45 protein-coding genes (1 of these 45 running past the window's edge) are annotated in these 57671 nt (G+C 37.9%); 23 read left to right on the forward strand and 22 right to left on the reverse strand.

The window, feature by feature from the left end:
- Positions 1-438: 438 nt before the first annotated feature.
- A complete protein-coding gene (mgtE, locus tag PVV65_RS01870; RefSeq protein WP_273788993.1) occupies positions 439-1815 on the reverse strand; it encodes a magnesium transporter in 1377 nt (458 codons plus the stop codon).
- A 655-nt stretch (positions 1816-2470) separates the two neighbouring features.
- Between mgtE and PVV65_RS01875 the strand changes: the two genes are divergently transcribed.
- Positions 2471-4495, forward strand: a complete 2025-nt coding sequence (locus PVV65_RS01875) for a M3 family metallopeptidase (protein ID WP_273788994.1) — start codon at positions 2471-2473, stop codon at positions 4493-4495.
- Between the two features lie 164 nt (positions 4496-4659).
- Here the strand turns inward: PVV65_RS01875 and PVV65_RS01880 are convergent, their stop codons facing one another.
- Complete coding sequence (locus PVV65_RS01880) at positions 4660-5736, reverse strand: SGNH family hydrolase (protein WP_273788995.1); 1077 nt, start codon at positions 5734-5736, stop codon at positions 4660-4662.
- A 15-nt stretch (positions 5737-5751) separates the two neighbouring features.
- Complete coding sequence (locus PVV65_RS01885) at positions 5752-7008, reverse strand: lytic murein transglycosylase (protein ID WP_273788996.1); 1257 nt, start codon at positions 7006-7008, stop codon at positions 5752-5754.
- A 261-nt stretch (positions 7009-7269) separates the two neighbouring features.
- On the opposite strand from PVV65_RS01885, the gene PVV65_RS01890 reads away from it, so the two are divergent.
- Both PVV65_RS01890 and PVV65_RS01895 read left to right on the forward strand, forming a co-directional pair.
- Positions 7270-8160: a UTP--glucose-1-phosphate uridylyltransferase gene (locus tag PVV65_RS01890; protein ID WP_273754560.1), complete on the forward strand. Its 891-nt coding sequence runs from the start codon at positions 7270-7272 to the stop codon at positions 8158-8160.
- A 39-nt stretch (positions 8161-8199) separates the two neighbouring features.
- The gene (locus PVV65_RS01895; protein WP_273788997.1) at positions 8200-9192 is read left to right on the forward strand and encodes an SIS domain-containing protein; all 993 of its coding nucleotides are present in this window, start codon (positions 8200-8202) and stop codon (positions 9190-9192) included.
- 275 nt (positions 9193-9467) lie between these two features.
- Here PVV65_RS01895 and PVV65_RS01900 read toward each other — a convergent pair whose 3' ends face one another.
- Complete coding sequence (locus tag PVV65_RS01900) at positions 9468-9836, reverse strand: hypothetical protein (RefSeq protein WP_273754563.1); 369 nt, start codon at positions 9834-9836, stop codon at positions 9468-9470.
- A gap of 266 nt (positions 9837-10102) precedes the next feature.
- Here PVV65_RS01900 and PVV65_RS01905 point away from each other — a divergent pair, with 266 nt between their 5' ends.
- From PVV65_RS01905 to guaB, 3 genes are all read left to right on the forward strand, one after another.
- Positions 10103-11488: a sigma-54 dependent transcriptional regulator gene (locus PVV65_RS01905; RefSeq protein WP_273788998.1), complete on the forward strand. Its 1386-nt coding sequence runs from the start codon at positions 10103-10105 to the stop codon at positions 11486-11488.
- Between the two features lie 321 nt (positions 11489-11809).
- Positions 11810-13381, forward strand: a complete 1572-nt coding sequence (locus PVV65_RS01910) for a phospholipase D family protein (protein WP_273788999.1) — start codon at positions 11810-11812, stop codon at positions 13379-13381.
- Between the two features lie 161 nt (positions 13382-13542).
- Positions 13543-15042 (forward strand): IMP dehydrogenase, encoded by a 1500-nt coding sequence (gene guaB, locus PVV65_RS01915; protein WP_273789000.1) that lies wholly within the window; start codon positions 13543-13545, stop codon positions 15040-15042.
- A gap of 175 nt (positions 15043-15217) precedes the next feature.
- Here the strand turns inward: guaB and PVV65_RS01920 are convergent, their stop codons facing one another.
- A complete protein-coding gene (locus PVV65_RS01920) occupies positions 15218-15364 on the reverse strand; it encodes a hypothetical protein (protein WP_273789001.1) in 147 nt (48 codons plus the stop codon).
- 383 nt (positions 15365-15747) lie between these two features.
- Between PVV65_RS01920 and PVV65_RS01925 the strand changes: the two genes are divergently transcribed.
- The 7 genes from PVV65_RS01925 (at position 15748) to PVV65_RS01955 (ending at position 24872) form a co-directional block, all read left to right on the forward strand.
- On the forward strand, positions 15748-17034 hold the full coding sequence (locus tag PVV65_RS01925; RefSeq protein WP_273789002.1) for an RsmB/NOP family class I SAM-dependent RNA methyltransferase: 1287 nt from the start codon (positions 15748-15750) through the stop codon (positions 17032-17034).
- 132 nt (positions 17035-17166) lie between these two features.
- Positions 17167-18723: a glutamine-hydrolyzing GMP synthase gene (gene guaA, locus PVV65_RS01930; RefSeq protein WP_273789003.1), complete on the forward strand. Its 1557-nt coding sequence runs from the start codon at positions 17167-17169 to the stop codon at positions 18721-18723.
- 196 nt (positions 18724-18919) lie between these two features.
- Positions 18920-19642, forward strand: a complete 723-nt coding sequence (locus PVV65_RS01935) for a glycerophosphodiester phosphodiesterase family protein (protein WP_273789004.1) — start codon at positions 18920-18922, stop codon at positions 19640-19642.
- A 990-nt stretch (positions 19643-20632) separates the two neighbouring features.
- Complete coding sequence (ugpB, locus tag PVV65_RS01940; protein ID WP_273789005.1) at positions 20633-21967, forward strand: sn-glycerol-3-phosphate ABC transporter substrate-binding protein UgpB; 1335 nt, start codon at positions 20633-20635, stop codon at positions 21965-21967.
- 95 nt (positions 21968-22062) lie between these two features.
- Positions 22063-22947, forward strand: a complete 885-nt coding sequence (gene ugpA, locus PVV65_RS01945; RefSeq protein WP_273754576.1) for a sn-glycerol-3-phosphate ABC transporter permease UgpA — start codon at positions 22063-22065, stop codon at positions 22945-22947.
- A 24-nt stretch (positions 22948-22971) separates the two neighbouring features.
- Positions 22972-23823, forward strand: a complete 852-nt coding sequence (gene ugpE, locus PVV65_RS01950; RefSeq protein WP_273789006.1) for a sn-glycerol-3-phosphate ABC transporter permease UgpE — start codon at positions 22972-22974, stop codon at positions 23821-23823.
- A 2-nt stretch (positions 23824-23825) separates the two neighbouring features.
- On the forward strand, positions 23826-24872 hold the full coding sequence (locus tag PVV65_RS01955) for a sn-glycerol-3-phosphate import ATP-binding protein UgpC (RefSeq protein WP_273754578.1): 1047 nt from the start codon (positions 23826-23828) through the stop codon (positions 24870-24872).
- A gap of 870 nt (positions 24873-25742) precedes the next feature.
- Here PVV65_RS01955 and PVV65_RS01960 read toward each other — a convergent pair.
- The 3 genes from PVV65_RS01960 to PVV65_RS01970 are packed head-to-tail and all read right to left on the reverse strand — an operon-like array spanning position 25743 to position 28298.
- Positions 25743-26663, reverse strand: coding sequence for a metal ABC transporter solute-binding protein, Zn/Mn family (locus PVV65_RS01960; RefSeq protein ID WP_273754580.1), 921 nt, complete (start codon positions 26661-26663; stop codon positions 25743-25745).
- Between the two features lie 9 nt (positions 26664-26672).
- Positions 26673-27542 carry a metal ABC transporter permease gene (locus PVV65_RS01965; RefSeq protein ID WP_273789007.1) on the reverse strand — a complete coding sequence of 290 codons (870 nt, stop codon included), beginning with the start codon at positions 27540-27542 and terminating at the stop codon, positions 26673-26675.
- A 3-nt stretch (positions 27543-27545) separates the two neighbouring features.
- Positions 27546-28298 carry an ABC transporter ATP-binding protein gene (locus tag PVV65_RS01970; protein ID WP_273789008.1) on the reverse strand — a complete coding sequence of 251 codons (753 nt, stop codon included), beginning with the start codon at positions 28296-28298 and terminating at the stop codon, positions 27546-27548.
- A 688-nt stretch (positions 28299-28986) separates the two neighbouring features.
- Between PVV65_RS01970 and nrdH the strand changes: the two genes are divergently transcribed.
- The 4 genes from nrdH to nrdF are packed head-to-tail and all read left to right on the forward strand — an operon-like array spanning position 28987 to position 32727.
- Positions 28987-29211, forward strand: coding sequence for a glutaredoxin-like protein NrdH (gene nrdH, locus PVV65_RS01975; protein WP_273789009.1), 225 nt, complete (start codon positions 28987-28989; stop codon positions 29209-29211).
- Positions 29211-29609 (forward strand): class Ib ribonucleoside-diphosphate reductase assembly flavoprotein NrdI, encoded by a 399-nt coding sequence (nrdI, locus tag PVV65_RS01980; RefSeq protein WP_273756047.1) that lies wholly within the window; start codon positions 29211-29213, stop codon positions 29607-29609. The genes nrdH and nrdI overlap by 1 nt, the downstream gene beginning before the upstream one ends.
- A complete protein-coding gene (gene nrdE, locus PVV65_RS01985) occupies positions 29591-31741 on the forward strand; it encodes a class 1b ribonucleoside-diphosphate reductase subunit alpha (RefSeq protein WP_273789010.1) in 2151 nt (716 codons plus the stop codon). The genes nrdI and nrdE overlap by 19 nt, the downstream gene beginning before the upstream one ends.
- 11 nt (positions 31742-31752) lie before the next feature.
- Positions 31753-32727 carry a class 1b ribonucleoside-diphosphate reductase subunit beta gene (nrdF, locus tag PVV65_RS01990; protein ID WP_273720013.1) on the forward strand — a complete coding sequence of 325 codons (975 nt, stop codon included), beginning with the start codon at positions 31753-31755 and terminating at the stop codon, positions 32725-32727.
- On the opposite strand, the gene prmC is transcribed toward nrdF, so the two are convergent.
- The 4 genes from prmC to secA all read right to left on the reverse strand — a co-directional run bounded on the left by prmC (position 32724) and on the right by secA (position 38005).
- Positions 32724-33590 carry a peptide chain release factor N(5)-glutamine methyltransferase gene (gene prmC, locus PVV65_RS01995; protein ID WP_273789011.1) on the reverse strand — a complete coding sequence of 289 codons (867 nt, stop codon included), beginning with the start codon at positions 33588-33590 and terminating at the stop codon, positions 32724-32726. The genes nrdF and prmC overlap by 4 nt on opposite strands.
- Positions 33587-34666, reverse strand: a complete 1080-nt coding sequence (gene prfA, locus PVV65_RS02000; RefSeq protein WP_273754588.1) for a peptide chain release factor 1 — start codon at positions 34664-34666, stop codon at positions 33587-33589. The genes prmC and prfA overlap by 4 nt, the downstream gene beginning before the upstream one ends.
- 185 nt (positions 34667-34851) lie before the next feature.
- A complete protein-coding gene (locus PVV65_RS02005; protein ID WP_273789012.1) occupies positions 34852-35349 on the reverse strand; it encodes a Fur family transcriptional regulator in 498 nt (165 codons plus the stop codon).
- Entirely contained in the window at positions 35288-38005 is a 2718-nt protein-coding gene (gene secA, locus PVV65_RS02010; RefSeq protein ID WP_273789013.1) for a preprotein translocase subunit SecA, read from the reverse strand. Before secA ends, PVV65_RS02005 begins: the two co-directional genes overlap by 62 nt.
- A gap of 431 nt (positions 38006-38436) precedes the next feature.
- On the opposite strand from secA, the gene PVV65_RS02015 reads away from it, so the two are divergent.
- The 3 genes from PVV65_RS02015 to PVV65_RS02025 all read left to right on the forward strand — a co-directional run bounded on the left by PVV65_RS02015 (position 38437) and on the right by PVV65_RS02025 (position 41295).
- Entirely contained in the window at positions 38437-39390 is a 954-nt protein-coding gene (locus PVV65_RS02015) for a peptidylprolyl isomerase (RefSeq protein WP_273789014.1), read from the forward strand.
- Between the two features lie 127 nt (positions 39391-39517).
- On the forward strand, positions 39518-40750 hold the full coding sequence (argJ, locus tag PVV65_RS02020) for a bifunctional glutamate N-acetyltransferase/amino-acid acetyltransferase ArgJ (protein WP_273789015.1): 1233 nt from the start codon (positions 39518-39520) through the stop codon (positions 40748-40750).
- 131 nt (positions 40751-40881) lie between these two features.
- Positions 40882-41295, forward strand: a complete 414-nt coding sequence (locus PVV65_RS02025; protein WP_273789016.1) for a (deoxy)nucleoside triphosphate pyrophosphohydrolase — start codon at positions 40882-40884, stop codon at positions 41293-41295.
- Positions 41296-41990: 695 nt separating this feature from the next.
- Here PVV65_RS02025 and PVV65_RS02030 read toward each other — a convergent pair.
- From PVV65_RS02030 to PVV65_RS02045, 4 genes are all read right to left on the reverse strand, one after another.
- On the reverse strand, positions 41991-42857 hold the full coding sequence (locus PVV65_RS02030; protein ID WP_273789017.1) for an NlpC/P60 family protein: 867 nt from the start codon (positions 42855-42857) through the stop codon (positions 41991-41993).
- A 161-nt stretch (positions 42858-43018) separates the two neighbouring features.
- The gene (locus PVV65_RS02035; protein WP_273789018.1) at positions 43019-44386 is read right to left on the reverse strand and encodes a M17 family metallopeptidase; all 1368 of its coding nucleotides are present in this window, start codon (positions 44384-44386) and stop codon (positions 43019-43021) included.
- 14 nt (positions 44387-44400) lie between these two features.
- Complete coding sequence (coaA, locus tag PVV65_RS02040; protein ID WP_241436499.1) at positions 44401-45345, reverse strand: type I pantothenate kinase; 945 nt, start codon at positions 45343-45345, stop codon at positions 44401-44403.
- Positions 45346-45517: 172 nt separating this feature from the next.
- Positions 45518-46507 carry an asparaginase gene (locus tag PVV65_RS02045; protein WP_273789019.1) on the reverse strand — a complete coding sequence of 330 codons (990 nt, stop codon included), beginning with the start codon at positions 46505-46507 and terminating at the stop codon, positions 45518-45520.
- A gap of 218 nt (positions 46508-46725) precedes the next feature.
- Between PVV65_RS02045 and hslV the strand changes: the two genes are divergently transcribed.
- Positions 46726-47307: an ATP-dependent protease subunit HslV gene (gene hslV, locus PVV65_RS02050; protein ID WP_012230625.1), complete on the forward strand. Its 582-nt coding sequence runs from the start codon at positions 46726-46728 to the stop codon at positions 47305-47307.
- Positions 47308-48618 carry an ATP-dependent protease ATPase subunit HslU gene (hslU, locus tag PVV65_RS02055; RefSeq protein WP_273754606.1) on the forward strand — a complete coding sequence of 437 codons (1311 nt, stop codon included), beginning with the start codon at positions 47308-47310 and terminating at the stop codon, positions 48616-48618.
- A gap of 18 nt (positions 48619-48636) precedes the next feature.
- On the opposite strand, the gene PVV65_RS02060 is transcribed toward hslU, so the two are convergent.
- The 3 genes from PVV65_RS02060 to rpsO form a co-directional block, all read right to left on the reverse strand.
- A complete protein-coding gene (locus tag PVV65_RS02060) occupies positions 48637-49632 on the reverse strand; it encodes a class I SAM-dependent methyltransferase (RefSeq protein WP_273789124.1) in 996 nt (331 codons plus the stop codon).
- Positions 49633-49705: 73 nt separating this feature from the next.
- Positions 49706-51901, reverse strand: coding sequence for a polyribonucleotide nucleotidyltransferase (gene pnp, locus PVV65_RS02065; RefSeq protein WP_273789020.1), 2196 nt, complete (start codon positions 51899-51901; stop codon positions 49706-49708).
- Positions 51902-52147: 246 nt separating this feature from the next.
- Entirely contained in the window at positions 52148-52417 is a 270-nt protein-coding gene (gene rpsO / locus PVV65_RS02070; protein WP_273754610.1) for a 30S ribosomal protein S15, read from the reverse strand.
- A gap of 313 nt (positions 52418-52730) precedes the next feature.
- Between rpsO and PVV65_RS02075 the strand changes: the two genes are divergently transcribed.
- Entirely contained in the window at positions 52731-54359 is a 1629-nt protein-coding gene (locus tag PVV65_RS02075) for an MFS transporter (protein ID WP_273789021.1), read from the forward strand.
- Between the two features lie 375 nt (positions 54360-54734).
- On the opposite strand, the gene truB is transcribed toward PVV65_RS02075, so the two are convergent.
- The 3 genes from truB to infB all read right to left on the reverse strand — a co-directional run.
- A complete protein-coding gene (gene truB / locus PVV65_RS02080) occupies positions 54735-55697 on the reverse strand; it encodes a tRNA pseudouridine(55) synthase TruB (protein ID WP_273789125.1) in 963 nt (320 codons plus the stop codon).
- 4 nt (positions 55698-55701) lie between these two features.
- Entirely contained in the window at positions 55702-56106 is a 405-nt protein-coding gene (rbfA, locus tag PVV65_RS02085) for a 30S ribosome-binding factor RbfA (protein ID WP_273789022.1), read from the reverse strand.
- A gap of 126 nt (positions 56107-56232) precedes the next feature.
- Positions 56233-57671 carry the 3' portion of a translation initiation factor IF-2 gene (infB, locus tag PVV65_RS02090; protein WP_273789023.1) on the reverse strand. 1090 nt of this gene lie beyond the right edge of the window, so the window shows 1439 of its 2529 coding nt (coding positions 1091-2529); its start codon lies off the right edge, out of view; its stop codon occupies positions 56233-56235.

Here is a 57671-nt window from a genome sequence, read left to right on the forward strand (position 1 = left end):
CCGCTTGTGACGTGCAAAGGTGTGGTTTTGATTGATTCAAGATAAGCAGATTTGAAATGAGAGAATCTTGCGTTATTCGGGACTCTCATTCAATATGAATAACGCTAGATTATCATTATAAATCAATGCCTTGCCTAAGAAGTATTCACTCCTTTCTTGACTCATTTTCATCCACACATCCATCAGGCTTGTAATAGGCAAGAAGATGACTTTAATTGATACAATATGAGAATAAGAAGATTTATAATTAAGGTAACTTTACGGTATTTGGAGCTATTATTCGAATACAAAAACGAAGAATTATCATTATAAACAATATATTATCCGTGAAATAAATGATTGCACTAGAAAACAAATAATAGGACTTCTTCTCTTATGGAAAGATCTGAAACGACATGAGAAGATCTTTCCATAAGGGTGTGTTTTTACATCACATGCTTAAAGAAGAGTTCCTGACAAAATGAGGGATGCTACAGAAAAATAGATGACAATGCCCATGACATCAACTAAAGTTGCCACAAAAGGCGCAGAAGCGCTTGCTGGATCAAATTTTAAACCTTTAAGGATAAAGGGCAACATAGATCCAGAGAGGGAACCAAAGGTAACGATACCGACTAAAGTTGCACCTACCGTTGTCGAAACAGCGATCCAATGTTGTCCATAGTCATAGATACCGAGTTGTTGCCAAAGAGCGATGCGTGTAATACCAATAATTCCAAGTAAAAGACCAAGGGATAGTCCTGTTGGAATTTCACGAATAATAACTTTCCACCAGTCTTTCAACGTGAGTTCACGTAAAGCCAGTGCACGGATAATAAGGGAGGTCGCTTGTGAACCGGAATTTCCTCCTGAGCTCATAATGAGAGGAATAAACAATGTAAGAATAATTGCTTTTTCAAGCTCTGTTTCGAAATGTTGCATAGCGCTTGCAGTTAGCATTTCGCCGATAAAGAGTAAAGCGAGCCAGCCGCCACGTTTTTTCATCATTTCAGGAAACTTGATTTGCATATAAGGCTTATTAAGCGCTTCCATACCTCCAAATTTATAGGCATCTTCATTCATTTCATCGACCATAGTATCAAGCACGTCGTCAACAGTTACAATGCCAATGACATGATTATTTTCATCAACGACGGGCACAGAGAGAAGGTCATGGCGCTGGAAAAGGCGCGCAATATCTTCATGATGTGTGAAGGGCGATATTGTAATGGGCGAGTCATGGGTAGGGACATTAAGAATTTGTTCATCAGGTGAGGCAAGAATAAGGTTACGCAGTGAAACAGCTTTGAGAAGAGTTCCTTTTTTGGGGTCAATCACATAGCTGGTATAAACTGTTTCACGCGTTCGCTCGACCTCACGAATGTGATCCAAAGTTTTTTGTATGGTCCAGTTTGAAGGAACCGCTATAAACTCTGTTGTCATCAGTGCTCCTGCTGTATGATCAGGATAACTGGTAAGTTTTTTAAGTTCAGCACGCGTTAAGGGTTTAAGCAAGGCGTAAAGCCGTGTGCGGGTTTCTTTATCCATTTCTTGAAAGACATCTGCAGCAGCATCTGCAGACATGCCATCAAGAATTTCAACAGCACGATTTATGGGTAGAAGTTCTAAAATAGCAACAGGCTGTTCAAGCTCTGGTTTATCAAAAAGTTCGATAACATACTCAAGAGGCAGAAGACTAAGAATAGTTACACGTTCCATGATATCAAGGTCATTGATAATATCAATAGAGTCAGCAAAATGCAGATTTTTTAATTTTTGAGCGAGAGCTTCAGGAGAAAAATTTTTGAAGTCGATGGTCGTTTTGATTTCAGTCATGATAAAATACCTCCTGAAAAATTGGAGAGTTATAAATCTAGATAAGATGACGAGATAAAAAAAATAATAAAAGTTTACGGAAGATTCGAAAAAAACCTCCCCAACCGTACTTCCAATTGTTAATATTTTAAGTAAAGTCAAGGATAAATTGTAAGTTATAAACAAATTTCTTAAATTACTGAAAGCAAGAATACAGCTTAATTTCAGGATAATATGAAGGCATAAATGCAAAAATCAGATCTCATTTTTACCATCATTTCTTTAGTACAGCTTTGCGATTTTTTAAAGAATCTACAGAAATGTTTTGTAAACAATAGAGATGAAGCCTTTCTTCAAGTGTTTTTATCAACAGGCAATTTCATTTATGATGCGCGAGCAAATAATCTTTATTGCTTCGATATCATATGGTTTAAAATGAAAAAAACCTATGATATTCGAGTTTCTTATTCAAGATAAAAAAACAATAAATTATCATATAAATCAAAGAGTTCATTTGGTAAGTGTAAAAATTCTTATTTTTATTGATTTCATGAAGCTAAAGATATTCCTGATTCAATAGAGCTTTGAAAGGTATGAAATAGTCTTAGTATATTATTAATTTGTGTCGTAAAGATAATTGTTGCAGCTTAAATTTATAATGGAGACATAAAGTATTATGATAAAATCAGCAGCGCTGGATTGGAAAGGATTTTCAGGACTTCCTGATTTTTCTTCTATAAGAGATGAAGATTTCAAACCTGCTTTTGAACAGGCATTTCAAGAAGCCGAAGAAGAATTAGAGGCGATTGCGATGGTGCAAGATTCACCAACGCTTGAGAATTTTTTGCAACCTTTTGAGCTTTGTGGCAAAGCGCTTGATCGTGTCTGTTCAATATTTTTCCTGCGCGCCAGTGCTCATACGAATGCATTGATTCAACAGCTCGAACAAGAGTTTGTTGTAAAACTTTCCCGTTATTCTTCAAAAATGATGATGGACGCGCGGATATTTGCAAAAATAGATACACTTTATCAACAGTCGCAGCAGGGTATATTTGAGAGTGAAACAACACGCGTTCTTGAATTATGGTGGAAAAAGTTTGTTTGCCATGGTGCAAAACTAGATGATAAAGCTCAGAAACGGCTTGTAAAAATTAATGAAAGACTTGCTTTTTTAAATACTACTTTTGGGCAGAATGTCTTAAACGATGAAGCTGAATGGATTCTATTTTTAAAACAAACAGACTTATCTGGTTTACCGGAAGATCTCATTGCTTCAATGGAGGAAATTGCCTGCGAAAGAGGCCATGAAGAAGCTTATGCATTAACACTAGCACGCTCGATTGTTGAACCTTTTTTAAAATTCTCTGATCGTCGTGATTTGCGTGAGGTTGCATTCCAAGCTTGGGCTAAACGTGGCGAAAATAATAACAAGAATGATAATCGAACCATTATTTTAGAGATTGTTGCGCTTCGAGATGAGCAAGCTAAATTATTGGGATATAAATCTTTCGCAGATTTGAAACTCGATAATACCATGGCTAAAAGTGTTGATTCTGTTATGGATTTGCTTATGCCTGTATGGGAGCGCGCAAGAGCGAAGGCTTCTGCTGAGCAAATTGAATTACAAAATTTTTCCAACAATCTGGGCAGCAATGAATCTTTAGCGGCTTGGGATTGGCGTTATTATGCCGAAAAGCTCCGCACTGAAAAACTTTCTTTCGATAGCGCTGAAATTAAATATTATTTTCAACTTGATCGTATGATTAAAGCGGCTTTTGGGGTAGCAGAAAAACTCTTTGGCATTACCTTTGAAGAAAAAAACGCTGTTGCACTTTGGCATCCTGATGCACGTTTGTGGGAAGTAAAGAAATCTGATGGAAGTTTACTTGGGCATTTCATCGGTGATTATTTTGCACGTTCTTCAAAACGTTCTGGTGCATGGATGAGCCAATTGCAATCACAGCATAAATTGGATGGTGGTCAAAAACCAATCATCTACAATATTTGTAATTTTGCTAAACCCTCTAAAGGGGAGGTGGCACTTTTATCACTTGATGATGCACGGACACTTTTCCATGAGTTTGGGCATGCATTGCATGGTTTGCTTTCGGATGTCACATTGCCCTCTGTAGCGGGAACATCTGTTTCACGTGATTTTGTTGAACTTCCCTCTCAACTTTATGAACATTGGTTAACCGTACCAGAGATATTAAAATCTTACGCTATACATACAAAAACAGGACATCCAATGTCCCAAGAGTTAATCGATAAAGTTTTAGCGGCGCAGACATTTAATGCGGGATTTTCTGCGGTTGAGTTTATCTCATCAGCTCTCGTGGATATGGCTTTTCACCAAGGAGAAACAGTCACGGATCCAATAATTTTTGAACATAAAGAATTAAAAAAGTTGCAAATGCCTGATACAATTATTATGCGTCATCGTCCTTCACATTTTATGCATGTGTTTGCAGGGGATGGTTATGCTTCTGGATACTATTCTTATATGTGGTCGGAAGTACTTGATGCTGATGCTTTTCAAGCGTTTGAAGAAACCGGTGATGTCTTTAATTCAGAGCTTGCTGATCTTTTAAAGCGTTTTATTTATTCTGCTGGGGGAAGCCGAGATCCAGAGGAACTGTATAAAGCTTTTCGGGGACGGATGCCTTTACCAGAGGCAATGATGAATAAACGTGGATTATAAGCTATAACGGCATGGTTAACACCATGCCGTTTCCATATTATTCAAAAGATGCAGTTGCGATTTATGAAAATCTTCTCTTTAATTTATGGGTCTGTAACAATATTTTTTATCTTATTCGCTTTTCGTTTTATGGGGAAAATGAGATTTTGTATTTTAAACAGACATTATGGGGAAGAAAAATTATCAGCGCGATCTTTTTGATGTCCATTTGGCGGAAACCATGATTTTTTTATAAAACTTGATTTTCTTCTGCCTAAAAGGTGGGTATTTTGTTGTACGATATCATCGAGGCTCATCGGAGGTTGACGCATCATCTCACTTAGCTCTTGTTTCTCTGATTCTTGTATAAGCTTTTGAATAGTTTGATCGGTTGAGGATGATCCATCATGAGAAAAGATATGAAAATTTAAAATATTTTTCAATGGTTTTTCTAAATAAGAGACAAGTTTTTCCTTTCCTTCCGCGGTGAAATGCATGCCATTATTGGTGCGTAATTTGGCTGTTTTTCCATGGATATCATAGCCTGAAAAAGAAAAATTCCCTTCTGCATCACTAAAGCCACTCCAGATATCGAGAAAATATCCTCCTGCTGCTTCTGTTTCTTGTTTGTAGAGCGCATTAAAAATTTTCATTTTTTGTGTCAAAGTGTCATTTCCAAAAGAAGGCTGAGCTATCCATATCCATGATTTTCCAGAGGCATGAAGATTTTCAGTAATTTCGGTAATTCTTTGTTTGTAGATGCGCATCCATTCTAACTGATCTGTGTTAATGATGCTATAAGAGTCTTTGATGGGTTGATTATCATTTGCACCGATCATCATGATAATAACATCGGCGTTATTTTGTTCAATAAGTTTAGAAATATTGCTTTGCCAAGAATAATAATCTGTTCGCACGAGACCGGAAGCCGGCATTGTATTATTCATGATAACGATATTGCTATTATCGGCAAAAAACTTCTTAAGGGCATCGGCAACAGCAGAAGCTGCAAAATCTCCTATGACAAGAATGCGCTTTGCATTCTCATTTTTCAGTTTTTGTATGTTTTTTTGTGTTACGATTTTTCTTCTCGGTTTGTCTATTCTTTGTTCTATAATTTGCGGAGATTGTTGTGTCTGTTTGTTTTGTTGTGACAACCATTTGAAGAAGTTGGTTGCTTGACTTGGGGAGGGCTGTATGATCCCCACAATAGAAAGTAAAAACAGCAAGAACATCAAGTATATCAGACGAAAAAGAGACAAAATCTTAACGCTCCATTATTGTTTACGAAGGAGAAAAAGCACTTGAGATGATGGATATCCATTTGTTTTTAAACCGTGACGGAGCTGAAAAGCTTTAATTGCATTGCGGGAGGCTGTTCCGATTTTTCCATCAATATTTCCTTTATAATAGCCCAGTGCACTTAAGCGAGATTGCAATTCTTTGCATTCTTGGAAGGTAAGGGGTTGAAAAGGTCTTTGCCAATCATTGACTAATCCAGGATGTCCAGCAATACGATCAGCAAGAAGGGCAACAGCAAAAGCATAACGATCTGCATTATTATAACGTTTTAGAACAAAGAAATTTTTTGTGACTAAGAATATAGGTCCTTTGGCTCCATCTGGATACTTTAATATTGCTTGTTCGACTAATGGAGGAAGAGGATACCCATTGGCGTATTTTACACCTAATTTTTTCCATTGTTCAAAGGAATACCAGCCACTGGGAAGATTTTTTCCTTGGGGAACTTTCACCTCTACTCCCCAAATAAGGTGTGGTTGCCAGCCATTTTTGTGGAGAAGATTAGCAGCAGTAGCCAAAGCATCTGGAACAGAGGTCCAGATATCACGCCGTCCGTCTTTGTCCATATCAACAGCATAGGTGAGATAACTGCTCGGAATAAATTGGGTATGTCCCAAAGCACCAGCCCAAGATCCAGTGAGTTGAGAGCGTTTAATTTCACCATTTTGTAGAATTTTCATAGCAGCAATCAGTTGTGTATGGGCATATTTTGCACGTTTTTTATCGGCGTAGGCTAAGGTTGCAAGCGAGCGAATGGTATCACGCATGACACTTTTATTGGCTAAAATTTTCCCGTAATTGCTCTCCATTGACCAAATAGCAAGCAGAATATTGCGGTCAACACCAAAACGTTCTTCAATTTGAAGAAGCCATTTATTCCATTTTTTTGCTTGGCGCCGTCCTTCGACAATTGCGATATCATGGACACGATTATCGAAATAATTCCATGAGGGTGCAACAAATTCCGGTTGATAGGCGGCACTTTTTAAAACTTTTGGATCAATAATATTAACACCTTTAAAAGCCATATGAAACGTAGAGGGGGTAATATTGTGAGCAATAGCTGTCTTTTTAAATTCTTTAATCCAGTGCTTAAATCCGCTATCAGCATATGCAAAGGATGCAAAAAACATTAAAAAAGCAAGTAAAATAACGAGAAAGCCGGTGATAAGCATTCTCCGATTTATTGACACCTCTAAAAAAGAAAAAGTCTTCAATTCTGTTTTTTGCATTTTGAAATCCCCATTAATATTCAATTTATTAGATGTGCAATAACTTTATTTTGTATTTAGTTTAATTGATAACATGATCAAGAAAAGGAAAAAACTGCAACAAATAATTTGTTTAATCCTTTCAATAAATTCTCATATTCTCTTTTATATTTTTGATTGCCCATTATAAGGATAATCAAAACAATAAGATATCTTTTTTACCATTTCGTAAAAATATATGATAAATAAGAAGGTTATATGAATTCATTGAGGAGGGTGAATTTGCATAAAATTCGGAAAGCTGTATTCCCCGTAGCAGGTCTTGGTACGCGTTTTCTTCCTGCAACAAAAACGGTTCCTAAAGAAATGCTAACAGTTGTTGATAAGCCTGTTATTCAATATGTTGTGGATGAGGCGCGGGAGGCTGGCATTGAGCATTTTATTTTTGTGACTGGACGCAACAAAGCAGTCATTGAGGATTATTTTGATGCGCAAGTTGAATTATATACAACGCTTGCTGAATGTGGAAAAAAAGAAGATTTGGCGCATTTATACCGTTTACAGCCGTTGCCAGGGACAACTTCTTTTACGCGGCAACAGAAACCTCTGGGGTTAGGGCATGCGCTTTGGTGCGCGCGTGAATTGGTTGCGGGCGAACCTTTTGCTTTGTTATTACCTGATATGTTGATACAAGCAAAAAAGGGGTGTCTTTCTGAGATGATGAACCTTTATGAAAGAACGGGGGGTGGAAATATTATAGCAGTTCAGGAATGCTCTCCTAGAGAAACCCATAAATATGGTATTGTGGGGAAAGGCAAACAGATTGCCAATGGTTTTGAAATTACAAAAATGGTAGAAAAACCAGCGCTTGGAACGGCACCATCAAATTTATACATCAATGGACGTTATATTTTGCAGCCAGAAATTTTTAATATTCTTTCCACTCAAGAACGAGGAGCAGGAAATGAAATTCAACTAACAGATGCGATGATAAGGCTTTCAAACGAACAGGATTTTTGGGGTTTTCAATTAGACGGGCGCACTTTTGATTGCGGTTCTAAAGCTGGTTTTATTGAAGCTAACGTTGCTTTTTCTTTGGCACGTGCTGATATGCACAGCCATGTTTCTGCCTCATTGAAAAATTTACTAGAAACTATTAAAGTTGAACAATGATGTAGATCTCTCATTTAATTTTATTGATTGAATTTGATTATGACAATACCATTTCCTCATAGGGCTTTGCAGGGGGCTGTCGCATCAGCGCTTAAAACATTTGCCAGTGAAAAGCAAGGGCTTGAAGCACTTGAAGCAGCTCTTCTTGGCAGTCTTTCATCTTCTTTTGAAGCAGCTGTTCAAACCATTAGAAATGCTCCTGGACATGTGGTTATTACGGGTCTTGGAAAAAGTGGTCATATCGGGACAAAAATTGCAGCAACCTTAGCTTCAACTGGAACACCTGCTTTTTTTGTTCATGCTGCAGAAGCCAATCACGGTGATCTTGGTATGATTGGATCTGATGATGTTATTCTTGCTTTATCATGGTCTGGTGAAACGCAAGAATTAAGTGGCATTATGAGTTATGCAGCCCGTTTTCGTATTCCTCTGATTGCCATGACATCAAGTGAGCTCTCTGTATTAGGACGACAAGCTGATATTGTTCTCTTATTACCAAAGATAGAAGAGGCTTGCCCTCATGGTTTAGCTCCTACAACTTCAACAATTATGCAATTGGCAATGGGAGATGCATTAGCAGTTTCTCTTTTAGAAATGCGCGGTTTTACCAAAACCGATTTCAAAATATATCATCCTGGTGGTTCTCTTGGTGCAAGCCTTAAATACGTGTGTGATATTATGCACAAGGGTGATTGTATTCCTTTGGTTATGCAGGGGGCAGCTATGACTGAAGCTATGAATGTTTTGGTAGAAAAACATTTTGGTTGTGTTGGTGTTATCAACTCAAAAGGTGAACTCATTGGAATTGTGACTGATGGTGATCTTGCTCGGAATATTCATTTTAATTTATCAAAATTTAATGTTGATGAGGTGATGACCAAAGCGCCTAAAGTTGTAAAGCCAAATACACTTGTTGGTGCAGCAATGGCTTTTATTAATGATCATCATATTGGTGCATTTTTCGTGGTTGAAGATAAAAAACCGATAGGAATTGTTCATTTTCATGATCTTTTGCGCATTGGTGCTGCTTAGATTAAAGTTTCCTATCAGATAAAATGTCATTTTAGGCTAAAATAGATGGAATGATACAAAGTCATAATTTTATTGTGAAGGAGCTTTTTGCTGATCTTTTGTGAAAAAAAGAATGATTATTTTACGCATTTTTTATGTTTAGAAAACTCTACAGACAGAGATTATATCAGTCTCTTTGCATATTTTGGAGGGGATTTTCTATCAGGAGGAGAAAGGATCACCTCCTGTTTGATGCATGTACTCCATCTGTTCTTAGGTTAAGAGAAGCTTTACTTTTACTTTGTTGAAGATTTCCGCTTAAGGAAAAACTGCGCTCCTGTAGGTGAGGTGCAGAGAAGTTGTGTGGCGTCATATGACATTGTACAATTGACTCTAGAAATTGTTCCACGGAGAATAGAGCGTATTTCAATTTCTATATTTTGGGCATTGAGATAATTATATACCCCTTCTGATAGTTTTTCTTCTGTATCTGCTGCACGCGTTTCAAAAACACCATTATGGAAAGAAGAAATAATACCATTCTCATCGACCCATTTTCCATCAATTCCAGTTGACATATTGGGGTTATAATATTGCGAAAATCCACAGGCGCTTAATAGCAAAGCGGTGATTGTAAGACATAAAATATGATAGGTATGTTTCATTTATTTCACTCTAATTTAGATTATTTTGCTCTCTATTTTTTATAAAATTATTAAATTGAGCCATGAGTCAATATGAAAAATTTGATGAAAATCAATGAAAAAGCAAAAAAATAGAAAAAAATGCCTTAATGTTGTATTTAATTAACAGCTTAATGAAATGTGCAAGTGAAACACAAGAGGTGAAATATTTCTTATGGTTTACAACAATTTTTACATTAAGCTGCTGAATAGTCTCATGAATAGTCTCAAAGGAGATTATTGACATTATGGTTGGTCCTATTCTTGTTGCGAGTGAAGATTATGGAAGACGTATAGAGCTTTCTGCTATGCTCCGAGGTTTTGGTTACCGTGTCATCGAAGCAGAAAATGGCCTCCGTACAATTGATCTTTTACACAGGCGTAAAAACATTGTGCTTGCACTCCTTGATGTGGTTATGAGTGATTTGAGTGTAAGCGATTTGATTAAAATGATTAGAGTTGCTGGTGTTTCTGTTCCTATTGTTGTGATAGCACAACAAGAGAATCAGGATTTACTTCAGAAAGCTTTAACAGCTGGGGCTATTGATTATTGGATTCATCCAGTAACATTATTACGTGTAAGAGTTACTTTGGATCTTCTTGCCCTTATTTCTGCTTTAGAGCATGAGGTTCGAGATATTCGGCGAAAGAAAGAGAATCATTTATGTTTTTCGGACCTTTGCATAAAAAGTAAAGCGATGCAGATTGTTTTAGAGCAATCCAGAACAGCAGCAACGACTTCACAGAATCTTTTGATAGAGGGTGAAGTTGGAACAGGTCGTGAGACTTTAGCTCGGATTATTCATCATGAAGGTTTATTCTCAAAGGGCGTTTTTATTCGCTTTCAATGTTCAGCGATTGTTGATCCAGAAGAAGAAAATCAGCATTGGTTTAAAGAATTCCTCCCACTCATTTCTTCGCTTGAAAATGGGACACTTTGCCTTTGTGATATTGATCGGCTTGAACCCATACAGCAAAAACGGTTTGCTCATTATCTTAAAGAAAGGGAAAGGGATATAAAAGGAGGACTTTTTCCTTTTCGGATCATTGCTATTTCAACATCACGTTTAAAGGATTTGGTTAAAGAGAACTTTTTTTTGCATAGTTTGTTTGAACAATTTTCTCATCTATCAATTAGCGTTCCCGCTTTACGAGAATTAAGGGATGACTTTCCAGAGATCACACAACGCTTGATCGATCGCATCATAACAGAAACAGGACGATCACATGTCCATGGTTTAGCAGGATCAGCTCTTTCCTTGCTTATGCAGTATGATTGGCCTGGCAATAGAAATGAACTTGAAAATTTTCTATTTCGTGCGATTTTACTCAGTGAAGGACCGTTATTAACTGTTCGAGATTTTCCCCAATTAATGGGAAGTTCATTAATGAATGTTCCAAATATCATTGAGGGTAATATGCAAGAAGATAATGAGCAAGATTCGATACAATTTTTGAATACTGATGGGCATGTGCGTACTTTTGCAGAGATGGAACATGATATTATTGAGAAAGCGGTTAAACATTATAAAGGGCATATGAGTGAAATTGCACGCCGCCTTCATATTGGTCGCTCTACACTTTATAGAAAAATGGACGAATTGAGAGCCATAAGAAATCAAGATCAAAAGTAAAATTCATAATAAATCATCTTTTGATGATAAGCATGATTTTCAAAAAAAATAGAAGTGCTTTTGATAAAATTAGTGGGGGGCATTTAAAAGAAAACAATCATTTATTATAAATTTTATTGGACTATTTTATTGTTTGTTTCATTTTATACATTTATTAAAGCTGAGAAATATTTTTTAAGCTTTTAAATATTGTGCTAAAATTTATACTCTTTTAAGCAAGAAGTGGCATTTTATCTGCTACACGGTTAAAATAAAATGATTAAGTATTGTAGTTCGTATCACGGGTGATGCGATAGCTTAAAAATAGAAAGTTTATCTTCTTTGACTCTTTTACAGATTGTTATTGGTTTTATTCTCTTTTTCTTTATTGCATCTATGTTGACAATTTACACCTATGGGCGTTTTGTAAAAAGTGCTAGGGGAGAATCTTCTTATGCGTTGCCTATTCAGAAGGATGAAACCAAGCTTGATCGTATCGTTAGTCAATTGGCAGAGGAAGAAAATGGTCTGGGGGTTAATAAAGATGCCCTTTCCCTCATCATCAGTAATTTGGATGCGTTTTGTGTTCGTTCAATAGGTGCGGCAAAAGCGGGGCGTAGCCTTGATCTGATGTATTATATTTGGGACGATGATTTAACGGGGCGTTTATTATTAAGTGAAATAGTTGAGGCTGCTGATCGGGGCGTTCGGGTGCGACTGCTGTTGGATGATATTAACGCTCAGGCACGTGATCCAGCTTATATTGCGCTGGATAAACATCCTCATATTGAGGTGAGAGTGTTTAATCCAGGGCGATCGCGTAAAGGTGGTTTCCGCCGCGGTTTAGAGATTATATTACGGGCAATTACTGTAACACGTAGAATGCATAATAAAGCTTTTATTGTTGATGGCAGGGTTGCTTTTGTAGGAGGACGTAATCTTGCAGATTCTTATTTTGATGCTGCTGAAGAATCTCATTTTCGAGATTTAGATTTGATGTTAATCGGTCCCTCCGTTAAAAAGGTAGAAAGTATCTTTGATGATTTCTGGAATAGTGCTGTTGTTTTGCCAATTCATACTTTGGTTATTCCTAAAGGCGCAAGCGATCTTAGCTATTGGAAGGATAAATTACGAAAGTTTCGGGATTCTAAGGTTGCAAAAGTTTATTTAGATTATGTCAAAGAGCACATTAACTTTGATTGTTTTATCCAGACAGGAAAGCGGTTATTTTTAGCTGATAAAGTTGTTGTTCTTTCTGACCCTCCAGAAAAAGTATTACGTAAAAAAGCGAGCAATTGGCTTATGAAGGCCCTTTCAAAGGTTATTGGAAATGCCCAAAATACGGTTCAGATTACTTCACCTTATTTTGTTCCTGGTAAAGTTGGAACGCAGAATTTTAGTAATTTGGTTTCAAAAGGTGTTGATGTCAAAATTCTCACAAATTCTTTGGCCGCGACCGATGTAGCATTAGTACATAGTGGTTATGTACCGTATCGTAAGGCTTTGTTAAAAAGTGGTGTTAAGCTTTATGAATTAAAAGCAGAAGGAAATCCCCATGGGCTACGATTGTTTCGATCGAGTAAGGCAAGTTTACATGCCAAAGCTTTTTTAGTTGATCGTAAAACAGCTTTTATTGGATCTTTAAACTTTGATCCCAGATCAGCAACGCTCAATACAGAAATGGGCATTCTTTTTGAATGTGCTCCCATTACAGCAAGACTAGATTTGTTGTTTTGTGAAGAAACGACGGGCGAAATGAGCTATCATCTTCGTCTTGGTAAGGATAATCGTATTTATTGGGATTTTATTGAAAATGAAAAAAAATATAGCATTGATTATGAGCCAGAAAGCAATTTTTGGCGTCGCGCATTTGCAAAAATAATAAGTTGGTTGCCGATTGAATCACAATTGTAATTTTTTTATAAACCACACTAAAAAAAATATTTATTTTTCTTTTCATTTTGTTTGTAGCATGGCATAATTTTTTGCCAATCTACCCTATGAGAACCGCAGTTGTATTTTAAAGCTTCTTGCGGTGTTTTGTTATAATATTTTATTATAAAAGGAATTTTGCTATGGCAAAGATTGTTGAAACGGGAACAGGGGCATTGGCACTGACTTTTGATGATGTACTTTTACAGCCCGGTCATTCTCTTGTTATGCCTAGTCAAGTGGATCTTAGGACGCGTATTGCAGCTGATATTAAGCTCAATTTGCCATTACTTTCCGCTGCAATGGATACGGTAACAGAATCGCGTTTAGCAATTGCTATGGCTCAAGCTGGTGGTCTTGGGGTTATTCATCGTAATATGTCTCCTGCAGAGCAGGCAGAAGAAGTTCGCCAAGTAAAAAAGTTTGAATCTGGTATGGTTGTTAATCCAGTTACAATTGGACCCGATGCAACTCTTGAAGAAGCGAAAACATTAATGCGCTTTCATGGCATTTCAGGTATTCCGGTTGTTGAAAATAGTATTAAAGGTGAGACTGCTGGACGGCTTGTTGGCATTTTGACCAATAGAGATGTTCGTTTTGCATCGGATCCAAAACAAAAAATTTATGAATTAATGACGCATGAGAATTTGATCACAGTACGTGAAAATGTTCAACTCAATGAAGCAAAATATCTTTTACACCATCATCGTATTGAAAAACTATTGGTTGTGGATGAACAAAATCGTTGTGTCGGTCTGATAACAGTTAAGGATATTGAAAAAGCGAAATTAAATCCAAATGCGGCTAAAGATTCTCAAGGGCGCTTGCGTGTTGCAGCGGCTAGTAGTGTTGGAAATGATGGGATTGAACGTGCTGAACGTCTCATTGATGCAGGTATTGATGTGTTGGTGATTGATACAGCGCATGGACATTCTCAGCGTGTGCTAGAAACTGTTGAACGGATTAAAAAGATGGCTTCCTCTCCAGCTGTTATTGCTGGGAATGTCGCGACTGCTCAAGCAACGCAAGCATTGATTGACAGTGGTGCAGATGCGGTAAAAGTTGGTATTGGTCCTGGCTCTATTTGTACAACGCGTATTGTTGCTGGCGTTGGTGTTCCTCAACTTGCAGCTATTATGAATGCTGCAGAAGTTGCTGAAAAAGCGGATATACCCATCATTGCAGATGGCGGGATCAAGGCATCGGGTGATTTTGCTAAAGCTTTAGCGGGGGGGGCTTGTGCAGCAATGATCGGTTCTCTTTTAGCGGGTACAGAAGAAAGTCCTGGTGAAGTTTATCTTTATCAAGGTCGATCTTTTAAAGCCTATCGCGGTATGGGATCTGTTGGTGCTATGGCACGAGGATCAGCAGATCGCTATTTTCAAGATGACGTTCGTGATGAATTGAAGTTGGTTCCTGAAGGTGTAGAGGGTCAAGTGGCCTATAAAGGTCCTATAGCATCAGTTCTCCATCAGCTTGCTGGTGGACTGCGTGCTTCGATGGGCTATGTTGGGGCAAAAGATCTCGTAGAGTTTCGTAAAAAAGCAACGTTTGTTCGTATTACTAATGCGGGACTCCATGAAAGCCATACGCATGATGTTTCGATCACACGGGAGAGTCCAAACTATCGGGGCCCAGTTTGAAGGAATAAGAGCCTAACGTCGTATTGCATAGATGTAAAATCTTCCGAAATCAAGGAAGAGAGAAGGTTTTTCTGGTTTTTATTTGGTGCAATAATCTAGAAAAGGAAAGAATTAGAGACTAAAACTCCAATTCTTTCTGTTAAGACTATGTGAAGTAAATTATATAAAGTTAGAATTAACTTTTTGTTGTTTTGCGTCCCATCTTTGACGTACGTTGGCGAGTGTTTGCCTGATCACTTTGGACGGATTTCTTTCCATTGTTTGAGGGCATTGTATTATGACGACTTTTAGATGAAGTTGTTTTTCCATTATTATAAGTCATTATTTTCTCCTTTTAAATTATCTGGCAGTTGCCAGTATAGTGAAAACGGTCATACCAAATAGTGGTTCCAAGCATTTTTTAAAAAGTTAATTTTTTGTTGAGAGTAAGATGAACTTATATCATTTTGTGAGAAGATTTTTTCAGAAGGATTATATTTTAAGATGGAAGATATCGGATTTTTTCAGTTGTTTAGATAAGTCGAGAAAATTTCATTTTACGCAATAACAAGGAGTTTGTTTTTTTCATAATGTATGGGTGGAAAGAAGTTCTTTATAGATGGCAATGTATTTTTTTAGCGTAAGAGGATTTTATGTATTTTAGAAGGATAAAAAGCCAATGAGCAGAAATGGCTTAGAATTTCATTATTTTAATGGGAGAAATGAATGCGATTAGGTGGGCGTTTGCAAGCAGCAATAGATGTTCTTAAAGAGATAGAAATGAGGCATCGTCCCGTAGGAGAAGCTTTAAAGGATTGGGGGCTTTCTCATCGCTTTGCTGGAGCAGGTGATCGTGCCGCCATTGGTACAATCGTTTATGATGTTTTAAGACGACGATATTCTTTACAATGGCGTATGGAGAGCGATGAGATTCGGGATATTGTTTTTGCTACCTTATTAGATACGGGAAAAATGACGCTGGAGCAAATTGATAGTACGTTAGAAGGAGATCGGTTTGCACCGCAGTTATTAGGGGATAAACAGCGCAAATCTTGGCAAAGGCGGCAATTAATGGATGCACCAGACTATATTCGTGGTGATATTCCTCAATGGTGCCAAGCCCATCTTTATCCTTTATTTGGTGATAACTGGATCGTGGAAGCTGCTGCGCTAGCAACGCGTCCTCCTTTAGATCTACGGGTAAATAGCCTAAAGGCAACGCCAGAAAAGGTGCTGAAAGAGCTATCAAAAACTAAAATTCAATCTTTGCCATGGTTTCGGCAAGCCTTAAGAATTACTCCGATTGAAAAATTTGATCGCCATCCCAATGTTCAAGTGGAACCAGCTTTTCAAAAAGGGCACTTTGAAATACAGGATTTAGGATCTCAAATTGTTGCCCATCTTGTGGAATCGCAAGAAAGCATGCAGGTATTAGATTATTGCGCCGGTGCTGGTGGCAAAACATTAGCTTTAGCTTCTGATATGAACAATCGTGGGCAAATTTATGCTTATGATTCTGATAAAGCACGCCTAGCGCCTATTTTTGATCGTCTTCGACGCGCTGGTATTCGTAATGTACAAACACGGGTACAAAAAGAAGAATTGAAGTCTTTAATAGGCCAGATGGATAGAGTTTTGTTAGATGCACCCTGTAGTGGGACAGGAACATGGCGCCGTCGTCCAGATGCGAAATGGCGTTTAACATTAGAGCAGGTAAAACAACGCCAAACAGAACAGAGGGCGATTTTGAATGAGGCGATAGCTTATCTTAAGCCAAATGGGCGCTTAGTCTACATTACCTGTTCTCTTTTTGCAGATGAAAATGAGGAACAAATTTCCCATTTTCTTCAACATCATTCTCATTTTTCTCCAATAGATATGCAGATACTTTGGCAGACACATTTTAGCTCTCCGCCTGTACAACCAGTCTTTTCCAATTATGGACTGACGTTATCGCCTGCAAAAACACAGACAGATGGGTTCTTTTTATCTATCTTACAAAAAAAACATTGATCCATATTTTTTCATTTTTTATCATAAATTTTACGAGAATAATCTTTTTCTTAAGAAAACAGGCTTGTGCAAAGAGAAAGATTAAATCATAACTCTCATGAGTTCTCTTTTACAATTGTTGATTGGTTTTTTATGAGCATATCACATCCAGACACTGTTCTTATTATTGACTTTGGTTCACAAGTTACACAACTTATTGCGCGACGGATCCGAGCAATGGGGGTATATTGTGAAATTGTTCCTTTTCAATTGGCTTTAGAAGCTGTGCGTCGCATAAATCCTCAAGCTATTATTTTATCAGGAAGTCCTTATTCCGTTATTGATGAAGGCTCCCCGCGTGCTCCAATAGAAATTTTTGAGGCTGGTATTCCGATTCTTGGTATTTGTTATGGGGAGCAAGTCATGTGTGTTCAGCTTGGAGGAAAGGTTGAAGCTGGACATGAGCGTGAATTTGGTCGTGCTTTTTTGGAAATCCAAGAGAAGAGTGCCCTTTTTGATGGAGTGTGGGAAAAAGGTTCTCGTTATCAAGTATGGATGAGTCACGGTGATCGTGTGGCAGCTTTACCAGAAGGTTTTCGTGTCATAGGAACTTCAAAAGGAGCTCCTTATGCGGCTATTGCTGATGAGAAAAGACATTTTTATGCGGTACAGTTTCATCCTGAAGTGATCCATACTCCGGACGGTACAAAACTTTTGCAAAATTTTATTCATAAGATCTCTGCAATTAAAGGCAATTGGTCAATGGCTTCTTATCGTGAGCAGGCTGTTGCGGCAATACGACAAAAAGTCGGGAAAAGTCGTGTGATTTGTGGTCTTTCAGGGGGAGTAGATTCTTCTGTTGTAGCGGCGCTTCTTCGTGAAGCCATAGGAGATCAATTGACATGCATTTTTGTTGACCATGGATTAATGCGTAAGAATGAGGCGCAGGAAGTTCTTACATTATTTCGCGATCACTATAACATAGAGCTTATTCACGTTGATGCTGCCGATATATTTCTTAATGCTTTAGAAGGTGAGACAGATCCAGAAAAAAAGCGCAAGACGATAGGGCGCCTTTTTATTGAAGTTTTTGAAGAAGAAACTAAAAAAATAGGAGGTGCAGAGTTTTTAGCACAAGGAACACTTTATCCAGATGTTATTGAAAGTGTTTCTGCTATTGGTGAATCTGTTACCATTAAAAGCCATCATAATGTGGGGGGGTTACCAGAACAGATGAATATGAAACTTGTAGAACCGTTGCGTGAGCTCTTTAAAGATGAGGTTCGCTTGCTAGGACGAGAGTTAGGGTTGCCTGAGCAGTTTATTGGTCGCCATCCTTTTCCAGGTCCCGGTCTTGCAATTCGCTGTCCAGGGGCTGTGACCCGTGAAAAATTAGAAATTTTACGTGAAGCAGATGCTATCTATCTTGAGGAAATTCGTAAAGCCGGTCTTTATGATGAAATTTGGCAAGCTTTTGCTGTTCTTCTTCCTGTTCAGACTGTCGGAGTGATGGGGGATGGTCGCACATATGAATTTGTTTGTGCGCTTCGCGCTGTCACATCTGTCGATGGAATGACCGCTGATTTTTATCCCTATGATATGGCATTTTTAAGTAAGACAGCATCACGCATTATTAACGAAGTTAGAGGGATTAATCGTGTTGTTTATGATGTAACCTCAAAGCCTCCAGGGACCATTGAATGGGAATAATTGAAATGAGGGATAAGCTTTTTAAGAATAAGATATGATTGAGGGTTTGATATTTAAAAAAATATAGAAAAAATCTTAAAAAATAATTGTGCTCGTTCATAGGAATAAGCCTTTTGAAAATCTATACGTTAATATCATTGAGAGCCAATGTCATTTAAACTATTGTCCTTTGAAATTGAGAAGTGTGAAATTTTGTATGTCTGAGAAAAAAATTGTTGCACACCGTGGTGGAGCGCATCTTTATCCTGAAAATACCTTTTCAGCATTTAGTAACGCTATAGCGTTAGGAGTGGATGAGATTGAATGTGATGTTCATTTGCTGAAAAGTGGTGAAGTAGTTGTTTTTCACGATTTCCGTTTAGATCAATTGGTTTGCAAAAAAGGATATATTCACGATATTGATAATGAAACACGCAAACAACTCTGCGTGAAAGGAAGCCAAGAAGCACCTCCTTTGCTAGAAGAGGTACTTGATCTTTTAGCACCAACCAATGTTGGTTTGCATCTTGAAATCAAAACATGTGGTGAAGTGGAACGTGAAACAATCTTATCTCAAAAAGCGCTTGCACTCATAAGAAGTCGAAATTTATCAGAACGGGTTTCTGCCATTAGTTTTGATCCTTTGATCCTTCGTCCTTTTATTGAAGCAGGAATATCATCTGGCCCATGTGTTGATCATTTTGAAGGTGATATGTATCATCATTTTTCTGAATGGAAACAATTGGGTTATTCTGATTTAAGTTTAGATGGTTCCATTGTCTCACAGGATTTTATTGAAGCGGCTCTTGAAGCTGATTTTACTGTAGGGGTATGGACAATCAACGGAAAAGCGCGGTTATCACATTGGCTTAATATGCCAGTACATTATATTACGACAGATCAACCTGATCTTGCATTGCAATTGCGTGCACAAAGGTAAAAAATATATTTCTATAAAGTCCCTGTATTTTCATAAAGCCAGTGTAATGGAAGAAAGCAGAAAGTATTTTCTTTTGCAAAATGATAAAACATTGATTTTTAATGATAGTTAAATACCTTTTATATTAAGTGAGAGCGTTTAATATCAAGAGATTTTCTTACTTAAAAATTTTTTTACAATGAATCAACTAAAATCATTTGCGTGCATATTACTTGCATATTACAAGTGGGGTTGGTGGGGTGATAAAAAGCTGTTGAGAAAAAATACTTTTAAAACTCTCTTAAAAAAAGCTTTATTGAAGTATTAGAGGCATCATATAATGACGCCCTTTTGCACTTTTATAAAATGTAAAAATGATGGCATACAAAAATTCTTATATACTTTAGCGAAGAGGCTTTATGACTTATTTGTATAGGAGCTATCATAAAATGTAGATGTATGAAAAGGTTTTTTTACAGCATGAAAATCGGTCATACAATATCGTTTTATTTTGCATGAGGGATATGATTCCATTACAGGGAAGGAAACGCTTAAGCGTTTCAAAATAATTTTCTTCATTTTAAAAGGATTTCTATTTGTCTCTTCGTGAAATTCAATCGTAACATCATTTTAAGGTTATAAGCCGAAAATTATAAGACAAATAATAAAAGAATAAACAATTATTTTTTTAAAAAAGAAAATCCAGATATTATAGATATTCCAAAAGTCATTAAATGACATTTACGATCTATGCCTTTTTACCTATTTACTTACTTATTTAAGTCATAAATTATCTCACTTTTTTAGCTCCTTATAAACGCGTATCTCGTTTATACATAAGAAGGCTTATAAAAGAAAAAGGATAAATCTAAACAAATTCATTTGACCTTTTGGTGGTTCCTGTTTAAATGAAAGGACATATTTCTGAAATAAAACTGTTATAGCATATTCATGTGTAATACTATAAATCTAGGGGTAGTTTGTATTCCATCACTTCAGAAAGGGTGAACCATGAGTCGTTTTTATCTTTCCATAGCGGCCACGGTTGCTATCATAATGTCCACAGCGGGAGTAACAGCGAGTTTTGCGCAGACAAAAATCAGCTTTTGGCACTCTATGAGTGGTGAATTAGGAAAGCAAACTGAAAGTCTCATTAATGATTTTAATGCAAGTCAATCTGAGTATAAAGTTGTGCCTTCATTTCGCGGCGAATATGAAGAGGGGTTGATTGCACTTATTGCAGCGTTTCGTGGAAAGAAACAGCCCGTGCTTGCCCAAATTTATGATGTTGGTACTGGAACTATGATGGCTGCAAAGGGTGCGGTCTATCCATTTTATCAACTTATGGCTGATACAAAACAAGAATTCGATCCTACAGATTATTTTCCTGCTATTAAAGGTTATTACTCCGATGAACAGGGGCATATGATCTCTATGCCATTCAATATTTCAACACCAATCCTTTATTATAACAAAGATATCTTTAAAAAAGCAGGACTTGATCCAGAACAGCCTCCTAAAACATGGCAAGATATAGAAGATTTTTCTAAAAAAATTCTTGAGACTAAAGCGGCAGCGTGTGGGTTTACCATGGCTTATGCCGCTCAATGGATTGGGATAGAAAATTTTTCAGCGTTGCATAATGTTTCTTTTGGAACGAAAGAAAATGGCTTTAAAGGGCTTGATTCAGAGCTTACATTTAATGGACCTTTACAAGTACGTATGTGGACAGATCTGAAAAGGTGGTCTGATCAAGGTATTTTCCACTATGGTGGCCCTGCAGGTGCGTTAGATTCAACACCAATGTTTATGGCACAAAACTGTGCAATGTTTATGCAATCTTCAGGATCACATGCTGGAATTGTTTCTGAAGCTCAGTTTAATGTGGGCGTTGGTATGCTACCGTATTATAAGGATGTAGAAGGCGCACCGCAAAATTCAGTTATTGGGGGAGCTTCTATTTGGGTGTTGAAGGGTCATAACCCAAAGGAATATGCTGGTGCTGCTGCTTTTCTTAAGTTTCTTTCAAAAACGGAAAACCAAGCAAGGTGGCATCAAGAAACAGGTTATCTTCCAACGACAAAAGCAACTTATGAATTGAGCAAAGAACAACATTTCTATGAAAAAACGCCAGGGGCTGATATCGCTATCAAACAGATCAATCTTAATCCACCGACAGTTAACTCGAAAGGGATAAGATTTGGTAATTTACCACAAATCCGTACCATTCTTGATCAAGAGTTGGAAGCTGTTCTTAGAGGCTCAAAAACACCGAAAGATGGTTTAGATGAGGCCGTTGAACGTGGAAATAAACTTTTGCGTGAATTTGAAAAATCCAATCATTAATTTCGTTTTTTTGTTAAATATGAAAGACTCAACAAAAACAGTTGAGTCCTTTTTGTTTACCTTTTTAAAGTCTCTACATTTAAAGAGCCCTACGAATGCAAGAAAAACACGCATATTTTAAAAAGAGTCTCCTTTCTTACGGATTGCTTTTTCCTCAGCTTCTTGTGACTTTTTTGTTTTTCTTTTGGCCTGCTGCTCAAGCTGTAAAATCATCCTTTGAGCGTGAAGATCCTTTTGGCTTTACAACAACTTTTATTGGTCTTGAAAATTATTTAACCGTTCTTTCTGATCCTACTTATCGGCAATCACTTCTTACAACCGCAGTATTTTCCATCTCAGTTACTGTCGTTTCAATGACAATATCACTTCTTTTGGCTGTCTGTGTTGACCGTGTCGTCCGTGCAAAAAAGGCTTATACAATGCTTTTGCTCTGGCCTTATGCTGTTGCTCCAGTATTGGCCGGTATATTATGGCTGTTTATCTTTCATCCCGCCATTGGGATTATTCCTTTTCTTCTCGAGAAAGTAGGGGGGCTATGGAATTATCGTATTAATGGCACTCAAGCAATGATTCTGATTGTCATTGCGGCTAGCTGGAAACAAATTTCTTACAATTTTCTCTTTTTTCTTACAGGTCTTCAGTCCATTCCGCGTTCTCAAATAGAAGCAGCAGCCATTGATGGTGCTGGTCCCTTTAAACGATTTTGGACTGTTGTTTTTCCGCAAATTTCACCAACAACATTTTTTCTTCTTATCATCAATATCAATTATGTTATGTTTGACACTTTTGGTATTATTGATAACACAACTTCTGGAGGCCCTGCGCGCGCAACAAACACCCTCGTCTATAAAATATATGACGATGGCTTTAAAAATCAAATAATCGGTGCATCAGCAGCACAATCAACAATATTGATGTTGATGGTTATTGTCTTAACGTTTATCCAGTTTCGCTGGATTGAGCGTCGTGTACAATATTAGAAAATAAATTATTGGCTGAAAATTATGGTTGAAAATCGCCCTATTCTTAAATTTCTAACTCATATCACTCTCATTGTTGGTATTATCATTATTTTCTTTCCAGTTTATGTTGCTATTATTGCATCAACCCATAGTTCAGCGGCATTTAATACGGGAATACTTCCTCTTTTACCTGGGGAATATGCTCTGGAAAACTATAAAACAATTTTTGGGGATGGGCTTGCACAGCTTGGTCTCCCTAACCTCTGGCCACTCTTAATAAATTCACTCATTATGGCTCTAGGGATTAGCATTGGCAAAATTGTTATTTCACTTTTGTCTGCTTACGCAATTGTCTACATGCGTTTTCCTTTCCGAAAAACTGCTTTTGCTCTTATTTTTGTTACATTGATGCTACCTGTCGAAGTTCGTATTCTTCCAACCTATGAGGTTGTTGCGAAATTGGGGATGATCGACACCTATAGCGGAATGATTATCCCACTTATTGCATCCGCAACTGCTACATTTTTATTTCGCCAGTTTTTTTTGACTGTTCCTGATGAACTCTTAGAAGCAGCACGCGTTGATGGTGCAGGACCATTTAAATTTTTTAAGGATATTCTCCTTCCTCTCAGCAAAAGCAATATCGCTGCTTTATTTATCATTATGTTCATTTATGGATGGATACAATATCTCTGGCCTCTTATCATAACAACGGATCAAAATCATCAAACGATCCTTATTATTTTAAAACAGCTTATTGTTGAATCATTACAACATGATCCTCAATGGAATATCCTTATGGCAGTATCGGTCGTTGCCATGGTACCACCTGTTCTTGTTATTGTCTTCATGCAACGGCTTTTTATCAAAGGCCTTATTGAAACGGAGAAGTAATTGTGGCCACAATCCAGTTATCAAATATAAAAAAACAGTATGACAACGGCATTATGGTCATTGATGACTTAAACTTAACTGTTGCTGATAAAGAACTTCTTGTTCTTGTTGGTCCTTCAGGATGTGGAAAGTCAACTTTGTTACGTATTATTGCAGGACTTGAACAAGTCACCTCAGGTGAACTGTGTATTGATAACGAACGAATCAATGATCGTGAGCCAGCTGATCGTGATATTGCGATGGTTTTTCAAAATTATGCCCTTTACCCCCATATGACAGTTCGCGGAAACCTAGAATATGGTCTTAAAAATCGTAAAACGCCTAAAGAAGAAATAAAAAAACGCATTGCACATGCTGCAAAGCTTTTGGAGATAGAGCCATTTCTTGATCGTAAACCGCGACAATTATCAGGAGGACAACGCCAGCGTGTTGCAATGGGACGTGTAATTGTACGTCAACCCCGTGTTTTTCTCTTTGATGAACCTCTTTCCAACCTTGATGCAAAATTACGGGCACAGATGTGTATTGAGATAAAAACGCTACAGCGTTCATTAGGAACAACCAGCGTCTATGTTACCCATGATCAACTAGAAGCTATGACATTAGCCGATAGAATTGTCGTTTTGAATAAGGGAGCCATCGAGCAAATTGGAACACCAATGGAAATTTACGATACTCCAGCAAGCATATTTGTTGCTGATTTTATTGGTTCTCCTCCTATGAATTTTCTTGATCGTTATATCTTAGAACAACATTTAGGGCATTCATTTTCTTATAGCGAAGAAACGGATTTTTTAGCTTTCAGACCTGAAATAATCTTATTGGGTGAACACCCAGATAAAGGACCTGTTTTCCACACACAAATTGAGCTTATAAAGCCAATCGGAACAGGTTGCCATGTTTTAACACGTTGGAATGATATCATTTTTACGATTGAAATAAAAGAACGTTTGACACACGACTATGGTCAAAAACTAAGTTTCACTGTAGCTCATCAAGATTTTCATACCTTTAACAAAAACACTGGAAAGCGCACAAGGAATAAGTAAACATTAATTGATGTGACAAGACTTTCTTTTATGCGGCATCATGATAGTGTTATGTTTTTAGCGCGCTCTATTACATTCATAAAATCAACGTGTAACCGATGAGATTAAAAAATTAAAAGTTTTTGTAATGATCCATTGTTACATAATAGCGAGAATGTCAAAATACTCATATGAAGAAATTTTATCTTTTTATATTCTATAAGAAGAATATTATATTTCGAATATAATAAAGTTTTTTCATTGTAAAACACATCAATAGGTAAGAACTGTTTACAAACCATATTTTCTCTCATTTTTAAATGAAATTTATTTATAAAAACAATATGTTATGATTTTTTCTAAGGTGATAATTTATGTCTTTTATAAAAAATGAATAAGAAAAATAATAGAGAGAAAATGACTCACAAATGGTGGCATTAAATCCCCCATATCTTAGCTTTGATGGGTGATATAAAAAATTCATTTTATTCCTAAAAAAGCGACGATGTTCTGAATATCTTGTACAAAAATAGGAACATCTTGCTTAACGGCAGTATATTGATTTATAATCATAATTCACGGTTTTGTGTATTGAGTAAGAATTCCGAATACCATAAGATTTTCTCATTCCAAATCTGTTCCATGTTGAATTCATCAAAATCACTTGCTTGCACGTCAAAAGCGGGGCTGGCGTGTGGATGAAAAACTATTAAGAAAGAATTAAAATGCTTTCTATGAATTAATTCAAGTGTTGAGAATTATAGCAAAAGAAACATTGAAAAATAGAAAAATAATACTCGCGGTTTGGGCACGATGAAGTAATAACTCCAATTATGACTTTATTTACCTGAACATTTATAGGATATAAGTTTTCTTCTATAAAAATATTTTTTAATGTTTTGTGATGGCATCAATAATAGTATTCACATTATGCTTCATCATATCGAGATAAGTTGCAGCAGGGCCATTTTCGTTTGACAATGCATCAGAATAAAGGGTTCCACCAATTTTTAAACCTGTTTCTTTTGAAATTTGTTTTATGAGACGAGGATTAGAGATATTTTCAACGAACAAAGCTGCTGCCTTATTTGCTTTAATTTGTTTGATAATTTTAGCAACATCAGCTGCGGTTGCTTCAGTTTCTGTTGAAGCGCTTTGGGGGGCTAAGATAGTGAAGCCATATTCTTTGGCAAAATAGCCAAAAGCGTCATGGGATGTAATAATGACACGTTTATCTTTAGGGATTGTGTCAATTTTTATTTTTAGGGCATCTTGTACTGTTTTAAGCTTTTTGATGTAGGTTTCGGCATTTTTATTGTATCGAGTACAAGATTGTGGGTCAACTTTACAAAAAGCAACAGCGATATTCTTCACATAGATTTCGGCATTGGGAATTGTTTGCCAAGCATGTGGATCAATAACGCTGTGATGATGGTGATGGGCATCATGTTCTTGATTTTTCATTTCGAGGGGGGGAATGTTAGCACTAACCTCGACAAGGAGTGCTCTTGTCCCGCTTGCTGTGATGAGACGGTCAATGAATCCCTCTAAATGAAGTCCATTGATAAAAATAATCTGAGCATTTCTAAGAGCTTGAGCATCATGAGGGGTAGGTTCATAAGTGTGGCTATTCGCATTGGGTCCTACAAAAGTGGTCATAGAGATATTATTGCCTCCTACATTTTTGACTAAATCGGCAAGAATAGAAAAGCTTACAACAACTTTTATTTTATTGTGTGCAGAAGCAGGAAAGGGAGAAAGGGCAAATAATAAAACACTCAGCAGAACAAATTTTTGAGTAAACTTAGGCATCTTTTTTCTTTAAAGTGAGGAAGTATAAAAAAGGTGGGGAAACCGTGTTACAATAAAACCGCGTGGACTTATAAGGCAGGAAATAAGATAAATAAATCCTGCGGCAATGATGATAGCAGGGCCAGAGGGCAGCGAGAGATGAAAAGAAAGCAGAAGACCACATACGCTAGAAATGATTCCAAAAAGAGTGGAAAGCACGCAAATAGGGACTAAGTGTGAAAACCAAAAACGGGCTGTAATCGCTGGAATCATCATAATACCAACGGAAAGTAATGTTCCAAGCGACTGAAAGCCTCCAACCAGATTCAACACCACAAGTCCAAGCAATGAAATATGAATATATTTACTCAATGGAGAAAGTGATTTAAAAAAGAGAGGGTCAAAGCTTTCTAAGACAAGCGCACGCCAAAAAATAAAAAGGCAGCAGAGTGTGATCAGCATTATGATAGTGATCAGCCAAAGAGCTTGTGTATCAATTGCTAGAACTGATCCAAATAAGAGATGAAGCAGTTCAATGGTTGAATCTTTCAGGGAAATAATAATGACACCTGCTGCAAGTGCAATAAGATAAAAGACGGTCATGGATGCATCTTCTTTCTGAAAGCTATTGCGTGAAATTAAAACGGTTGCTAAAGCAACAATAATGCCGGCGAAAATACCCCCAAGTGTCATAGATATGAGTGAAAAGCCGCAAATGAGAAAAGCAGTTGCAACGCCAGGAAGAATGGCATGAGAGATAGCATCTCCTGTCAAACTCATTCCACGGAGCATTAAAAATACACCAACAGGACAAGCGCTCATAGAGAGGAGAATAGAGCCAATAAGGGCATTTTGCATGAAATGGAAATCAACGAAGGGGGCAAGAAAAAATGCGTACACGTCTTATAACCTAAGAAAGAGAGAATCATTAATAGGAAGGAGGCGCTTTCGTGCACGAATACACAAAGGGTTAGCGGTGAGAGGGGGCATAACGTGGTGAATGATATTGTCGAGAAACTGTGTTGTTTCTCCATAAAAGGCGTTTTGTTGATTAATTTGAATCATTTGAGGAAAAAATTCTCGCACGACGAGAGGATCATGGAGTGCTGTGAGAACTGTGCGTCCTTGCTGTTGCCAGTACGTGATCAGTGTAAGAAGGTCTTTTTGAGTATTGCGATCGATACCATTGAAAGGTTCGTCAAGCAATATAATATCAGCATCTTGGACAATGATACGTGCAAAAAGGGCGCGTTGTAATTGCCCACCTGATAATGTTTCAAGCGAACGGTTAGCAAGTGCTGTGAGCCCAACCATTTCAAGCGCATTCTGAATCTTAGACTCATAAGGGCGCTGGTTTTTCCATAATCCACAAAAAGACCATAGTCCTGTTTTTATAAGTGTTTTCACATCAATTGGAAATGTTTGATCGATATCACACTGCTGAGAAAGATAAGCGGTCCGACTGTTTTTCGGCTTTGTAACTTTACCTTTGAGAGGTTTAATCAACCCAGCGATGGCTTTTAGCAATGTTGATTTTCCAGCACCGTTATCACCTGTGATTGCGACCAATGAACCCGCTTTTAATTTTGCTGAAAAACCTTTGATCGCTATTCTATTCCCATAGCCTAATGTTGTCTTTTTAAAGTGCAGTTCCATAACTTATACCATCTTTGCTTATTATTTTAGAAACTATGTAATAATATAACGTTTGTCAATAAAATGTTATATTATTACATAGTTTTTAGAGCTGAATATTTTAGTGGGAAGATCGTGGACAATTTAAAATAATTGTCGAATTCTCCTTGACGAAAAAGAGAGAGTATATACTATATATAGTATCAAAATGATTGGTGATTCTAAATAAGCACAAGAGAGGGTATTAGTGTGTTTCGTTTGGTATCTAAGTTATTTCCAATGTTATTGTAAAATTATTGAGCAAGGGTATAGCGGTATTCTTGCTGAAGTGTTTCTTTTGGAAGGATTTCCTTTCATTTTTGTAATTGATTTTTGCCGTAAAAGAGTAAAACAGAACTCTTGAAAGCGGCGGTTTAGAACGTTAGTTTTTAGACAGCAGGAGGGAATTGTTTGCCAAGCAAAAGATTGTTTTATAACAGGGGAATCCCATTTAAGTTGTGGAATAATCTCTTATTCTCATCATAGTCTTTGAAGTTATTTGATGAGGGATTCTGTTATGTTCAGGAATCTGTGTGCTATTTGAAAATAACCACACGTTTTGCGTACAATTTCTGTTGTTTGTTATTCTTGAGTATTTATAAAATTATTAGAAAATTATTAGATTGACTCTTTTAGGGTTGATTGTTTTGAATTGTGAAAGTTGAAGAAAATGTCGATCACTATTTATAGCAAACCATCTTGTGTTCAATGTGATGCTACACGCCGTGCTTTTGATGCTAAAGGTATTAATTATCGTGTTGTAGATATTTCCCGTGATGAACAAGCCTATCATTTTGTTCAATCTCTGGGGTATCGTCAGGTTCCTGTCGTCGTTTGTGGTGAAAATCATTGGTCTGGTTTTAGACCAGATATGATTAGTGGTCTTTGTGTTTAATGGGACTTATTGTTTATTATTCGAGTGCTACGGGTAATACTGAACATTTTGTTTCGCAGCTTGGTCAACGACTCTTCAAAATTGATAAGAAAAAACCGTCTGTGTTGGTTGATGAACCTTATGTATTGATTGTTCCGACTTATGCAGATGGTGAAGGAAGAGGAGCTGTGCCGAAAGCAGTTATTCATTTCCTCAATGAAAGTGAGAACCGCAAATTCATTCGTGGTGTCATTGGTGGTGGGAATCGTAATTTTGGTCGCTATTATAGTTTAGCAAGCAAGATCATTTCTGAAAAATGTTTTGTACCTTGCCTTTATCGTTTTGAGCTGCGTGGAACTGATGAAGATGTTATTTGTGTAAAAAAGGGATTGGAAAGATTTTGGAAACAATTGGTATAGAACAGTCGCAAAAAACAAGTCAGATCACAGATTATCATGCACTGAATGCGATGCTTAATCTTTATGATGAAAATGGTCATATCCAATTTGATATGGATAGACTTGCAGCGCGGCAATATTTTCTTCAGCATGTTAACCAAAATACGGTTTTTTTTCATAATTTGAAGGAAAAAATAGACTACTTGATAGAGGAAGGTTACTATGAAGAAGATTTGTTTAAGCTTTATGATTTTTCTTTTATTAAGAAGCTTTTTAAGCGTGCTTACGCGTTTAAGTTTCGCTTTCCCACGTTTTTAGGTGCATTTAAGTATTATACCAGCTATACACTGAAGACTTTTGATGGAAAGCGCTATCTTGAGCGTTATGAAGATCGTGTGTGCCTTGTTTCTTTATATTTAGCACAGGGCAATAAGACTCTTGCTGAGATTTTTGTAGATGAAATTATTACAGGACGGTTTCAACCTGCTACACCGACATTTCTAAATGCAGGGAAAAAACAGCGTGGTGAGTTGGTGTCGTGTTTTTTGTTGCGTGTTGAAGATAACATGGAGTCCATAGGGCGTTCGGTTAATTCAGCTTTACAGCTTTCAAAGCGCGGTGGTGGAGTAGCGCTTTGTTTGACAAATTTGCGAGAAGCGGGAGCTCCGATCAAGCAGATAGAAAATCAATCTTCAGGTGTTTTACCTGTGATGAAACTGTTGGAAGATTCTTTCTCTTATGCCAATCAGCTTGGTGCACGGCAGGGGGCTGGTGCTGTTTATTTACATGCACATCATTTAGATATTATGAAGTTTTTGGATACAAAGCGTGAGAATGCTGATGAAAAAGTCAGAATTAAAACGCTTTCGCTTGGTGTTGTTATTCCCGATATTACTTTTGAGCTTGCACGTAATAATGAGGATATGTACCTATTCTCGTCGTATGATATTGAGCGCGTTACCGGCAAACCCTTTAGCGATATTTCTTTGACCGAGCATTATAGGTCTTTTGTTGATGATGCAAGGATTCGTAAAAAGAAAATAAGTGCACGTGTTTTTTTCCAAACCTTAGCGGAGATTCAATTTGAATCAGGTTATCCCTATATTTTGTTTGAGGATACTGCTAATCGAGCCAATCCGATAGCTGGACGTATAAGTATGAGTAATTTATGTTCAGAAATTTTACAGGTGAGTGAAGCAAGTGAACTAGAGACGGATTTAACATATCGCACTGTTGGAAGTGATATATCTTGTAATCTTGGTTCCATGAATATTGCCAAAGCAATGAAAAGTCCTGATTTTGGCCGAACAGTGGAAGCTGCTGTTCGTGCTCTTACTGCTGTTTCCGATATGAGCGATATTGCCTGTGTACCCTCCATTGCCAAAGGCAATGCTGAAAGCCATGCGATTGGTTTGGGACAAATGAATTTGCATGGTTTTTTAGCGCGTGAGAAGATCTATTATGGGTCTCCAGAAGCGATTGATTTTACCAATATCTATTTTTATACGGTAACTTATCATGCAATACGTGCTTCCAATTTAATTGCACGCGAGCGTAAGAAAATTTTTGCAGGATTTGAAAAGTCCGCTTATGCAGACGGTCGTTTTTTTGACAAATATATTGAGAAAGAATGGAAGCCGCAATTTGCACTTGTACAAGAGCTTTTTGCACGGAATAATATTGCTATACCAGATCAAAAGGATTGGCAGGAACTCAAGGATTTAGTTGTTGAGTATGGGCTTTATAATCGCAACCTGCAAGCTGTTCCCCCCACTGGATCTATTTCTTATATTAATCATGCGACCTCTTCTATTCACCCAATTGCTTCGAAGATTGAAATTCGCAAAGAGGGAAAAATTGGGCGCGTTTATTATCCTGCTCCTTACATGGATAATACAAATTTGGATTTTTACCAAGATGCTTATGAGATTGGTCCTGAAAAGATTATTGATACCTATGCTGCTGCTACGCAGCATGTTGATCAAGGTCTTTCATTAACGCTCTTTTTTCCGGATACTGCTACCACGCGTGATATTAACCGTGCACAAATTTATGCTTGGAAAAAGGGTATAAAGAGTATTTATTATATACGGTTGCGGCAAGTAGCGTTGAGTGGAACAGAAGTGGATGGCTGTGTTTCATGCAGTCTATAGGAGATAATCATATGACAAAGATTACAACCCAAAATCCTGTTGTTTGCGCTGTCAATTGGAATAGATTGCATGATGAGAAAGATCTTGAAGTATGGAACCGCTTAACTGGAAATTTTTGGTTGCCTGAAAAGGTTCCGCTTTCTAATGATATTCCTTCATGGTCAAGTTTGACGGAGGAAGAACGCAAGCTCACAATTCGTGTTTTTACCGGATTAACTCTTCTAGATACGATTCAAAATACCGTAGGAGCCATTGCACTGCTCGCTGATGCAATAACAGAGCATGAGGAGGCAGTATTGACAAATATTGCCTTCATGGAAGCGGTTCATGCGCGTTCTTATTCTTCTATTTTTTCAACCCTTTGTTCGACGGTAGAAGTTGATGATGCGTTTAGATGGTCAGAGGAAAATATTCATTTACAAAAAAAAGCCAGATTAGTGCTTGAACGTTATGAAGGCAATGATCCGCTAAAGAAGAAAATTGCTTCGACTCTGCTAGAAAGCTTTTTGTTCTATTCTGGTTTTTATTTGCCTATGTATTGGGCCAGCCGTGCTAAATTAACAAATACAGCTGATCTTATTCGGCTTATCATTCGTGATGAAGCTGTCCATGGTTACTATATAGGCTATAAATTTCAATTAGGGTTTGCAAAACTTGATGAGGACAAAAAGCAAGAAATTAAAGACTTTGCTTTTAACTTACTCTTTGATCTTTATAATATTGAATGCAAATATACTGAAGATCTTTATGACGCACTTGGATTGACAGAAGATGTGAAAATTTTTCTTCATTATAATGCCAACAAAGCCTTAATGAATCTGGGTTTTGAAGCTCTTTTTCCACCTGAAGTTTGTCGTGTTAATCCAGCTATTTTGGCTGCTTTATCACCAAACTCTGATGAAAATCATGACTTTTTTTCAGGAGCAGGTTCCTCGTATGTCATTGGCAAGGCAGTTGCAACGACAGATGATGATTGGGAATTTTAAGAGTTGTATACAAAGAGAAGGGCGCGGGGGATACCACTTAAGTCTTTGCGTATTTCTAAGCACTTAAAGCCATTTTTTTCAAATAAGTCGCAAACTTCTTTTTCTTGAAAGCAGCCGATTTCGACAGCAACATAACCTTCTGCTTTTAAGTAGTTTGCGGCTTTATCAGAAAGCTTTCGATAAAAAGTAAGACCATCTTTTCCACCGATCAGTGCACGCAATGGATCATAGAGCCGCACTTCTTTTGCAAGATTTTGGATATCTTTTTCTGGAATATAGGGTGGATTGGAAATAATAAGATCAAATTGACCTGTAACAGAATCAAACCAATCACTAAGAAGGGGTGTAAAACGATTGATAACATTTGCATTCTTTGCATTTTTTGTCGCTGTTTTGAGGGCATTTTCAGAAATATCAACAGCCACTGCATAAGATTGAGGAACTTGTTTAAGAATTGCAATAGCAATAGCACCGCTTCCTGTTCCCATATCCAGTAGCGTTATTTTTTCTGATTTTTCACTCTGTTTTTTGAGGAATGGTAAAACAAGATCTACCAATGTCTCTGTATCAGGACGAGGTTCTAATGTTTCTTGAGAGAGTGCGAAAGATATACCATAAAATTCTCTCACGCCTATAATACGGTAGACAGGTTTGCCAGCAATACGTCGTTGAATGGCGCTTTCTAATTGTGCAATTTGTTCAAAAGATAGGCAGAAATTTGGTTGAAGAATTCTATCTGCTGCATTTGTATTTGTGATCCATTCAACAAGCATTTTTGCCTCAAGATTGGCTTCAGAAACTCCCTGAGTGCGCAATTTTTCTTGAGTTTGTCGGATAACATTGTTGAGAGTATACGCGTTCATCCATGATCATCCATTTCCATAAGGAGGGCTGTCTGATGATCGGATATGAGTGCGTGAATAATCTCATCAAGCTCTCCTTCTAGAATGCGGTCAAGTTTATAGAGAGTGAGATTAATACGGTGATCAGTGACACGTCCTTGTGGAAAATTATAGGTACGAATACGTTCTGAGCGATCACCAGAGCCAACCTGATTTTTACGGGAAGCGGAACGTTCATTTTCCGCTTTTTGTCGTTTGATATCAAATAGGCGTGCACGTAAAATTTGCAGCGCCCGTGCACGGTTTTGGTGTTGTGATTTTTCTGCTTGCACAACCATAATCCCTGTTGGAATATGCGTGATACGAACAGCTGAGTCCGTTGTATTGACATGCTGTCCTCCTGCTCCAGAGGCACGCATGGTGTCAATGCGGATATCTTCAGGACGAATTTCAATATCAATTTCTTCAGCCTCTGGAAGGACAGCAACGGTAGCAGCAGATGTATGGATACGTCCACCGGTTTCTGTTTCAGGGATGCGTTGTACACGATGAACGCCTGATTCAAATTTCAGTTTAGAAAAAACGCCTTTCCCTGAAATACTGGCAATAATTTCTTTATATCCACCAACTTCTCCCTCATTAAGTGAAACAACTTCAACTTTCCAGTTATGGGAAGCGGCATAACGCTCATACATACGGAAAAGATCTCCTGCAAAAAGTGCTGCTTCTAAACCGCCTGTTCCTGCGCGAATTTCAACAATGGCACTTTTTTCATCAGCAACGTCTTTAGGTAAAAGAAGAATCTGGAGTTCTTGCTCAAGTTGTTCTATTTTCTGACATAACAATGGTAATTCTTCTTGGGCAAGATGACGCATCTCTGTATCTGTGAGTTTATCACTGATAAGTGTCTCGAGATCCGTAATTTCTCTATAAAGAGCACTGAGTGTTCGTATAGAAGAAACAATTGGCTGTAGTTCTGCATACTCAGAAGCTAATTTCACATAAGTTTCAGCATCTGGGTTTTTTGCCATTTGGCTTTCAATTATTTCGAAGCGCTTTTCAAGCTGTCTCATACGATCTTTTGGCAAAGAAACCATGATAATATTGGCCTAATTTGTTTATTTGTTATAATACAAGCAGTTGATTACCTTACAGCATCAGATAAAAAGGCTAATAAAGCAGAAAAACTCTCTTGCCAATGAAAACGATAGTTTTTTTTGAAAAACTTGTAAAAAATCTGATTTTCATAACGCGCATTTTTTGATGATATATGTGAAATCAGCTACTTGAGAGTTGTTTTCTTCCCATAAAGTTCAAGGCGATGGTGAATAATATCATAGCCAAGAGATTTAGCAATTTCTTCTTGCAACTTTTCAATAATATCAGAATGAAATTCAATAACTTGTCCTGTTTCCACATCAATAAGATGATCATGATGTTGGCCATCTGCTTGCTCAAAACGAGAGGGTCCACCACTAAAGCTATGGCGATGAATTGTTCCATTTCCCTCTAATGTTTTCATTGTTCTATAAACGGTTGAAAGCGAAATACTCGAATCTATTTTGTGAGCACGCTGAAAAATTTCAAATGCGTTGGGATGATCATTTGTTTCAGCCAAAATATCAAGAATAATGCGCCTTTGACGTGTTACTCTTAGACCAGCAGCACGTAATTCCTTCTCATAATTTCGCTTTTTCTTCATCTTCTTCATTGTTTTTTTAAACGAAGGCACCATGACAATGTTTGTATTTTTTTTCTGAACCACAAGGACAACGTTCATTACGTCCCACCTTGCCCCATGTGGTAACGTCGTTGGGATCACGGTCTTTCGGGTTAACAATTCTATTTTCTTGTGTTCGTGCCCACAGAGTGGAAGTTTTTCCTTCCTCTTGATCATTTGGAACAAAGTGATCTACATCCGTTTGCACAGGCATGAGTGGTTCTGTGGGTTGCTGAATAATTTCAAAACGCATGAGTTTAGAAATCACGATTCTGCGTAAACTTTTCAGCATGCTCTGAAAAAGTTCAAAGGACTCAGTCTTATATTCATTGAGTGGATCTCGCTGCGCATAACCACGAAAACCAACAACAGAACGCAAATGATCTAAACTTACCAGATGTTCACGCCATAACGTGTCAATGGTTTCGAGCAATACTGCTTTATGAAAATAAGCCATAACCTCTGGAGAGTAGCGTTCAGTGCGCTCATTTTCGAGTTTGGTAACAGCATCTAAGATACGCTCTAAAATCTGTTCTTCGGCAATTCCATCTTCTTTTGCCCATATCTCGATTGGAAGCTCAAGATTGAAGAGTTGGTGAATTTCCTCTTGTAGAGCTTTCACATTCCACTTTTCAGAATATGTTCCTGATGGAATATAAGTTTCTACAAGATCTTCCACAACTTCATCACGCATTTCATGGATCATGTCTGATAAATCGTCTGTGTTCATGATCTCCATACGCTGTTCAAAAATAACCTTGCGTTGATCATTCATGACATCATCATATTTTAGAAGATTTTTACGAATTTCAAAGTTTCGTGCTTCGACTTTTTTTTGTGCTTTTTCAAGGGCTTTATTAATCCAGGGATGGATAATAGCTTCATTTTCTTTCAATCCAAGTTTTTGCAGCATTCCATCCATACGATTGGAGCCGAAGATACGCATGAGATCATCTTGAAGAGAAAGAAAGAATTTTGAGCGCCCAGGATCACCTTGGCGACCAGAACGTCCACGAAGCTGGTTATCAATACGACGGCTTTCATGGCGTTCCGTCGCAATGACGTAAAGACCACCAGCCGCTAAAGCTTTGTCTTTAAGCTTCTGAACATCTTTTTTTATTTCTTCAATTTTAGCTGTCCGCTCTGGACCTTCGGGGATATCCTGTAATTCTTGTCGGATACGCATCTCAACATTCCCCCCAAGCTGTATATCAGTACCGCGACCAGCCATGTTGGTTGCGATGGTGAGAGCTCTAGGAACTCCTGCTTGCGCAATGATGTACGCTTCTTGTTCGTGATAGCGAGCATTTAAGACTCTAAAATCGGTAATGCCTTCTTTTCGCAAACGCTCTGCCAATTGTTCTGACTTTTCAATAGAGGTTGTTCCAACAAGAATAGGTTGTCCTTTTTCATGCGCTTGACGGATATCACGCACAATTGCCCGATATTTCTCTTCTGCTGTTCGATAAATTTCATCATCTTCATCAATACGTTGTATGGGCAAATTTGTAGGGACTTCTACAACCTCAAGGCCATAAATATTACTGAATTCTTCAGCCTCTGTTTTGGCTGTTCCAGTCATTCCAGAAAGTTTTCTATACATACGGAAATAATTTTGGAAAGTAATGGAAGCAAGTGTTTGATTTTCTGGTTGAATAGCAACACGCTCTTTAGCTTCTAACGCTTGATGAAGTCCTTCAGAATAACGCCGCCCAGGCATCATTCGCCCTGTAAATTCGTCAATAATAACGATTTCATCATTGCGAACAATGTAATCTTTATCGCGAGCAAACAGTTTATGGGCTTTAAGAGCATTATTGATATGATGAACGATAGCGACATTTTCTATGTCATAAAGACTTTCACCTTTAAGATGTCCAGCTTGTTCGAGCATTTTTTCAATTTTTTCAGTACCAACTTCAGTAAAAGTTGTTGTTTTTTGTTTTTCATCTATTTCATAGTCTTCTGGAGTTAAGGCAGGAATAAATGTGTCAATAAGGTTATAGAAGTCAGTACGATCTTCTAGAGGGCCAGAAATGATAAGAGGAGTACGTGCTTCATCAATGAGAATCGAATCTACTTCATCGACAATTGCATAGTGATGCCCCCGTTGAACCATTTGACTACGATCAAAGGCCATATTATCACGCAAATAATCAAAACCTAATTCATTATTTGTTGCATAGGTGATGTCGCATGCATAGGCTGCTCGACGGGCATCACTATCAAGGTCATGGAGAATTACGCCTGTTGTTAGTCCTAGAAAACCGAAAATTTTTCCCATTGTTTCAGCATCACGACTAGCGAGATAATCGTTTACTGTCACAACATGAACGCCTTTACCTTCCAATGCATTGAGATAAATTGGCAACGTTGCCATTAATGTTTTGCCTTCACCGGTACGCATTTCCGCTATACCACAGTCGTTAAGGACCATTCCACCAATAAGTTGTACGTCAAAAGGACGCATATCATAAACACGTTTTGCAGCTTCGCGAACCGTTGCGAAGGCTTCCGGTAAGAGTAAATCAACACTTTCACCTTCACTAAGACGTTTACGAAAGATTTCTGTCTTTTGGTAAAGCTGCTCATCGCTTAATTTTACGAATTGTTCTTCCAATGCATTAATTTGTGCAACTTTTTGGCGGAGTGCTTTGAGACGTCTCTCATGAGCTGAACCAAAAAATTTACGTGCAAAAACACCTAAACTGACCATCTCTGGCCCTTTCTTTTAATCGTTATCATTCTTGTTGGGAAATTCATATGATTTCCCCATGTTCCACATTTTCTTTAAGTTTTCCGATATCATGAAATGCAGATGGTACCATTATATTTGCCGGTGTGCAATTTTTCACTTTAAACTGTAAAGTAGAGATAAGAGGCTAAGGGCGCTATGTCAACTTTAGGTATGTTATTTAACGGATACAATTCAAAGTAATTTAAGATATTAAGATATAATGTGCCATTTTTCTCTATTATCACGTTTTTCATTTGCGTTAGATAGGGTTGAAAAAACTGAGATAAAAGAGCAATTTTATATTTTTTAAAATAAATTGCTAATTTATTTCTCTATGTTTAAATATTAAAGTGTTATGGTATAGAAAATTGGAATCTTGAACCTGCCTTGCATTTTTAAGGAGTATATTTATGAAATTTAACTTTATCACGCTGTTTTTAGCATCAGCTTTATTGGCAAGTACAAGTTTAGGGGTGAGGGCCACAGAAAGTTTGAATTCATCGCCGAATGATTTAAAGACTTTGGAAAAAGCTTCTGAAAAAGCTGTTTCTCCTTCTCATGTTATGGCTGTTATTGATGGGAATAATATTACAGCAGGACAATTGGATGAGTTAGCGCTTGAAATAAATCCTAATTTAGCCCGTTTTCCTGATGAACAGCGCCGTATCATGGTTTTAAAGGCCTATGTGGATATGCAGGCACTTGCAAAAGCGGCAAGAAGCAAAGGTCTTGATAAGACAGAGGCTTATGATAAACGTATGGTTGTTATGCGTGACAATGTGCTTCAACAGCTTTATTTTAAACAGATGATTGTTGACAAAATATCGGATACTGATTTGGAAGATCTTTATAAGCAAGAAATTGCTGCTTTACCTAAAGAGGATGAAGTTAAAGCGCGTCATATTTTGGTCAAAACCAGAAAAGAAGCAGAAGCTATCGTTAAGCGTTTAAATAAAGGCGAAAATTTCGAAGAGATTGCCAAAAAAAGTTCAACAGATGGTTCCGCTGCTGTTGGGGGCGATCTTGGTTATTTTAGCCATGGTCAAATGGTCAAGCCTTTTGAAGATGCAGCATTTGGTTTGAAAGTTGGCGAATACACGAAACAACCCGTTGAAAGTCCTTTTGGTTGGCATATTATTAAATTAGAAGATCGTCGTGTAAAACAGCCTCCCACATTTGATGATGTTAAAGAGATGTTGCGTACACAGTTGATAAAAAAGCGCTATCAAGAACTAATTGTTGATTTGCGTAGCAAGATAGATGTGAAATATCCTGATCCTAATGTTACAAAAGTCATGGAATCGCTTAATCAAAATGGAACGCTGCTTCCCGATGAGACATCCGACGAAGAAGATACGGAATAATAAGGAAGAAGAGGTAGAAAGTATTTTGCTGGGTGATTTGAGTGATGAGTGTCGTTCAAAAAGCTGAGAAGTCATTTATGAGAGACGACTTATCTATGATCATTTATCTTTTTATGGAAAACAGAGTGTGATTTTAAAAATATCTCCGTTATCTCCGCAAAACATGTCGGAGCTTCCGCCACTATCTGGTGTGCGGATAGCAACAGCTAAAGCTGGGATTAAATATAAAGATCGTACAGATCTCCTTTTTATTGTATTCGATAAGCCGGCAAGTGTAGCTGGTGTTTTTACATGCTCAAAATGTCCATCTGCTCCTGTAGAGCATTGTCGTGCATCTCTTCCCCATGGGGTTGCAAGGGGGGTTGTTGTAAATTCTGGAAATGCAAATGCTTTTACAGGAAGCAAAGGAAAAAACACAACCGATGAAATCATCTGTGCAGCAGCGAATACTTTAAAGGTTAGAGAAAATGAAATTTTTATAGCTTCTACAGGTGTTATTGGTGAGCCAATGGATGCATCGGGTATTGTAAATCTTTTACCAAGTATGGCAGAGACAGCAAAAGAGGGAAATTGGTTGGAAGCTGCAAAAGCCATAATGACAACCGACACATTTCCAAAACTTTCTACGCGTAAATTTACTTGTGGGGGAGAGAATGTTACCATTCATGGAATTGCAAAAGGTGCAGGTATGATTGCACCCGATATGGCGACAATGCTCTCGTTTGTGGTCAGTGATGCGACTATTTCTTCGGATATGCTTCAATCCATGTTATCAGAAGCCGTTGAGGGTTCTTTCAATTCGATTACTGTTGATAGTGATACTTCAACTTCAGATACGCTTATGTTATTTGCGACAGGAAAAGAACATTTTCCATGCCTTAAAAGTCGATCTGATCCACGTTATGGCACTTTTGTGAAACAATTGAGTGAACTTTTGCATGAACTTGCACTCCAAGTTGTATGTGATGGTGAAGGTGCACGTCATTTAATTGAGGTTAATGTAAGTGGTGCTACAACAGATAAGGCTGCGAAGACTATTGCTTTATCCATTGCAAATTCACCACTTGTAAAAACGGCTATTGCCGGTGAAGATGCCAACTGGGGGCGAGTCGTTATGGCAGTTGGAAAGGCAGGTGTTGAAGTCGATCGTGATCTATTGACAATTTGGTTTGGTGAACATCGTTTGGCGATCAATGGTGAACGAGATCCTGAATATTGTGAAGAAAAAATAGCTGCTTATATGCGAGGAAAACACATCACAATTCGTGTTGATATCGGTTTGGGTGAGAGTACAGCGACGGTTTGGTCTTGCGATTTAACAAAAGAGTACGTTATGATCAATAGCGATTATAGAAGTTAACGGATATATCATAAATTTGACATTAGATATCTGTATATTCGGGGGAGAGTAGGGAGTATTTTAGCACTTTCATTTTGAAGGAGAGGGTGAGAGGAAAAAGATGGTTATCTTTATCCCATTTGGAGAGCGATATGGGTACAAAAAGTTTACTTCTTCTTGTTGTTGCTTGTGCATTATTAGATCAAGATAATCGTGTTCTGCTTACCAAGCGTCCTCAAGGAAAATCACTAGCTGGTTTATGGGAGTTTCCTGGTGGAAAGGTTGAACAAGGCGAAATTCCAGAAACATCATTGATTCGTGAATTAGAAGAAGAACTCGGTATTCATGTTCAGATGGATAATTTACAGCCCTTAACATTTGCAAGCCATAGCTATGAGACATTTCATCTCCTAATGCCATTGTATCTTTGTTACCATTATGAAGGTGTTGCTAGGGGACGAGAAGGGCAAGATTTAAAATGGGTTTTTATTGGTGATCTTGAGAAATATCCTATGCCTGATGCTGATAAACCATTGGTGCAGGTATTAAAAAATCATCTTCTTTAAGGAATATAAGAAGAAAATATTGTTTAACTATAAGTATTTATTTATAATTTTTCATACTAGATGGAAAAGCTCAGCTCTGTAAAATCTTCACATTTAAAATCTATGGATGCTCAATCAATCAAAACCATTCTTGCACGCTCCAAGCGGAGAGCCCCACGTGGATAAAACAAGTGGATAAAACAATTAAAAAAGACCTGAAGTTTGTGCTGAAAGAACACTCTCCAATAGCTAAGAGATTATCGCGACATTGAGAATTTGAAAAATTTATAATGGTAGCTTTGCATGATTCAGAAGTATAAAATGGTGCTAGATAATGGATTTATACTGTTTATGCATATTGTTGTGAGTTGAGCTTAGGGGTGCTAAGAGATATCAGGGGTATTTATTTCATAAGATATCGATAATAAGAAAAATTCAAAAGACTCTTTAGAAGAGAATGCTTTGAGCTTGTTATGAGAGATTATTTTACATGTTCAATATTTTAAGCATTATCGTCATACATTTAATATAATAACATAGTGTTTTATAAGCATAAACTATCCTTTTTCTGTTGATATTTTACGATTTTTCATTCAAAAAAATTTCGATAACATACAAAGAGCTGTGTGTAAGAAAAACGATTTAAAACAGATAAAACATGCGATTAATGGACGATTAAATATAAAGACATTCAATGATTTGTTTTTATAGGGGGATTAAGTTTCTTGAATTGGACGACGTTTTGTGATGGGATATCGTTGATATGTTTGAGAAATACGTTTAATGACTCCCTCTAGTGGTTCAATTATAACGTCCATAGAAAAGCCATTTGCATGAATGATATTTTCATGATCAACCATAATGGCAGCATGACTTTGCCAAAAAATTAAGTCACCTCGTTGAAGTTCATCACTGTCTGAGAGCGGAGTCCCTATAGTTTTCTGCTGCATGTCAGTATCACGTAAAACCATTTGACCGGTCATAATCATGGAAAGCTGGATGAGTCCTGAGCAATCAAGTCCGAAACCACTGACACCACCCCAAAGGTAAGGTGTGCGGATGAACATTTCAGCAACGGTAACATAATCTTTATATACACGGCCAATGGGACTGAGATGATTGCTGATGATTGCTTTTCCGTTTTCAAGTATAGAATACATAGTTTCACGCACTTCAACTTCATCAACAACAGTTACCTTACTTCCCATAGATAAAGGATATTCCATTGGCCCACGCAAATCAGCTTGGAAATATTGAAAAGTACGTGGGACTGAAACGATATGTGCTTGTTTTATGTTTGATGTACAAAGTGCTGTTGTATCAATATAACCAACGTAACCATCTTTAAGAGATTGTCCCCACGACATGGATTCTCCTTGTTCAAAGATAAGAAGCTCTTCTCCAAGTAAGCATTGGGTTTGCATTTCGCTTTTTTTACTGTTTTCTTTAAACAGTCCAGCAACAGGAACATTAACACGTCTTTTTTCACCTTGCACAAAGCGCTGCGCTGTGACCTCTGTTTCAAGACGTTTGTCAGCGAGATCTTCTCTAAATGCATGTAACCTTGGATCTTTAGAGACCATTCGTTGCCCTTTCATTTTTGTCTTTAAAATAAGTTTATAACCACTGTAAAATCGCAGAGCTTTTCATCGTTAAATAAAGCAAAGAGCATCATTAGAGACGATAAGCAACCACTCCTAAAGTCTCACAATTGTCTATCTTTGTGGATATTTTGTGTCAATTTTTAGTTTTTAAAGAGATTATAAAGAGCACGAATAACTTGTGCAGATCCACCGACAGGATAGCCTGGTTTTTCTTTAGGAACCCAGCCATAAAGATCAAAATGCGCAAAATGTTCGGCTCTTTCAACGAAAGAGTTAAGAAATAAAGCAGCCACTATAGAGCCGGCATAGTTATTTCCCGTTATGTTGTTCAGATCAGCATTTGGTGAAGATAACATTTCCAAGTAAGGTTTCCAAAGGGGCATTTGCCAAAGAGGATCGAAAACAGAGTGAGCCGATTCAGAAATTTGTTGTGCCCATATTGCATCATTACAATAAAATGCGGGAAGATCTGGTCCTAATGCGATACGTGCTGCGCCCGTTAAAGTAGCCATGCAAAGCATGAATTTTGGGCTTTCTTCATCACCATATGCAAGTGCATCAGCAAGGACAAGTCGCCCTTCAGCATCTGTATTCCCCACTTCAACAGTTAATCCCTTACGACTTTTGAGAATATCACCTGGTCGGTAAGCATTTGCAGAAATTGCATTTTCTACAGCTGGAATCAAAACACGTAGACGGAAAGGCAATTTCGCATCCATAATAAGTTTAGCCAATCCCAAAACATGTGCTCCACCTCCCATGTCTTTTTTCATAAGCAACATGTTATTGGCTGATTTAATATCCAGCCCTCCCGTATCAAAAGTTACGCCTTTGCCTACCAACGTTATTTTAGGATGATGCTCTTGCCCCCAGTGTAATTCAATCAATCGTGGTGCAGTGCTGCCTGCACGTCCTACGGCATGAATCATCGGAAAGTTATGGGTTAAGAGATCATCTCCACAAATACTGTGGACATGAGCACCGTATGTTTTCCCTAGTTGTCGTGCCTCTTCTTCAAGAGTATCAGGGGTCATATCATTAGCTGGAATATTGATGAGATCACGGATGAAGAAGACAGTTTCATAAATACGTTTGAGCTCATCAAAATCAACGGATTCATTGACATGGATAGATAATGATTTTAAAAAAGAATTTTGGCGATAACGGTTAAATTGATAGCTTCCCAGTGCTAATCCAAGATAGGTATTTATTTCATCAGAGGTTTCACCTTCTAAATGCCAGTGACCAGCAGGAAGTTTTTGAGCAAGAAGACCTGTGATAAAGGGATCGCTCCCATTGCCAATTCCAAATAAAACTTTTTTTAAATGTCCCGTTTCGTGAGGAACAAAGAGTATTTGCCCTGCTTTTCCAGTAAAATCATTAACTTTTATCCATGCTGTCGCTGAGGCATCAAGTGATAAGTTAGCAAGATTTCTTTGATTTACTAAGATAATAGGGTAACTGTTATCAATACGTGTTGAGGTAAAATGAATGGAATGTTGTTGCATAGTTTATGAGATCCTTATAGTCGTCTAAGTGCGACATACTCGACCAAGTGATTTTTTCCCTTTCGAAGAATGAGATTGGACCGTGGTCGTGTTGGCAATATATTTTCTTGTAAGTTTTTTAAGTTAATCGTTTGCCAAATATTTTCAGCGATTTTTAAGGCTTCTTCTTCATGCAGGAGTGCATAACGATGAAAATAGGATTCAGGATTTTGAAAAGCTGTTTTACGCAAACGTTTAAAACGTTCCAAGTACCAGTGCCGAATGACTTCTGTTTCAGCATCGACATAGATTGAAAAATCAAAAAAATCTGAAACAAAAGGAATGACCTTACCATCTTTAGGAAGATCACTGACTTGCAGAACATTAATACCTTCAATAATTAAAATATCAGGGCGGTCAATGATAATTGTGTGATTTTTTAGAACATCATAAGTCATATGAGAATAAAGAGGAGCAGGGACATTTCCAATACCTGCTTTTATAGCCGAAAGAAAGCATAGTAATTTTTTGATGTCATAGGAATCAGGAAATCCTTTACGATTCATACGATTTTTTTGTTCTAAGATCGCATTAGGATAGAGAAAACCATCCGTTGTGATCAGATCAACTTTAAGACTAGATGTCCAACGTTTTAACAGCTCTTGAAGGATACGAGCGGTGGTAGATTTTCCTACAGCTACAGAACCAGCAATTCCAATAATAAAGGGCGTTTTTTGACTCTCTTCTTGATGGAGAAACTGCTGACGTTTGTGAAAAAGTTCCTGCACTGCTTCAACATGGCATGAGAGCAGACGTGATAAAGAAAGATAAATGCGTTGGACTTCTTCAAGATCGATGGGATCATCAATAGAGCGTAAACGCTTAATTTCATCAAAAGTTAAAGTAAGAGGTGTATCCGCACGAAATTCTGACCATTCTTGTGCTGTAAAAACACGATAAGGTGAATATCGGTCAGAAATGGATTTGACCAAATTATCTTCCTGATTAATTTTTTTTATAGTCGTATCAATCATTTTTATTTATCGAAACTTTTTGATGTAGCTCTTGATTAAGAGCGGGCAGGTGAGCTGCTTTGTGTTTAAATAAATTTCGTTTTGCATGCCTTCTCTTTAAGATAACAGATCATTTTTATTAACTTATCGTCCAGTCATTCCAGTATGTACGGATTTGTGCCAATGAGTACCCTTGTGCTAAAAAAGCCCATAAAAGCAGACGCGCTTTTACTGCTGATAAATACCCAGACATAAAAGCACCCGAAGCAATCATATCGATTTCTGAACCTTTATAGCCATAAGTTATACGAGTTGTTGAGCCATTACAACAACGACTAGCAATAATAATTGGTATTTTTTGTGCATATTGTTGTACAAGATCTGCTTCTTGAAAACTACAGTGTCCTGCACCAAAACCAGCAATAACAAGTCCAGCATAATGTCCACTTTCAAGGCAAAGTTTCATTAATTGTGCATCAGATGATAAAGAGGAATAGAGAAGTGCAATTTGATGATCGTAGTTTTGGGGAAGATCAAATGTTGTCGGAAAAAATTTTCGATCATTAAAATAAATAAGTTTTCCCTCTAAAATAGTTCCTACAATACCTACAAGACCTGATTGAAATGTTTCAACCTTGACGGTGTGGCTTTTATAGAGCCAATAAGGTGAGTGAATGGTATCATTAATGACAACAAGAACGCCTCTGTTACGACTTTGTGGGGCGACCGCGACACGCGTTGCTGCTAAAATATTAGCAGGCCCATCAGCACCTGCTTCGTGAGGGGTACGCATAGCACCGGTTATGATGAGTGGTTCATCTTTCTTCCAATAAAGAGAAAGAAAAAAAGCAGTTTCTTCAAGAGTATCAGTGCCTTGCGTTAAGACAATTCCTTTTGCACCAGCGTTTATTTGTTGTTTTGCCCACTCTATTATTTCAAAAAGAATTTTAAAAGATAAAGATCCACTGGGTATTTGCATTAATGTTTGTGCATGAATATCAGCAATGTTATTTAAATCAGGAACACTTTTTATGAGGTTATCTGAGGTTAAAGTCGGTTGCATGTGGCCAAAACGATCGGCAGTCATTGCAATTGTTCCACCTAAGGTTCCTATAGCTATTTTTTTCATAATTTTCCTCTATAAAGGCACAAACTTTTTACATAAAACTATTTAGCAGTAATTTACATTGACAACAATAATATCATTTTTTCAATTTCAACAAATTGAGTGATGCTGAATCATTGTGTTTTGCTGTATATGTTCTTAAATAGGACAATAGACATTGAGTTTTACATTGAATGAAAAGATAATATTAAAAAGAAAAGTAATATTTAAGGAGTGCCCTTATGACAGAACATAAGCCAGACATAATGTATGGTACAACGATTATTACGGTACGAAAAGGTGGCAAAGTTGTGATGGCTGGCGACGGTCAGGTCTCTCTTGGACAGACGATTATGAAAGGCAATGCACGTAAAGTTCGTCGTCTTGGGAAGAGCGGAGTGGTTATTGCTGGTTTTGCAGGTGCTACGGCAGATGCTTTCACATTACTGGAAAGATTGGAAACAAAGCTTGAGCAATATCCTGATCAGCTTATGCGTGCCTGTGTAGAGCTTGCAAAAGATTGGCGAACAGATCGCTATTTGCGTCGTTTGGAAGCAATGATGCTCGTGGCTGATAAGAAAGTAACTTTAGCTCTAACAGGGCTTGGTGATGTTTTAGAACCAGAAGATGGGGTTATGGCCATTGGCTCTGGAGGAAATTTTGCTCTTTCAGCAGCGCGGGCACTGATGGACTTGGATTTGGATGCCGAAACGATTGCCCGTAAAGCTATGGCTATTGCCGCTAAAATTTGTGTTTACACCAATGATCATTTTACGATTGAAACATTGGATGCAGAATTATCTTCTTTAGAGAAAGCTATTTAAATGTGTGTTGTATTTTCCCCTCGTGAGACTGTTTCTGAACTTGATCGTTTTATTATTGGCCAAAATGATGCCAAGCGTTCTGTAGCTATTGCACTGCGCAATCGGTGGCGTAGACAACAGCTTGATGAGCCGATGCGTGAAGAAGTGATGCCAAAAAATATTTTAATGATAGGACCAACAGGTGTTGGTAAAACAGGGATTGCACGTCGATTAGCAAAACTTTCTGGAGCCCCTTTTGTTAAAGTAGAAGCAACGAAATTTACTGAAGTTGGTTATGTGGGGCGTGACGTTGAGCAAATTATTCGAGATCTTGTTGAAATTGCCATTTCTCTTGTGCGTGAAAAGAAACGCGATGAAATAAAAGAAAAGGCTCACGTGAATGCTGAAGAGCGCGTTTTAGATGCTCTTGTTGGTAAAACAGCAAGTCCGGCTACCCGTGATAGTTTTCGCAAAAAATTGCGTGAAGGTGAATTGGATGAGAAAGAGATTGAAATTGAAGTCGCCGATAATAATAGCAATAGTGCTTCAACCTTTGATATTCCTGGTATGCCTGGGGCGCAAATGGGGATTATGAATTTATCCGATATTTTGGGCAAAATAGGCAGTCGTACAAAAGTCCGTAAAACGACAGTAAGGGATGCTTTCAAACCGCTCATTGATGATGAATCTGAAAAACTCCTTGATCAGGAACAAATTATTCAAGAAGCGCTTCGTGTAGCTGAAAATGACGGTATTGTTTTTATCGACGAGATTGATAAAATTGCAACGAGGGATGGTGGAGCCAGTGCAGCGGTTTCGCGTGAGGGCGTCCAACGTGATCTTTTGCCTTTGGTGGAAGGAACAACCATTGCTACAAAATATGGGCAAATCAAAACAGATCATATTCTCTTTATTGCCTCTGGTGCATTTCATGTTTCCAAGCCATCTGATTTATTACCGGAACTTCAAGGACGTTTGCCTATTCGCGTAGAATTAAATCCTCTCACAAGAGAAGATTTACGACGCATTCTAACAGAACCAGAAGCAAGTTTGATTAAACAATATATTGCTCTTATGGCAACGGAAGAGGTCCATTTGGAAATTACCGATGATGCGATTGATGCTTTAGCAGATATTGCTGTAGATTTAAATGCAAGGATTGAAAATATAGGGGCACGCCGTTTGCAGACCGTTATGGAGCGTGTTTTAGATGAGATTTCTTTTACGGCACCAGATAGAGCTGGAACATCGTTTAAAATTGATGCTGCTTATGTCAGAAAATCTATTGGTGAGCTTGCTGCTGATATTGATCTTTCTCGTTTTATTCTTTAGAGATATTGCTTGTTTTGTTTATCTGCGTGCTTCAATAATTTTGAAACCATGGGCTTGTTCATGGATCAACACTGTGCAGAAAATATTTTTTAACAATGTTTCATAAGGAAGGTGGCGGTTTGCAACAAGAAGTAGACTGCCACCTGGCCTTAGGCATTTTTCAGCATTTATAATAAAATGTTTTCCTAAGAAGACATCTGTCGTTTGTTGTGTGTGAAACGGTGGATTTGAAATGATTGTGTCATACAGGCTTGTGACAGGCTCACGCACAAGGTCATGCCAATAAAAATGAATTGGAAAAGGGGCTGTTATAGATTTAAGGTGTTGTTTTGCTGCTTTCAAAGCGTTGTAGTCTGCTTCATAGAGATCAAAAGTCGTAAGCTTTACATCGCTTTCAAGTGCAACGTGAGAAAGATATCCCCAACCAGCTCCAAAATCAGCTGTTTTCCCAGAAATAACTTTGGGCAGATAAGAAGCAAGGGCAGCAGATCCTAGATCAATACGACCATGTGAGAACATACCAGAAGTAGTTTGAAATTTATCAAAAGAAAGCGGTGGTGAGCGCAATTGTGCAATATTTTGTTTCTCTATTTGTGGAGGAACTTGAAGCCAAAATACAAGACCATGATTTTTAGATAGTTTATGGGTGATGGGGACAATTTTTTTGACCCATTTCATCATTGAAGCAGCACCAGACGTTTTATTTCCACTGATCACAATCCATCCACTAGGTTTAACACATTCTAATAAATCAAGGAAACAATTTTGATTAAAACCACGATATTTGCTCAGGTGCAAAAACGCACCATCATAAATGAGAGTTTTATCTATTTGAGGAGAGCAGTGAAATTGAGTATCGACAAATTTTAAAAAATCTGGTCGCCAAGGCGTGATGACTTTTAAATTTTGCGTCCATTCTGGAGCAGGCACTTGCGTTAAACCAAAACTTAGCCAGCATTGGTTTGGATCTGGATAAGGGAGTGCATGATTTTCAAAAGGTAAAAATGATAACACATGTGATTCTTTCAAAGAAAAATGCCACTCCAATGTTGGGATGGCATTCCATGATTACGATAAGAAGAAAAAATTATTCTTCTTTTTTCTTCCGACGGCGCTTATTTTCAGGTTGTTTTTTTTCATCTATGCCCTTTTCTTCTCTCACCGATTGATCATCGGTAATTTCCTTTCCGGTTTCTTGATCAACAATCTTCATTGATAACCGAACTTTTCCACGCTCATCAAAGCCCATGAGTTTAACCCAAACTTTATCACCTTCCTTAACAATATCAGTTGTTTTGGTGACACGTTCTGATGCAAGTTGAGAGATATGAACGAGCCCATCACGAGAACCAAAGAAGTTTATAAATGCACCAAAATCTGCAGTTTTTACAACTGTTCCTTGGTAGATAGCACCAACTTCAGGTTCATCGACAATAGAATGGATCCAGCGTTTTGCTGCTTCAATGGTTTTAGCATCAGCAGAAGCAATTTTAATGGTACCATCGTCTTCAATATTAATTTTTGCTCCAGTTTGTTCCACAATTTCTCGAATAACTTTACCACCAGAGCCGATTACATCACGAATTTTATCGACAGCAATATTCATAACTTCAATACGTGGTGAAAATTCGCTCAGTTCAGCGCGAGCACTGGTTAAAGCTTTACTCATTTCATGAAGGATATGGATTCGTCCATCTTTGGCTTGTTCAAGTGCGACTTTCATAATCTCTTCAGTAATACCGTCAATTTTGATATCCATTTGCAAAGCAGTAATACCATTTTCTGTTCCTGCAACTTTAAAATCCATATCTCCAAGGTGATCTTCATCTCCTAAGATATCAGATAGAACAGCAAAGCGTTCTCCCTCTTTAATCAAGCCCATGGCAATACCTGCAACGGGGCGAGATAAAGGAACACCAGCATCCATGAGAGCAAGCGATGTTCCACAAACCGTTGCCATAGAAGAAGAACCGTTAGATTCAGTAATTTCTGAGACAGCACGAATGGTATAAGGAAAAGATTCTTTTGTTGGCAACATGGGGTGAATCGCCCGCCATGCTAATTTTCCATGTCCAATTTCACGACGACCAGGAGAGCCAAGGCGTCCTGTTTCTCCTACTGAAAATGGTGGAAAATTATAATGGAGGAGGAATGTTTCCTTATATATTCCGGTTAAGGCATCAACATATTGTTCATCTTCACCAGTTCCCAAGGTTGCAACGACAATTGCTTGCGTTTCTCCGCGGGTAAAGAGTGCTGATCCATGTGTACGGGGTAAAATACTCACTTCCGATTGAATAGGGCGCACAGTAGAAAGATTGCGTCCATCAATACGCCTTTCTGTATCAAGAATGTTTCCGCGAACAATTTTTGCTTGCAACTGTTTAAATACGGTTGCAATTTGGTCTGTACTAAATTGACAGTCTTCTTCTGTTTCTAGCATAAACTTATCGATAATTTCTGTTTTTAGTGCATCAATTGCGGCATAACGTTCTTGCTTATCAGTAATTGTGTAGGCCTTTCGTATACTTTGCTCCGCCATTTCTTCCATTGCTTTTTCAAGATCAGAAAGATCTTCAGGAACAAAATCACGCGGATCTTTTGCAGCAACTTCAGCAAGCTTGATAATGGCATCAATAACAGGTTGAAGGCCCTTGTGACCAAACATCACAGCACCCAACATAATATCTTCTGGTAATTCTTGTGCTTCTGATTCAACCATCAAAACAGCACTTTCTGTTCCAGCAACAACAAGGTCAAGTTTTGATTCAGGCATTTCATCGATATGAGGATTGAGAATATATTGTCCATTACAATAGCCAACGCGGGCACCTGCTATAGGCCCCATGAAAGGAACCCCTGACAGCGTCAATGCGGCAGAGGAGGCAATCATCGCAAGAATATCGGGATTATTTTCAAGATCATGCTGTATAACGGAAACAATAACTTGTGTATCATTTTTATAACCCTCAACGAAGAGAGGACGAATTGGACGATCAATCAAACGTGAAACCAAAGTTTCATTTTCACTTGGACGACTTTCACGTTTTAAATAGCCACCGGGTATTCGACCAACAGCATAGGATTTTTCTTGATAATTAACAGTGAGTGGAAAAAAGTCCTGGTCTGGTTTTGGGCTTTTTGCTGATACAACGGTTGCTAAGACAATAGTTTCTCCATAGGTAGCAATCACGGCACCATCAGCTTGACGTGCTATTTTCCCTGTTTCAAGGGTGAGCGGACGCCCGGCCCATTCAATTTCTATCTTGTGCGTTTTGAACATTTTTTATCCTTAATGACCAGTGTTTAAATCTTTGATTGCTCACATTCTGGCTTTGCGTAGCATATTTTCAAGTTCTGGGGTGTACAACAAGCTTACTTCCATTTTTGTTGTGAGAAGAGAGAGATAAATCGCCTTAAATACGAAATAATGAGCAGCTCTATCCCATAATAACTTGTCAGTTTTTAAATTTTTATCTAAAGGCAACATGTTGAAAAAATGGGTGGTGTTTTACACCACCCATTTTTTTTAGCGACGCAAACCTAACTTCTTGATAAGTATCTGATAACGATTTTGGTCAATTCCTTTAAGATAATCAAGAAGGCGCCGACGTTGAGACACCATCTTTAAAAGACCACGACGAGAATGATTATCTTTTTTGTGAGATTTAAAGTGGTTTGTTAAATTAGAAATACGTTCAGAAAGTACAGCAATCTGTACTTCTGGTGATCCTGTATCACCAACTTTATTTGCGTATTCTGCGACAAGAGCTTGTTTACGTTCAGCTGTAATCGACATCGTATTATCCTTTCAAAAAACGAAGAAACATAAAGCCACCCATAGCCGAGATGTCGTTCAGCCAGGGTCTACGAAAAAATAAGAAGAGTCAAAGACTCTTACCTATTTTTGCTCTTATATAGGAAAGAAGATTAAAATACTAGTCCTTGACAGCATTTTGAAGTCTTTCTTTAAATAAAGCTTTTGTTTTGAAATATTGATTTAAATAGGGTTTTATGAGAAGTTTTTTTAAGATTTATGCATTCTTTTGATACGAAGATTATGAGCGTGTGTGTAGTAACAAAAATGATAAATACCGATTTGGAGGAAAAAGATGCAGAGCATTTCAACATTCAAACTTTTTCGTAATTCGGTATTTCGAAATTTATGGTCATCTACTCTTATTTCTAATTTAGGAGGGCTGATACAGGCTGTTGGAGCAGGGTGGTTAATGGCGTTAATTAGTTCTTCGCATTCCATGGTTGGGTTGGTTCAGAGTGCGACAACATTACCACTTGTTATGTTTTCTTTAATGGCAGGGGCATTAGCAGACAATTTTAATCGGCGTCAAATTATGCTGTGCGCACAGATTATGATGATGGCTATATCCATGAGTTTATCTATTTTAGCCTATATGGGATTTTTAACACCTTGGCTTTTATTATGTTTCACGTTTTTGATTGGATGTGGCACAGCTTTTTATAATCCTTCTTGGCAAGCAACGATAGGAGATATAGTGAGCAGGGAAAATATTCCTGCTGCTGTTAGTTTGAATAGTGTCGGCTTTAATTTGATGCGAAGTGTTGGTCCTGCTATTGGAGGTGCCATCATTGCAACTTTGGGGGCATCTGCCGCTTTTTTGTTTAATGCTATAAGCTATATCCCTCTTATTGGTGCATTATTTTTCTGGAAATCGAATTATGAAAACAATCCATTGCCAAGAGAAAGACTGTTAGGAGCTGTCTCAGATGGTTTACGTTATGTTGCGATGTCACCTAATCTCTTGAGTATTATGGTTCGAGCGTTTCTTTTTGGTATAGGGGCGATTTCGGTTTTAGCTCTTTTGCCAATTGTTGCGCATAAAGTTCTCGGAGGGAGTGCACTTCTTTACGGTACATTACTTGGTTGTTTTGGCTTAGGAGCCATGACAGCAGGGATTATTAATGCATTTGTACGGCATCATTTTCGTTCAGAAACAATCATTGCAAGTGCATTTATTGGTTTCGCCTTTTCTTGTTTTTTATTGGGAATAAGTCGCTCACTGATTATTAGCCATATTGCTTTATTCCCTGCAGGTTTATGTTGGGTTTTGGCATTATCATTGTTTAATACATCTGTACAACTCTCTACACCACGCTGGGTTGTTGCACGTTCTTTAGCGCTTTACCAAACATCATCTTACGGAGGGATGGCTATTGGTAGTGCAATCTGGGGAATTTTGGCTGATGGTTATTCTCCAACAATTGCTTTGAGTGTTTGTTCTCTATTCTTGATTGTTGGGGCTCTTGCGGGGGTAAAATTTAGAATTCAAGAAATCCCGCAAATTGATTTGAATCCTCTTGATCATTTTAGAGAGCCGGAACTCTTACTCGACCTAAAAGCAAGAAGTGGTCCGATTATGATCATGATCGACTATCAAATTCATGAAAATGATCTGGAAGAGTTTCTCAAAGTGATGACGCGCCGACGTCATATTCGTTTACGTGATGGTGCGCGCCAATGGGTTCTTTTACGAGATCTTGAAAGACCTGAATATTGGACAGAGGCTTATCATATGTCAACATGGGTAGATTATTTACGCCATAATCACCGTCGCACAAAAGCGGATGCTGAAGTTAATAAGCGTTTGCGACATTTAAATTGTGCTCCTAACGGTATAAAGGTGCATCGCATGATTGAACGACAGACAATCCCCCAAGCCAATGAGATGCTCTTAAAAGTTCCTTCGGATCATCTTCCTTAAGGTTAGAGCAGCTTTTTAATATGGTTATTATATTCTTTAGATCAATTGGTTAGCATAAGCACAAGAAAATAAGTATTTAAATGATTAGTATATTTATTTATATTGCATCAATAAAAACTATTTTCTTGTACGTACAAAAGGGACTAATGTTTTGATAAAAATGATTGAAAAGGAATAAAAAAGCCTCTTATGAAGCTTTTTAAATACAAAGGTTTTAAAATTAAGGGATGGCAAAGTGTATGATGGTGTTGGCTTGTAGCACTATCTTTAAATTTTGATATGAATGAAATGGGCATAGAGAAATAAAAGTAACATATTTCTCTTAATTTGATAGGGAATATCTTTCAGTCAGAAACGGTTAGAAGAAAGAAACACTTAAATTGTAAAAGTCCGCTTTGGTTTAAATAGACCTTTATCAAGAGTGCCAATAGCAAGAAGTTGTTCCTTATAGAGGGTGCAAACCTCCTCTTCATCAAGGGGTGTTTTATAGGCATATAAAGGAATAGAATGCCCTCTCATAACTCTTTGCGCTTGGGTTTCAGTAAGCGGATAATGAGGGAGACAATCTAAAGCAGCTCCCGTTTCAATTAACAGTTCATCGAGCGTTGAGAAGTCTTTTTCAAAAGAACTCTCATTTTCATCTGTGGTGTTTTTACTTGGTGATATTGCTTCTTTTAGTTCATCCCATGTAATGAGATCCTCTTCATAAAAAGGTGCAACGGCAATACGTCTTAAATCAGCGATATGCCCATAGCAACCCAGATCACGTCCCATATCGCGTGCTAAAGAGCGCACATAAGTTCCTTTTCCGCAGGTTATTTCAAAGACAGAGTGCTCTTTGGTAGGCATTTCTATTAACTCGAAAGTTTCTATTTCTACTTTGCGGGGCGCAATTTCAACGACTTCCCCTTCACGCGCTAGATCATAAGCGCGATTTCCAGCAATTTTAATTGCTGAAAATTGTGGAGGTGTTTGCAAAATAACACCTGTATATTGAGGAAGAAGAGCAAGTATTTCTTCTCGTGTTGGACGTTTGAGAGATGTTTTCGTTATTTTTCCTTCTAGATCATCTGTTGAACGTTCTTGCCCCCAAGCGATATGAAAACGGTATGTTTTTTTGCCTTGCATCACGTAAGGAACGGTTTTGGTTGCTTCACCTAAGGCTATAGGGAGGAGACCAGAAGCAAGAGGATCAAGCGTACCCGCATGTCCTGCTTTTTGTGCATGAAAGAGCCATTTGATTTGTGAAACAGCTTCTGTTGATTTCATTCCTTTTGGTTTATCAAATATGACCCAGCCAGAAACAGCACGTCCTTTTTTTTTGCGTTGCCGTGTCATTTCTTTAATCCTCATCTTTATCCTTATGAAGATCACGCGCAACTTCAGGTGACCGGAGGAGGGCATCAATTTTTGAAAAGTTATCAAAACTATTATCAAGTCGGAAACGCAGTTCAGGCATATATTTCATTTGTCGTAACGTATGACTGATTTCTCCACGGAGAAAACGACTATGTTTATTGAGGGTATCAACAACATCGATATGGGAAGATTTTTTAAGTGTGCTGAGAGGCGATACAAAGCAAGTAGCAATTTTTAAATCTGGTGACATGCGCACTTCAGAGACAGAAATGACAACATCCTTCAAAATATCATCAAGCAAAATATCACGCTGTAGTATATGCGCTATTGCATGACGTACTTGCTCTGCTACTCTAAGTTGCCGTTGTGATGGTCCTGCATTTTTCATCAAAGTTTTGTCCTTGCTCCAAGACCTCTTCTTTTGAGCATCCAAATAAGGAAAAAAAGAGATATTGTGTATAGAATTCCAATAACTTTTCTCATTTTTAAATAGAGTAAAGACTATTGGATTATTTTATAATGTGCGGTTAATATGTTCAATACGGAAGGTCTCAATGATGTCTCCTGCACGCATATCCTCATAATTTTCAAAGGCTATTCCACATTCTTGACCACTTTGCACTTCACTGACTTCATCTTTGAAACGCTTGAGAGTTTTCAGTTTTCCTTCGTGAATAACGATATTATCACGGATAAGGCGAACACCGGCTCCTCGTTCTATTTTACCTTCTGTCACACGACACCCAGCGACTTTTCCGATTTTTGTAATATTAAAGACTTCTAGAATTTCAGCATTACCAAGGAAAGTTTCACGCTGTTCTGGTGAGAGGAGACCAGACATGGCCGCTTTGATGTCATCAACAAGATCATAAATGATGTTGTAATAACGAATTTCAATTCCTTGTGTTTTAGCAAAATCACGTGCCTGCTTATTGGCTCTAACATTAAAACCAATCACAGCTGAGTTAGAAGCTTCTGCAAGAGAAATATCACTTTCTGTAATTCCTCCAGCACCAGAATGTACAACACGCGCACGAACCTCATCATTCCCTAGTTTTTCCAATGCCGAAGCGATTGCTTCAATTGATCCTTGCACATCCCCTTTGATAATGAGAGAAAATTCCTTAATACCAGTGGTTTGCAATTTTGTCATCATCTGTTCGAGAGAGCCACGCGAACCGGTTTGCCGTGCAACAGCTTTATCACGTGCTAAGCGTTGCCGGTATTCAGAAATTTCACGTGCTTTTGCTTCATGCGTGACAACAGCAAAACGGTCTCCAGCTTGTGGTGTTCCTTGCATGCCTAAAATTTCAATGGGTGTAGAGGGAACGGCTTCTTTGACATGGCGACCATGGTCGTCAATTAAAGCACGCACCCGCCCCCATTCATTTCCAGCAACAATAATATCAGAAGGATGTAATGTACCTTTTTGAACAAGAACGGTTGCAACAGATCCGCGTCCACGGTCGAGTTTAGCTTCAATGACAACGCCTTCTGCAGTTCGTTGAGAATCTGCTTTTAGATCAAGCATTTCAGCCTGAAGAAGGATAGCTTCAAGAAGTTTATTAAGATTTTGACCCGTTTTAGCGGAAACTTCAACGTCCAAAGTTTCACCACCCATAGTTTCAACAAACACTTCGTGTTGTAAAAGTTCTGTACGCACTTTTTGTGCATTTGCAGCTGGTTTATCAATTTTGTTGATAGCAACAATAATAGGAACACCTGCAGCTTTAGCGTGATTAATTGATTCAATTGTCTGCGGCATGACACTATCATCAGCGGCGACAACAAGAACGGCAATATCGGTAACACGAGCTCCACGGGCACGCATAGCAGTAAATGCAGCATGCCCTGGTGTATCAATAAAGGTAATTTTTTGACCGTTTTGTTCTACTTGATAGGCGCCAATATGCTGCGTAATACCACCTGCTTCACCAGAAACAACATTTGCTT

It is taken from the genome of Bartonella sp. ML70XJBT, from assembly GCF_028618425.1.
In the GTDB taxonomy this organism is placed as follows: Bacteria; Pseudomonadota; Alphaproteobacteria; order Rhizobiales; family Rhizobiaceae; genus Bartonella.

Excerpts from the sequence above, each read along its gene's own strand:
- PVV65_RS02035 (WP_273789018.1), bottom strand. The coding sequence starts at position 44,386 with ATGCAACAACATTCCATTCATTTTACCTCAACACGTATTGATAACAGT.
- hslU (WP_273754606.1), top strand. The coding sequence starts at position 47,308 with ATGTGTGTTGTATTTTCCCCTCGTGAGACTGTTTCTGAACTTGATCGT.
- prmC (WP_273789011.1), bottom strand. The coding sequence starts at position 33,590 with ATGAACGCGTATACTCTCAACAATGTTATCCGACAAACTCAAGAAAAA.
- PVV65_RS01895 (WP_273788997.1), top strand. The coding sequence starts at position 8,200 with ATGACAATACCATTTCCTCATAGGGCTTTGCAGGGGGCTGTCGCATCA.
- PVV65_RS02075 (WP_273789021.1), top strand. The coding sequence starts at position 52,731 with ATGCAGAGCATTTCAACATTCAAACTTTTTCGTAATTCGGTATTTCGA.
- ugpB (WP_273789005.1), top strand. The coding sequence starts at position 20,633 with ATGAGTCGTTTTTATCTTTCCATAGCGGCCACGGTTGCTATCATAATG.
- PVV65_RS01905 (WP_273788998.1), top strand. The coding sequence starts at position 10,103 with ATGGTTGGTCCTATTCTTGTTGCGAGTGAAGATTATGGAAGACGTATA.
- PVV65_RS01970 (WP_273789008.1), bottom strand. The coding sequence starts at position 28,298 with ATGGAACTGCACTTTAAAAAGACAACATTAGGCTATGGGAATAGAATA.
- mgtE (WP_273788993.1), bottom strand. The coding sequence starts at position 1,815 with ATGACTGAAATCAAAACGACCATCGACTTCAAAAATTTTTCTCCTGAA.
- nrdH (WP_273789009.1), top strand. The coding sequence starts at position 28,987 with ATGTCGATCACTATTTATAGCAAACCATCTTGTGTTCAATGTGATGCT.
- nrdF (WP_273720013.1), top strand. The coding sequence starts at position 31,753 with ATGACAAAGATTACAACCCAAAATCCTGTTGTTTGCGCTGTCAATTGG.
- secA (WP_273789013.1), bottom strand. The coding sequence starts at position 38,005 with ATGGTCAGTTTAGGTGTTTTTGCACGTAAATTTTTTGGTTCAGCTCAT.
- rbfA (WP_273789022.1), bottom strand. The coding sequence starts at position 56,106 with ATGAAAAATGCAGGACCATCACAACGGCAACTTAGAGTAGCAGAGCAA.
- PVV65_RS02025 (WP_273789016.1), top strand. The coding sequence starts at position 40,882 with ATGGGTACAAAAAGTTTACTTCTTCTTGTTGTTGCTTGTGCATTATTA.
- PVV65_RS02005 (WP_273789012.1), bottom strand. The coding sequence starts at position 35,349 with ATGAACGTTGTCCTTGTGGTTCAGAAAAAAAATACAAACATTGTCATG.
- PVV65_RS01885 (WP_273788996.1), bottom strand. The coding sequence starts at position 7,008 with ATGCAAAAAACAGAATTGAAGACTTTTTCTTTTTTAGAGGTGTCAATA.
- PVV65_RS02015 (WP_273789014.1), top strand. The coding sequence starts at position 38,437 with ATGAAATTTAACTTTATCACGCTGTTTTTAGCATCAGCTTTATTGGCA.
- PVV65_RS01875 (WP_273788994.1), top strand. The coding sequence starts at position 2,471 with ATGATAAAATCAGCAGCGCTGGATTGGAAAGGATTTTCAGGACTTCCT.
- hslV (WP_012230625.1), top strand. The coding sequence starts at position 46,726 with ATGACAGAACATAAGCCAGACATAATGTATGGTACAACGATTATTACG.
- prfA (WP_273754588.1), bottom strand. The coding sequence starts at position 34,666 with ATGGTTTCTTTGCCAAAAGATCGTATGAGACAGCTTGAAAAGCGCTTC.
- guaA (WP_273789003.1), top strand. The coding sequence starts at position 17,167 with ATGAGCATATCACATCCAGACACTGTTCTTATTATTGACTTTGGTTCA.
- PVV65_RS02045 (WP_273789019.1), bottom strand. The coding sequence starts at position 46,507 with ATGAAAAAAATAGCTATAGGAACCTTAGGTGGAACAATTGCAATGACT.
- PVV65_RS01920 (WP_273789001.1), bottom strand. The coding sequence starts at position 15,364 with ATGACTTATAATAATGGAAAAACAACTTCATCTAAAAGTCGTCATAAT.
- PVV65_RS01960 (WP_273754580.1), bottom strand. The coding sequence starts at position 26,663 with ATGCCTAAGTTTACTCAAAAATTTGTTCTGCTGAGTGTTTTATTATTT.
- nrdI (WP_273756047.1), top strand. The coding sequence starts at position 29,211 with ATGGGACTTATTGTTTATTATTCGAGTGCTACGGGTAATACTGAACAT.
- ugpE (WP_273789006.1), top strand. The coding sequence starts at position 22,972 with ATGGTTGAAAATCGCCCTATTCTTAAATTTCTAACTCATATCACTCTC.
- PVV65_RS01935 (WP_273789004.1), top strand. The coding sequence starts at position 18,920 with ATGTCTGAGAAAAAAATTGTTGCACACCGTGGTGGAGCGCATCTTTAT.
- guaB (WP_273789000.1), top strand. The coding sequence starts at position 13,543 with ATGGCAAAGATTGTTGAAACGGGAACAGGGGCATTGGCACTGACTTTT.
- truB (WP_273789125.1), bottom strand. The coding sequence starts at position 55,697 with ATGACACGGCAACGCAAAAAAAAAGGACGTGCTGTTTCTGGCTGGGTC.
- PVV65_RS01900 (WP_273754563.1), bottom strand. The coding sequence starts at position 9,836 with ATGAAACATACCTATCATATTTTATGTCTTACAATCACCGCTTTGCTA.
- pnp (WP_273789020.1), bottom strand. The coding sequence starts at position 51,901 with ATGTTCAAAACGCACAAGATAGAAATTGAATGGGCCGGGCGTCCGCTC.
- PVV65_RS02030 (WP_273789017.1), bottom strand. The coding sequence starts at position 42,857 with ATGGTCTCTAAAGATCCAAGGTTACATGCATTTAGAGAAGATCTCGCT.
- rpsO (WP_273754610.1), bottom strand. The coding sequence starts at position 52,417 with ATGTCGATTACAGCTGAACGTAAACAAGCTCTTGTCGCAGAATACGCA.
- ugpA (WP_273754576.1), top strand. The coding sequence starts at position 22,063 with ATGCAAGAAAAACACGCATATTTTAAAAAGAGTCTCCTTTCTTACGGA.
- PVV65_RS01925 (WP_273789002.1), top strand. The coding sequence starts at position 15,748 with ATGCGATTAGGTGGGCGTTTGCAAGCAGCAATAGATGTTCTTAAAGAG.